The 54,537-nt window shown below is 68.0% G+C and carries 59 protein-coding genes (2 of these 59 running past the window's edge); 38 read left to right on the top strand and 21 right to left on the bottom strand.

The window, feature by feature from the left end; translation table 11 throughout:
* The 3 genes from ACTIEF_RS13110 to ACTIEF_RS13100 all read left to right on the top strand — a co-directional run.
* On the top strand, positions 1–720 hold the 3' portion of the coding sequence (locus ACTIEF_RS13110; protein WP_439472585.1) for a hypothetical protein. It extends 156 nt beyond the left edge of the window; only the last 720 of its 876 coding nucleotides appear in the window; its start codon lies beyond the left edge, outside the window; it ends in the stop codon at positions 718–720.
* Positions 721–793: 73 nt separating this feature from the next.
* A complete protein-coding gene (locus tag ACTIEF_RS13105) occupies positions 794–2,380 on the top strand; it encodes a ShlB/FhaC/HecB family hemolysin secretion/activation protein (protein ID WP_439472584.1) in 1,587 nt (528 codons plus the stop codon).
* Between the two features lie 9 nt (positions 2,381–2,389).
* On the top strand, positions 2,390–2,599 hold the full coding sequence (locus ACTIEF_RS13100) for a hypothetical protein (RefSeq protein WP_439472583.1): 210 nt from the start codon (positions 2,390–2,392) through the stop codon (positions 2,597–2,599).
* A 5-nt stretch (positions 2,600–2,604) separates the two neighbouring features.
* Here ACTIEF_RS13100 and ACTIEF_RS13095 read toward each other — a convergent pair whose 3' ends face one another.
* Complete coding sequence (locus ACTIEF_RS13095) at positions 2,605–3,129, bottom strand: TonB family protein (protein WP_439472582.1); 525 nt, start codon at positions 3,127–3,129, stop codon at positions 2,605–2,607.
* Positions 3,129–3,902, bottom strand: a complete 774-nt coding sequence (locus tag ACTIEF_RS13090; protein WP_439472581.1) for a YebC/PmpR family DNA-binding transcriptional regulator — start codon at positions 3,900–3,902, stop codon at positions 3,129–3,131. Before ACTIEF_RS13090 ends, ACTIEF_RS13095 begins: the two co-directional genes overlap by 1 nt.
* A gap of 175 nt (positions 3,903–4,077) precedes the next feature.
* Between ACTIEF_RS13090 and ACTIEF_RS13085 the strand changes: the two genes are divergently transcribed.
* Entirely contained in the window at positions 4,078–4,278 is a 201-nt protein-coding gene (locus tag ACTIEF_RS13085) for a hypothetical protein (RefSeq protein WP_439472580.1), read from the top strand.
* 14 nt (positions 4,279–4,292) lie between these two features.
* Here ACTIEF_RS13085 and ACTIEF_RS13080 read toward each other — a convergent pair whose 3' ends face one another.
* A complete protein-coding gene (locus ACTIEF_RS13080; RefSeq protein WP_439472579.1) occupies positions 4,293–4,730 on the bottom strand; it encodes an acyl-CoA thioesterase in 438 nt (145 codons plus the stop codon).
* A 211-nt stretch (positions 4,731–4,941) separates the two neighbouring features.
* Between ACTIEF_RS13080 and ACTIEF_RS13075 the strand changes: the two genes are divergently transcribed.
* The 3 genes from ACTIEF_RS13075 (at position 4,942) to ACTIEF_RS13065 (ending at position 8,178) form a co-directional block, all read left to right on the top strand.
* A complete protein-coding gene (locus ACTIEF_RS13075) occupies positions 4,942–6,075 on the top strand; it encodes a zinc-dependent alcohol dehydrogenase family protein (RefSeq protein ID WP_439472578.1) in 1,134 nt (377 codons plus the stop codon).
* Positions 6,076–6,094: 19 nt separating this feature from the next.
* Complete coding sequence (locus ACTIEF_RS13070; protein WP_439472577.1) at positions 6,095–6,529, top strand: hypothetical protein; 435 nt, start codon at positions 6,095–6,097, stop codon at positions 6,527–6,529.
* A 698-nt stretch (positions 6,530–7,227) separates the two neighbouring features.
* The gene (locus tag ACTIEF_RS13065) at positions 7,228–8,178 is read left to right on the top strand and encodes an HNH endonuclease (protein WP_439472576.1); all 951 of its coding nucleotides are present in this window, start codon (positions 7,228–7,230) and stop codon (positions 8,176–8,178) included.
* Positions 8,179–8,183: 5 nt separating this feature from the next.
* Here the strand turns inward: ACTIEF_RS13065 and ACTIEF_RS13060 are convergent, their stop codons facing one another.
* The 3 genes from ACTIEF_RS13060 to ACTIEF_RS13050 all read right to left on the bottom strand — a co-directional run bounded on the left by ACTIEF_RS13060 (position 8,184) and on the right by ACTIEF_RS13050 (position 9,532).
* Complete coding sequence (locus tag ACTIEF_RS13060; protein ID WP_439472575.1) at positions 8,184–8,381, bottom strand: hypothetical protein; 198 nt, start codon at positions 8,379–8,381, stop codon at positions 8,184–8,186.
* Positions 8,382–8,435: 54 nt separating this feature from the next.
* Positions 8,436–8,879, bottom strand: coding sequence for an SseB family protein (locus ACTIEF_RS13055; RefSeq protein ID WP_439472574.1), 444 nt, complete (start codon positions 8,877–8,879; stop codon positions 8,436–8,438).
* 89 nt (positions 8,880–8,968) lie between these two features.
* Positions 8,969–9,532 (bottom strand): OmpA family protein, encoded by a 564-nt coding sequence (locus ACTIEF_RS13050; RefSeq protein ID WP_439472573.1) that lies wholly within the window; start codon positions 9,530–9,532, stop codon positions 8,969–8,971.
* 297 nt (positions 9,533–9,829) lie between these two features.
* On the opposite strand from ACTIEF_RS13050, the gene ACTIEF_RS13045 reads away from it, so the two are divergent.
* From ACTIEF_RS13045 to ACTIEF_RS13030, 4 genes are all read left to right on the top strand, one after another.
* Positions 9,830–10,612, top strand: coding sequence for a hypothetical protein (locus tag ACTIEF_RS13045; protein WP_439472572.1), 783 nt, complete (start codon positions 9,830–9,832; stop codon positions 10,610–10,612).
* A 179-nt stretch (positions 10,613–10,791) separates the two neighbouring features.
* Positions 10,792–11,919, top strand: a complete 1,128-nt coding sequence (gene wecB, locus ACTIEF_RS13040) for a non-hydrolyzing UDP-N-acetylglucosamine 2-epimerase (protein ID WP_439472571.1) — start codon at positions 10,792–10,794, stop codon at positions 11,917–11,919.
* 1 nt (position 11,920) lies between these two features.
* A complete protein-coding gene (locus ACTIEF_RS13035) occupies positions 11,921–14,197 on the top strand; it encodes a glycosyl transferase family protein (protein WP_439472570.1) in 2,277 nt (758 codons plus the stop codon).
* Between the two features lie 16 nt (positions 14,198–14,213).
* Positions 14,214–15,698, top strand: coding sequence for an NfrA family protein (locus ACTIEF_RS13030; protein ID WP_439472569.1), 1,485 nt, complete (start codon positions 14,214–14,216; stop codon positions 15,696–15,698).
* A 9-nt stretch (positions 15,699–15,707) separates the two neighbouring features.
* Here the strand turns inward: ACTIEF_RS13030 and ACTIEF_RS13025 are convergent, their stop codons facing one another.
* Genes ACTIEF_RS13025 through lepA form a run of 3 tightly spaced genes read right to left on the bottom strand, consistent with a single transcriptional unit; the run spans position 15,708 to position 19,042 of the window.
* Entirely contained in the window at positions 15,708–16,730 is a 1,023-nt protein-coding gene (locus tag ACTIEF_RS13025; RefSeq protein ID WP_439472568.1) for a serine/threonine-protein kinase, read from the bottom strand.
* Entirely contained in the window at positions 16,727–17,176 is a 450-nt protein-coding gene (locus ACTIEF_RS13020) for a hypothetical protein (protein ID WP_439472567.1), read from the bottom strand. The genes ACTIEF_RS13025 and ACTIEF_RS13020 overlap by 4 nt, the downstream gene beginning before the upstream one ends.
* Positions 17,177–17,233: 57 nt before the next feature.
* The gene (gene lepA, locus ACTIEF_RS13015; protein WP_439472566.1) at positions 17,234–19,042 is read right to left on the bottom strand and encodes a translation elongation factor 4; all 1,809 of its coding nucleotides are present in this window, start codon (positions 19,040–19,042) and stop codon (positions 17,234–17,236) included.
* A 223-nt stretch (positions 19,043–19,265) separates the two neighbouring features.
* Between lepA and ACTIEF_RS13010 the strand changes: the two genes are divergently transcribed.
* The 3 genes from ACTIEF_RS13010 to ACTIEF_RS13000 all read left to right on the top strand — a co-directional run bounded on the left by ACTIEF_RS13010 (position 19,266) and on the right by ACTIEF_RS13000 (position 23,936).
* On the top strand, positions 19,266–20,417 hold the full coding sequence (locus tag ACTIEF_RS13010; protein ID WP_439472565.1) for an efflux RND transporter periplasmic adaptor subunit: 1,152 nt from the start codon (positions 19,266–19,268) through the stop codon (positions 20,415–20,417).
* A gap of 15 nt (positions 20,418–20,432) precedes the next feature.
* Positions 20,433–23,549: an efflux RND transporter permease subunit gene (locus ACTIEF_RS13005; RefSeq protein WP_439472564.1), complete on the top strand. Its 3,117-nt coding sequence runs from the start codon at positions 20,433–20,435 to the stop codon at positions 23,547–23,549.
* A 102-nt stretch (positions 23,550–23,651) separates the two neighbouring features.
* Positions 23,652–23,936, top strand: coding sequence for a hypothetical protein (locus tag ACTIEF_RS13000; RefSeq protein ID WP_439472563.1), 285 nt, complete (start codon positions 23,652–23,654; stop codon positions 23,934–23,936).
* A gap of 74 nt (positions 23,937–24,010) precedes the next feature.
* On the opposite strand, the gene ACTIEF_RS12995 is transcribed toward ACTIEF_RS13000, so the two are convergent.
* From ACTIEF_RS12995 to nhaA, 3 genes are all read right to left on the bottom strand, one after another.
* Positions 24,011–24,721: a hypothetical protein gene (locus ACTIEF_RS12995; protein ID WP_439472562.1), complete on the bottom strand. Its 711-nt coding sequence runs from the start codon at positions 24,719–24,721 to the stop codon at positions 24,011–24,013.
* Positions 24,718–26,649, bottom strand: a complete 1,932-nt coding sequence (locus tag ACTIEF_RS12990) for a TonB-dependent receptor (protein ID WP_439472561.1) — start codon at positions 26,647–26,649, stop codon at positions 24,718–24,720. Before ACTIEF_RS12990 ends, ACTIEF_RS12995 begins: the two co-directional genes overlap by 4 nt.
* Before the next feature lie 227 nt (positions 26,650–26,876).
* A complete protein-coding gene (nhaA, locus tag ACTIEF_RS12985) occupies positions 26,877–28,091 on the bottom strand; it encodes a Na+/H+ antiporter NhaA (RefSeq protein ID WP_439472560.1) in 1,215 nt (404 codons plus the stop codon).
* Between the two features lie 193 nt (positions 28,092–28,284).
* Here nhaA and ACTIEF_RS12980 point away from each other — a divergent pair, with 193 nt between their 5' ends.
* From ACTIEF_RS12980 to ACTIEF_RS12925, 12 genes are all read left to right on the top strand, one after another.
* The gene (locus ACTIEF_RS12980) at positions 28,285–29,739 is read left to right on the top strand and encodes a protein adenylyltransferase SelO family protein (protein ID WP_439472559.1); all 1,455 of its coding nucleotides are present in this window, start codon (positions 28,285–28,287) and stop codon (positions 29,737–29,739) included.
* A gap of 112 nt (positions 29,740–29,851) precedes the next feature.
* Positions 29,852–30,070: a hypothetical protein gene (locus ACTIEF_RS12975; RefSeq protein ID WP_439472558.1), complete on the top strand. Its 219-nt coding sequence runs from the start codon at positions 29,852–29,854 to the stop codon at positions 30,068–30,070.
* A complete protein-coding gene (locus tag ACTIEF_RS12970) occupies positions 30,067–30,261 on the top strand; it encodes a helix-turn-helix transcriptional regulator (protein WP_439472557.1) in 195 nt (64 codons plus the stop codon). Before ACTIEF_RS12975 ends, ACTIEF_RS12970 begins: the two co-directional genes overlap by 4 nt.
* Positions 30,262–30,305: 44 nt before the next feature.
* Positions 30,306–30,461 carry a hypothetical protein gene (locus ACTIEF_RS12965; RefSeq protein ID WP_439472556.1) on the top strand — a complete coding sequence of 52 codons (156 nt, stop codon included), beginning with the start codon at positions 30,306–30,308 and terminating at the stop codon, positions 30,459–30,461.
* A gap of 322 nt (positions 30,462–30,783) precedes the next feature.
* The gene (locus ACTIEF_RS12960; RefSeq protein ID WP_439472555.1) at positions 30,784–31,206 is read left to right on the top strand and encodes a DoxX family protein; all 423 of its coding nucleotides are present in this window, start codon (positions 30,784–30,786) and stop codon (positions 31,204–31,206) included.
* Positions 31,207–31,349: 143 nt separating this feature from the next.
* Complete coding sequence (locus ACTIEF_RS12955; RefSeq protein WP_376858853.1) at positions 31,350–31,835, top strand: MerR family transcriptional regulator; 486 nt, start codon at positions 31,350–31,352, stop codon at positions 31,833–31,835.
* 2 nt (positions 31,836–31,837) lie between these two features.
* A complete protein-coding gene (locus ACTIEF_RS12950; protein ID WP_439472554.1) occupies positions 31,838–33,625 on the top strand; it encodes an acyl-CoA dehydrogenase C-terminal domain-containing protein in 1,788 nt (595 codons plus the stop codon).
* Between the two features lie 203 nt (positions 33,626–33,828).
* The gene (locus ACTIEF_RS12945; RefSeq protein WP_439472675.1) at positions 33,829–34,992 is read left to right on the top strand and encodes an acyl-CoA dehydrogenase family protein; all 1,164 of its coding nucleotides are present in this window, start codon (positions 33,829–33,831) and stop codon (positions 34,990–34,992) included.
* 16 nt (positions 34,993–35,008) lie between these two features.
* Entirely contained in the window at positions 35,009–35,728 is a 720-nt protein-coding gene (locus tag ACTIEF_RS12940; protein WP_439472553.1) for a 16S rRNA (uracil(1498)-N(3))-methyltransferase, read from the top strand.
* Positions 35,729–35,823: 95 nt separating this feature from the next.
* Positions 35,824–37,185: a glutamate--cysteine ligase gene (locus tag ACTIEF_RS12935; RefSeq protein ID WP_439472552.1), complete on the top strand. Its 1,362-nt coding sequence runs from the start codon at positions 35,824–35,826 to the stop codon at positions 37,183–37,185.
* Entirely contained in the window at positions 37,185–37,577 is a 393-nt protein-coding gene (locus ACTIEF_RS12930; protein WP_439472551.1) for a VOC family protein, read from the top strand. Before ACTIEF_RS12935 ends, ACTIEF_RS12930 begins: the two co-directional genes overlap by 1 nt.
* A 122-nt stretch (positions 37,578–37,699) precedes the next feature.
* The gene (locus ACTIEF_RS12925; protein WP_439472550.1) at positions 37,700–39,259 is read left to right on the top strand and encodes an ATP-binding protein; all 1,560 of its coding nucleotides are present in this window, start codon (positions 37,700–37,702) and stop codon (positions 39,257–39,259) included.
* Between the two features lie 3 nt (positions 39,260–39,262).
* On the opposite strand, the gene ACTIEF_RS12920 is transcribed toward ACTIEF_RS12925, so the two are convergent.
* Positions 39,263–39,649: a hypothetical protein gene (locus tag ACTIEF_RS12920; RefSeq protein WP_439472549.1), complete on the bottom strand. Its 387-nt coding sequence runs from the start codon at positions 39,647–39,649 to the stop codon at positions 39,263–39,265.
* Between the two features lie 87 nt (positions 39,650–39,736).
* Between ACTIEF_RS12920 and ACTIEF_RS12915 the strand changes: the two genes are divergently transcribed.
* From ACTIEF_RS12915 to ACTIEF_RS12890, 6 genes are all read left to right on the top strand, one after another.
* A complete protein-coding gene (locus ACTIEF_RS12915) occupies positions 39,737–40,156 on the top strand; it encodes a hypothetical protein (protein WP_439472548.1) in 420 nt (139 codons plus the stop codon).
* A gap of 18 nt (positions 40,157–40,174) precedes the next feature.
* Positions 40,175–40,468 (top strand): type II toxin-antitoxin system ParD family antitoxin, encoded by a 294-nt coding sequence (locus tag ACTIEF_RS12910; protein WP_439472547.1) that lies wholly within the window; start codon positions 40,175–40,177, stop codon positions 40,466–40,468.
* On the top strand, positions 40,465–40,788 hold the full coding sequence (locus ACTIEF_RS12905) for a type II toxin-antitoxin system RelE/ParE family toxin (protein WP_439472546.1): 324 nt from the start codon (positions 40,465–40,467) through the stop codon (positions 40,786–40,788). The genes ACTIEF_RS12910 and ACTIEF_RS12905 overlap by 4 nt, the downstream gene beginning before the upstream one ends.
* Positions 40,785–41,537: a DUF72 domain-containing protein gene (locus ACTIEF_RS12900; protein ID WP_439472545.1), complete on the top strand. Its 753-nt coding sequence runs from the start codon at positions 40,785–40,787 to the stop codon at positions 41,535–41,537. The genes ACTIEF_RS12905 and ACTIEF_RS12900 overlap by 4 nt, the downstream gene beginning before the upstream one ends.
* Before the next feature lie 105 nt (positions 41,538–41,642).
* Positions 41,643–42,368 carry an acetoacetyl-CoA reductase gene (phbB, locus tag ACTIEF_RS12895; RefSeq protein ID WP_439472544.1) on the top strand — a complete coding sequence of 242 codons (726 nt, stop codon included), beginning with the start codon at positions 41,643–41,645 and terminating at the stop codon, positions 42,366–42,368.
* 100 nt (positions 42,369–42,468) lie between these two features.
* Positions 42,469–43,221 (top strand): DUF4908 domain-containing protein, encoded by a 753-nt coding sequence (locus ACTIEF_RS12890; RefSeq protein WP_439472543.1) that lies wholly within the window; start codon positions 42,469–42,471, stop codon positions 43,219–43,221.
* Here the strand turns inward: ACTIEF_RS12890 and gloB are convergent.
* Complete coding sequence (gene gloB / locus ACTIEF_RS12885) at positions 43,211–43,939, bottom strand: hydroxyacylglutathione hydrolase (protein ID WP_439472542.1); 729 nt, start codon at positions 43,937–43,939, stop codon at positions 43,211–43,213. The two genes, ACTIEF_RS12890 and gloB, sit on opposite strands and share 11 nt — an antisense overlap.
* A 45-nt stretch (positions 43,940–43,984) precedes the next feature.
* On the opposite strand from gloB, the gene ACTIEF_RS12880 reads away from it, so the two are divergent.
* The 5 genes from ACTIEF_RS12880 to ACTIEF_RS12860 all read left to right on the top strand — a co-directional run bounded on the left by ACTIEF_RS12880 (position 43,985) and on the right by ACTIEF_RS12860 (position 48,652).
* Positions 43,985–44,743 carry a class I SAM-dependent methyltransferase gene (locus ACTIEF_RS12880; RefSeq protein WP_439472541.1) on the top strand — a complete coding sequence of 253 codons (759 nt, stop codon included), beginning with the start codon at positions 43,985–43,987 and terminating at the stop codon, positions 44,741–44,743.
* A gap of 9 nt (positions 44,744–44,752) precedes the next feature.
* Positions 44,753–45,253: a SixA phosphatase family protein gene (locus ACTIEF_RS12875; RefSeq protein ID WP_439472540.1), complete on the top strand. Its 501-nt coding sequence runs from the start codon at positions 44,753–44,755 to the stop codon at positions 45,251–45,253.
* A complete protein-coding gene (locus ACTIEF_RS12870; RefSeq protein ID WP_439472539.1) occupies positions 45,250–45,606 on the top strand; it encodes a DUF952 domain-containing protein in 357 nt (118 codons plus the stop codon). Before ACTIEF_RS12875 ends, ACTIEF_RS12870 begins: the two co-directional genes overlap by 4 nt.
* Positions 45,597–46,634 (top strand): quinone-dependent dihydroorotate dehydrogenase, encoded by a 1,038-nt coding sequence (locus tag ACTIEF_RS12865; RefSeq protein ID WP_439472538.1) that lies wholly within the window; start codon positions 45,597–45,599, stop codon positions 46,632–46,634. Before ACTIEF_RS12870 ends, ACTIEF_RS12865 begins: the two co-directional genes overlap by 10 nt.
* Positions 46,635–46,699: 65 nt before the next feature.
* Positions 46,700–48,652, top strand: a complete 1,953-nt coding sequence (locus ACTIEF_RS12860) for an ATP-binding protein (protein ID WP_439472537.1) — start codon at positions 46,700–46,702, stop codon at positions 48,650–48,652.
* Here the strand turns inward: ACTIEF_RS12860 and ACTIEF_RS12855 are convergent.
* Complete coding sequence (locus ACTIEF_RS12855) at positions 48,613–49,056, bottom strand: very short patch repair endonuclease (RefSeq protein ID WP_439472536.1); 444 nt, start codon at positions 49,054–49,056, stop codon at positions 48,613–48,615. The genes ACTIEF_RS12860 and ACTIEF_RS12855 overlap by 40 nt on opposite strands.
* Positions 49,057–49,197: 141 nt before the next feature.
* A complete protein-coding gene (locus ACTIEF_RS12850) occupies positions 49,198–49,683 on the bottom strand; it encodes a peroxiredoxin (RefSeq protein WP_439472535.1) in 486 nt (161 codons plus the stop codon).
* A gap of 128 nt (positions 49,684–49,811) precedes the next feature.
* Between ACTIEF_RS12850 and ACTIEF_RS12845 the strand changes: the two genes are divergently transcribed.
* A complete protein-coding gene (locus ACTIEF_RS12845; RefSeq protein ID WP_439472534.1) occupies positions 49,812–50,381 on the top strand; it encodes a YqgE/AlgH family protein in 570 nt (189 codons plus the stop codon).
* Here ACTIEF_RS12845 and ACTIEF_RS12840 read toward each other — a convergent pair.
* The 5 genes in view from ACTIEF_RS12840 to ACTIEF_RS12820 are tightly spaced (at most 47 nt apart) and all read right to left on the bottom strand, a layout consistent with a single transcriptional unit that may run on beyond the window.
* Positions 50,358–50,735 (bottom strand): hypothetical protein, encoded by a 378-nt coding sequence (locus tag ACTIEF_RS12840; protein WP_439472533.1) that lies wholly within the window; start codon positions 50,733–50,735, stop codon positions 50,358–50,360. The two genes, ACTIEF_RS12845 and ACTIEF_RS12840, sit on opposite strands and share 24 nt — an antisense overlap.
* Positions 50,732–52,399 (bottom strand): putative bifunctional diguanylate cyclase/phosphodiesterase, encoded by a 1,668-nt coding sequence (locus ACTIEF_RS12835; protein ID WP_439472532.1) that lies wholly within the window; start codon positions 52,397–52,399, stop codon positions 50,732–50,734. Before ACTIEF_RS12835 ends, ACTIEF_RS12840 begins: the two co-directional genes overlap by 4 nt.
* Positions 52,400–52,425: 26 nt before the next feature.
* Positions 52,426–53,016: a GNAT family N-acetyltransferase gene (locus tag ACTIEF_RS12830; protein WP_439472531.1), complete on the bottom strand. Its 591-nt coding sequence runs from the start codon at positions 53,014–53,016 to the stop codon at positions 52,426–52,428.
* 24 nt (positions 53,017–53,040) lie between these two features.
* Entirely contained in the window at positions 53,041–54,252 is a 1,212-nt protein-coding gene (locus ACTIEF_RS12825) for a M16 family metallopeptidase (protein ID WP_439472530.1), read from the bottom strand.
* A gap of 47 nt (positions 54,253–54,299) precedes the next feature.
* Positions 54,300–54,537, bottom strand: partial view of an SURF1 family protein gene (locus ACTIEF_RS12820; protein WP_439472529.1) — the 3' portion only. It continues 491 nt past the right edge of the window; only the last 238 of its 729 coding nucleotides appear in the window; its start codon lies beyond the right edge, outside the window — the gene reads right to left on this strand; its stop codon occupies positions 54,300–54,302.

Genomic DNA, 54,537 nt, shown 5'->3' with positions numbered 1-54,537 from the left:
GGTGAACCGGGCGCCCCCGGCGAACCCGGCGCTCCCGGCGCTCCCGGCGCTCCCGGCGGCCCCGGAACGCCCGGCGCGCCCGGTCTGGGCAGCGGCCTGATCGGCGGCCTGACCAGCCTGGGCGAAACCTCGGGCCTGAACGACCTGGCCGATCCGCTGGGCCGCGTCACCGTCGGCGACCGCACGGTCCTCGGCGCCGGCGGCTCGGGCGGTCCTCTGGGTGTCAGCGTCCTGTCGCCGACGCAGCAGACCGGCTCGGTCGCCACCGTCGGCGTCCTGTCCGGCGGACAGGTGGCGACGGTCAGCACCGGCACCCCGACCACCGCGGTCGGCACCGCCTCCGGGCCGGCCAACGGCCTGCTGGGCCTGACCGTCGGCGGCAATCAGGTGCTGGGCTCCAGCAGCGGCAATCCCGCCATTGATCTGAACGTGCTGTCTCCGGGCGGCGCCTCGGGCACGGCGGTCACCGGCAACGTCCTGTCGAACGGCCAGCCGGTCGGTCTGGGCGTGGCCGGAACCACGGGCGCGACGGGAGCCAGTCCCGTCGGCGGTCTGGTCAACGGCGTCACCGGCGCGGTCGGCGGCCTGCTGAACGGCGGCGCGACCGGTGGAGCCAATCCGCTGGGCGGTCTGCTGGGCGGCGGCGCCACTGGCGGCTCCAACCCGATCGGCGGTCTGCTGGGCGGTCTCCGCCCCGGCGGCGGAACCGGCGGCAACTGAGACCGGACGACGGACGGCGCCGCGCCTCCTCGGCGCCGTCCGCCTCTCGCTCTTCTCTGACAAGGAATACTGAATGATCATCGCGCCCGCCGTGCTGGCCGCCGTGCTGATGACGGCCCCCGACGGACCCCAGGACGGGTTGATCGTCGATCGCGGCCGACTGGACCGCGCCCAACCCCTGCCCGACCCGGCGCAGGCCCCGACGCCCGCGGAGCCGGTCCCGGCCGAAGAGCCTCTCGCGCCCTTCGTGCTGCGCGCCGTGGATATCCGCACCCCGCCGGTGGTGGCGGACGAGATCCGCGCCGCGACCGATCCCTTCGTCGGCCAGACGCTGGATGCCCAAGGCCTGGCCCGGCTGCGCGCCGCCGTCAGCGCCGCCCTGGGCAATCGCGCCGCCCTACCCATCGTGGCCATAGATGCGCGCGAGTCGGCCTCAGGCCTGCTGCGCATCACCGCCGCCCCGGGCCGGGTCGGGCGCGTGGCCATCTACGGCGACACCCGCCCCGATGTTGAGCTGATGCGACGCTACGCCGGACGACTGGCCGCCGAAGCGCCGCTGACCCGCCAGACGGCGGAACGCTATCTGTCGCTGATCGCCGACATCCCCGGCGCGAAGACGACCTTGGAGAGCGCGCCCTCGGCCACCCCCGGCGCGACCGATCTGGGCTTTGACATCTCCTTCACCCGCTGGGTGTTCGAGACCGACCTGAACAATCGCGGCTCGCAGACTCTGGGCCGGACCCAGATCACCGGCGCGGTGACGCTGAACGGCGGCTTCCGGATGGGCGACCAGACCCGGCTGGCCCTGACCGTCCCGACCGATCCCGAGAATTTCCAGTACCTGAGCCTGTCGCACCGCCAGCCCATCGGCTCGGACGGGATGGCGATCAGCCTGGCCGCCGGCAAGCTGCGCACCCGGGTCGAGGGACTGAACGGCGACGCGACCACCCTGGGCGCCGTGCTGAGCTGGCCGATGATCCGCAGCTATCGGCAGAATCTGGTGCTGAGCGCGGGCATCGATAGTCTGGATAGCGACAACGCCGTGTTCGGCAATCTGCGGGCGACCGAGAAGACCCGAGCCCTGCGCGCCTCCGCCGCCTTCGGCCAGATCGGGACAGGCTCGACCCTGAACGCCAGCCTGACGCTCAGCCGGGGCATCGACGGGCTGGGCTCGGAGGTCGACGGCTTCACCGACGCCGACTTCACCAAGATCAACGGCCGCCTCGATGCGGCCAAGGCCTTCGGGCGCAGTGTGCGGATCAGCGGCGCGGTGGCTGTTCAGTACTCGGAAGATCGGACCCCGACGGCGGAACTGTTCAGCCTGGGCGGAACCGATTTCGGGCGCGGCTTCGGCTCGGGCCTGCTGGTCGGCGACAGCGGCTACGGCGCCAAGGTCGAGGCCGCCTGGCGGCCGGGGTTCACGCCCCGTCCCTTCGCGGGCAGCGAGGTCTACGCCTTCGCTGACGGGGGCGAGGCGCGAGTCAATGCGCGCGGCCCCTTCGCCGACCGCACGGACCGGCTGGCCTCCGCGGGCGGCGGCGTCCGCATCGCCATCGCCGACCGGGTGATGCTCGAGCTCGAAGGCGCCCGCGCCGTCGACGATCCCCGTCCTGAAGGCCGTCGCTCGCGTTTCGGCTTCGCCGTCACCGCCCGTTTCTAGGAGTTGCGTATGCCCCACTGCACCGAACGCTGTCTGTGTCCGGAGAATTTCACCGCCCTGAAGGCCGAGGTGATCCGCGCCGCGGTCGAACTGTCCGACGAGCAACTGATGGAGTTGAGCGACGCCCTGCACAGCATGATCCGCCTGCGCCGCCCGGGCCGTCCGATCAGCCATGACTCCGGCTGGATGGTGGAGGAGGAGGCACCCTATTTGCCCTGAATCGCCTACGCCGGCGGGATGAAGCGGGTGGTGTAGGTGATCCGCGCGCCGGGACGGGCGCCGTCGGCCAGCCGGGCCTGACGGGCGGCGCTAAGGGCCGAGGCGCCGAAGCCGTAGCCCGGCGGGTCTTCACTGACGATGACGCAGTCGCCGAGGCGGCCCTCCGACTGGATCACGCAGGTCACGACAACCCGGGCCATCAACGGCATTCCGGCGCGCGGGGCCGGATACTCCGGCTGCGGCGTCCGCGCCCAGCGGTGCGCCTCGATCGGCAGGCGGACGGGCGCATCCGGCGCAGGCTCGTCCTCGAACGGCCGGACCGGGATCAGCTCTTCCCGCTCGACCACCTCGACCCCGGTCTCAGCGACCGGCAGAACCGCTTCGGCCTCGTCGTCGAAGGTGGTGCGGGTGTTGGAGATCACCCAGGCGACGATCACCGCGAGGGCCGTCAGGATGACGATCAGCCTCCACGGCGGACGCCTCGGCTCCTCGATCAGAGGGATCGGAGGGCGGCCGCCGTTGAGGTCCATCAGCCCGCGTACTTGGCGGCGTCTTCGTCCGAGATGTCCTCGTTCGAATAGACGTTCTGGACGTCATCCTCGGCGTCCAGGGCGTCGAGAAGCTTGAACAGGGCGCCGACGGCCTCGCCGGTGACCGGCACTTCCGACTGGGGCTTCCAGACGATGGCGGTCGACTTGGGGTCGCCCAGCACCTTTGACATGGCCTCGGCCACCTCGTTCAGGTCCTCGTAGGCGGTCCAGATGGTGTGGCCCGGCGCGTCCTCATAGATGTCCGGCTTGACCAGATCGCTCTCGACATCCTGGGCGCCCGCCTCGATGGCGGCCTCCATGACGGCGTCTTCCGAACCGGCTTCGGCGGCGTAGACGATCTTGCCGACCTTGTCCCACATGAAGGCGACCGAGTTCATCTCGCCCAGGGCCCCGCCATTCTTCTTGAAGGCGGTGCCGATGTTGGAGGCGGCGCGGTTGCGGTTGTCGGTCAGGGCCTCGACGATAATGCCGACGCCGCCCGGGCCGCGACCTTCGTAGCGGACCTCTTCCATCGTATCGAGGTCGCCCGACGAGGCCTTGTTGATGGCGCGGGCGATGACGTCCTTGGGCAGGCTTTCGGCCTTGGCGTTGTTCACCGCCAGACGCAGGCGCGGGTTCATGGCCGGGTCGGGCATGCCCGACTTGGCGGCGACGGTGATGTCGCGCGACAGCTTGGAGAACAGCTTGGAACGCTGGGCGTCGGCGCGCCCCTTGCGGTGCATGATGTTCTTGAACTTGGAATGGCCGGCCATGGGTAGGTCTCTTGATGTTTGGTCGCTAACGCTCGCGGCGCGGCCGCTCGCTGCTTGAGCGCCCGTCGAGGCGATAAACTCGGCGCCGCATCTAGCCGATGGCGGACACGGTGTCACGATTCAGGAACCTGTAGAGCTTTACAGGCATTTCGAACGCAGCAGACGGAGCCCCCACATGACCGCCGAAGACGCCATCTATGAAGCCGAGGGCTATCACGACGACGACCTGCACGAGGCCGATATCGTCGAGTGGTACGAGGCGCGCCCCATGACCGTCTCGACCTATGTCGCCACCGGCGCGGTCATCGGCGCCTTCGCCCTCGGCGTGCTGACCGCCGTGGGCGCGCTGGCGCTGATGGGCCGGCTGGACGACTGACGCCCGTAGGGGCGTCAGCTCTTCAGGCTCTCCAGAAACCCCCGCATCTTGTCGTCCACGCTGACCGGCCGCTTGGTCTCGCGGTCCACATAGACGTGGACGAAGTAGCCGACGGCGGCGGCGTCCTGCTCGTTGTTGCGGAACAGGGCGATCTCGTAGCGGACCGAGCTGGTCCCGACGTGGGCGACGCGGACGCCCGCCTCGATCTCGTCCGGGAAGGCCGTCGGCGAGAAGTAGCGGCAGCCCGTCTCGGCCACCAGACCGATGGTCTGGCCGTTGTGGATGTCCAGCACGCCATTGACCACCAGCAGCCGGTTCACCGCCGTATCGAACCACGAATAGTAGACGACGTTGTTCACGTGGCCGTAGACGTCGTTGTCCATCCAGCGGGTCGAAATCTGCTGGAAACGGCGATAGTCGCCGCGCTTCGTGCGTTCGATGGTGCCGGTCATAAGGTCTCCCTTTGTTGAGGGCGCTACCGCTCGCGACGCGGTCGCTCGCTGCTTGAGCGCGGAGGACGCTCGAACTCCGGCGACGCCTCGCTGCGACAGGCAGCCTCGGCTGGTGATTTCGTCCCTGTGGAGCGGGTCTGCGCCCACTTCCGATATCGACGGTCGGGCTTGGCGGACGCGGCGTCAAGCGCCTAGCGTGATCGTTATGAGCATGATCCAGACCCGCGCCGCCGTCCTTCGCGCCATGGGGGCCGCGCGGCCCTATGCCGAAAGTCGACCGCTGGCGATCGAGACGGTGACGCTGGACCCGCCGGGCGCCGGCGAAGTGCTGGTCGCCATCAAGGCGGCGGGCCTGTGCCATTCGGATCTCAGCGTCATCAACGGCGACCGGCCCCGCCCCATGCCGATGGCGCTGGGCCATGAGGCGGCGGGGGTGGTCGAGGCCGTCGGGCCCGGCGTCGAGGACCTTAGCCCCGGCGATCACGTGGTCATGGTCTTCATGCCCAGTTGCGGCCACTGCCAGCCCTGCGCCGGGGGCCGCCCGGCCCTGTGCGAGCCGGGGGCCGCGGCCAATGGCAGGGGCGAACTGTTGGGCGGCGGCACCCGGCTGCATGGTCCCGAGGGTGACCTGCATCACCACCTCGGCTGCTCGGCCTTCGCCGACCAGGCCGTGGTCTCGCGCCGGTCGCTGGTCAAGGTTCCGAAGGATCTGCCGTTCGAGCACGCGGCCTTGTTCGGCTGCGCCGTCCTGACCGGCGTCGGGGCGGTGGTGAACACGGCGCAGGTCCGGGCCGGACAGTCGGTGGCCGTGGTCGGTCTGGGCGGGGTCGGCCTCGCTTCCGTGCTGGGCGCGCTGGCCTCGGGGGCCAGCCCGGTCGTGGCCGTGGACCTGTCGGAGGACAAGCTGGCGCTGGCCCGCTCGCTGGGGCCGGTCCTGACCGTCAACGCCGCCGACGCGGATGCGGTGGAGCAGGTGCGCACCCTGACCGGCGGCGGAGCCGACGTCGTGCTGGAGATGGCCGGTTCGGTCCGCGCGCTGGAGGCGGCGTGGAAGATGACGAAGCGCGGCGGCGCCACCGTCACCGCCGGCCTGCCCCCGCCCGAGGCGGCGCTGGCGGTGAACGTCGTCAATCTGGTCGCCGAGGAGCGGACCCTGAAGGGCAGCTATATCGGCACCGCCATCCCGTCGCGCGACATCCCCCGCTACATCCAGTTGTTCCGCGACGGGCGCCTGCCGGTCGACCGGCTGCTGACCGGCACGGTCCGGCTGGAGGACATCAACGCCGCCTTCGACGCCCTGCATGCGGGCGAGGCGGTGCGGACGGTGGTGACCTTCGGCGACTGAGAGCCTACAGGCTGAGGCCATGACCCAAGCCCCTCTTCGCCGCCTGATCGACCTGCCCGGCCTGGACGCCCTTGAGATGAAGGCGCTGATGAAGCCGTCGGTGGGCGATCCCGACAATCGCGATGCGTTCCCGGAGATCGCCGAGGCCGCCAAGGCCGCCTTCGGCCTGACCCCCGACGAGGCGGAAGCCGTCGCCCTGCCGGACGACTGGGACGGGATCGAACAGCTGGATGGCTTCGACCTGACCGACGCCTTCGAGGCCGAGGGCTGGGATGTCACGGACAGCAAGCGCAAACCCCTGCGCATGATCCGCCACTGGGCCCTGCCCCTGGCGCTGGCGATGCGCGGCGTGGCGGGCGAACTGCCCTTCCAGCCCGAGCCCGGACCGGACGAGCCGGGCGATGACTGGGGCTCGAAGATGGCCGCCGAGGCGACGCGGTTCCGGAAGCGGTAGGAGACGAGGCGGACCGAGAGCATGGGGGGATGGGGCTCAGTTGTCCCTCTCCCGACGGGAGAGGGGGAATGAGGGCAAGCGTCTTCACCGCTTCTGGCGGAAGCGGTGATGGGAAGGGCGCGGGACGCCGGGCCTCGCCCGGTGCGGTGTGTAGTTTTACCGTTTCGACGAGAGCGACGTCCCGCGTGGCCGTTTTCCACACGTCCCTCCGGCTGGCGGCGTTTCTCCTTAGTGCCTTACCGGATCATCCGCCGACGCCATTGCTGACCCCGACGCGGGGCGGACGTAACGATCAGGGTCGTCATCGGCCCGCTCCTGAGGACGCGCGGCGAGCAAGCGGGCAGGATCCATCCCTGCCCTCGAGGACCCCTGCACTCTCCATCGCGCAGGCTTCATCGCTCGGCCACAGCCCGCCGTCGTCGAGAAGCGTGGATCCGACGCCCTCCCCATCGACGGGATGGGCATAGTGTGGGGGTGGGGCTTCCTAAGGGGGGGAAGAAGGGCGAAATTTTTTGAGAGTTCGAGCGGGATCAGAGGGTTACGCGTCAGGCGAGCGCGGGTTGAAGATTAACTCTCGCGTATTTTTCAAGGACGGACTGAGACACTAGCGTTGCCAAACGGTCCATTGCTAACCTGCGATGGATGATTGAGGTCCAAAACCAACTCGAAGTAGGAATAGGCTTTCCCCGAGGGCGCACATGAGCAGGCTCTCGGAGCGCCTAGCGGCGCTTCCATCGACACAGCGAAGCGTTTTGGAGTGGTTTGACGCGCGGCGCGGCGAACTCATAGGCAAACCGCCGACCGTCAACGGAATCCATATTTTCAATCCCCAGACCGGGATTCAGAAGCCTGCTGGATGGATACACGCTGTCAGCATCCGCCAAACGCTGAGCAGCACTTACGACGACCATGCGCCGGTGCGGGCTTCAGACGGCTCTTGGACCTACCAATATTTCCAAGAACGAACAGACCCTGCGAAAGCCGCCCGAATGGCTACCAATAAGGCGCTGCTCGATTGTCTCCGAGACGATGTTCCTGTGGGAGTAATGATCCAAGAGCAGTCGAAATCTCCAGTGCGCTATCGCGTATGGGGACTGGCGAAGGTCGTGGATTTCCGCAACCACCACTTCTCACTTCAAGGCTACAATGATGCGGGCGAACTACCCTTTGAGGGGGTTAGCTCTGAAATCACCTATGAAGCTGGATTTGCTCCGTATGCTGCTGCTTCTGAACTAAGCACCCCGATGGGGCCGGAGGATGCGCGAAAGCGCATAGAGGCTCAAATCTACGTCCGCCAAGGTGGCGGAAAGTTCCGCAATGCCGCGCTAAAACGGTTTAACGGGAGATGTGTCGTTTCCCAATGCAACGTAAAGCAGGTGCTCGAGGCCGCACACATTGTCCCCTACCGGGGACAGCACACCAACGTCGCAGACAACGCGCTACTCATGCGCGGAGATATTCATACATTGTTCGATCGCGATCTTCTCACGATCAATGCGGAAACACTAAAAATCCATCTCCACAAAGACCTCCAATCATCGCCCTATAGCGAGTTTGAGGGAATGAATCTTGAAATACCGGAAGAGGTATCGCGCACGATTCTTCGCGATCGTCTGATCGAACGTCTCGCGATGATTAGTTTGAAGTAAAATTCTCAAACGAAATCAGCGTATTTCGCCGCGAGCCAGTCCACAAACACCTCGGGCGTCTCCTCGCGCCGCCAATAGCGCAGCACGTCCTCGGGCGCCCAACCCGCGTCGTTAGAGTCGATGCACCACTCGCGTTTGATCACGACATCCACCCGCGCCAGCCAGTCAATGCAGTCTTGCGGAAGGTCGTCGTCTGAGGTCATCGGCGAAGACTGAGCCCACGAGGGATGCGGCGCAACCACCCGTGGGTTGAACCCTCAAATCCTCTTCGGCGCCCGCGCCAGGATGGCCTTGATCTGGTCAGGGGTCATCATGACGCCGCGGCCTGCGGCGGGGTTGATGAGGATGACGGCGTCCTGAAGCAGGTTGAACAGGTTGTGTCCCTGGACGGCGATGAAGACCGCGTCGGCACCGAAGACCTGGGCGACGCGCTTGGGGTCGGTGAACAGGGCGACGGTGTTGCGGCCGTCCTTGAGCTGGATGCCGCGCAGGCTGAGCCCTTCGCCGGCCTGGATCATGCGCGAACCGGCGGCGGGGTCGGAGCCGAAGCTGCCCGGAGTGGGGACGGCGAAGAGGTTGTCGCCCAGCAGCAGGGCCTCGAACATCCCCATGTCGGCGGGCGAGGCCAGGGCTTCGTTCAGCGCGACCTCCAGCGGGTTCAGCGGGGTCTCGGCGAAGACGAGGTTCAGGGCGTCGGTCATGGTCGAACTCGAAAAAGCGGGCCGACACACAAAGGGGAACGGCCGCGCGGCGTCAACCGCGCGGCCGTCGGGAAAGGCGTCGCTCCAGCTTACGCCAGGACGACGATGGTCACGCGGCGGTTCTGGGCGCGGCCTTCCGGGGTGTCGTTCGAAGCGACCGGGTTTTCCTCGCCGTAGGAGATGGCGCCCATGCGGTTCAGGGCGACTCCGCGACGGCTGAGGAAGCGACGCACGGCCTCGGCGCGGGCTTCGCCGAGCTGGTCATTATGACGCTCGTCGCCGACGCTGTCGGTGTAGCCCTGGATCTCGAGGTAGACGTTCTGGTTTTCGCTGGCGAGACGCTGGGCGAACTCGGCCAGACGCTGCTCGGCCTCGGGCGACAGGGTGTTGCCGTCGGTCGGGAACTTCACCGAGTCATCCGACAGGACCACCTCGTACAGGAACTTGCCCTCGGCCAGCTTGTGCGCGGCGTTGGCGCGAGCGAGCGCTTCGCCGGCGGTGCCCTCGACCGTGGTCACGCGGGCGTCGACCACGGCCGTCTGGTCGCGGACGAAGCGGTGGCTGGCGCAGCCCGAAGCGGCGACGCCGAAGGCCAGGATGACGCCAACGGCGGCTGCCGTTTTGAATTGCGGTTTGATCAAGAGTCTCTCCATCAATGATCCGGTGCGCCAATCCCGGTTGTCGCGCATGCCGCCCAGCACAGGTTGCCCAACGGCGAACGGCGGTCGAGGTTGCATGAGACGAATGGAAGCTGTGCATTTTATCTCGATCAGTGTTGCTGGCGCAGTGAGCGGTTAAGCTTGAGATTCACTGATGGATCATCGCCTTGATGCTGACGCGAGATGCAGATCATCATAAGCACGTCGAATCTTATCTAACGATGTTCGGGAGAGTGGATGCGCGGAACGGGGCCACGGAAAGGAAGGCGTGTGGGCGCGGCGGCGGTCGCGGTGCTAGCCCACGCCGCCCTGCTGCTGGTGCTGTTCGCCGCGCAGGACCCGGCGACGCCGCGACCGCCCGCCGAGCCGACGCCTATGCTGGTGGAGCTGATCCCGCCGCCGAAGCCGCCCCCTCCCCCGCCGCCCCGGGCGCCGACCGATGCGCCGCCGCCGCCCGGACCGAAGGCCGAGACGCCGACGCCCGCGCCCGCGGCGGCCCAGCCCGCCCCGACGGTGCGCCCGCCCGCGACCCGCCCGCCGCCGCGCCTGCGCCCGGCCCGGCCGACGCCGCGGATGGAGTCCATCCCCCTGCCCGCCTCGGTCCCTGACACCCCGCTCGAGATCGCCATGCCGACCATCGGCGACGCCCAGCTGGCCGGCGCCCTGCGCGCGGGGATGGGATCAGGCGGCGGCGCGGGCGGAGCGGGCGGTGGGACCGGCGGTGGCGGCGGGTCCGGAAACGGCGGCGGCTGCGATCTGGTGCGCGAAATCCAGAACGCCCTGCGCGAGGACGACGACGTCCGCGACGCGGTCAATGCGGCCCACCGCACGGCGGGCTCGAACCGCGCCCTGCTGGTCTGGGACGGCGACTGGCGCCAGACGCCGGGACAGTCGGGCAAGGGGCTGGCGGGCGTGCGTCAGGCCATCGCGCTCGAGGTCGCCTTCGCCCCGCAGGCCTGCCGCCGGGAGGCCATGCGCGGGATGGTGCTGATCACGATGAGCGACGCCCCAGGCGCGGCGCGGGTGGCGCTGGGGACCGGCAGCTGGCGCTGGAGCGACCTGCTGCAACGGTGAAGCTGCCGCAATCCGGTCTTGCGGACGTCGCGATGACGACGCGGACCGGCCCTAGACGGCGCGCGCTGAATAACGGGGCGCGAGATGAACGCCGGACAACGGAGCCCTCAGGTTTCGTTGGGGCCGGCGATTGCATACCGCGACGGTCGGGATCGCTCGACAAGGCTTGGGGCTGGACTGTGAAAATCGCCATACTCGCGGGCACGCGTCCGGAGGTCGTCAAACTGGCGCCCGTCCGGGCGGCGCTGGCTGCACGCGCCGGTCTGGAACCGGTGTGGATATCGACCGAACAACAGGGCGCGCTGAATGCGCAGGCGCTGGAGACGTTCGCGATCGAGCCGGAAATCCGGCTGGATCCGCCGTCGCCTGAACGGACTCTGGGCGGCCGCTTCGCCCAGATCATGGACCGGCTGGACGATGTGCTGGGGCGGCTGGAGCCGCAGCTGGTGCTGGTTCAGGGCGACACCTCGACCACGGCGGCGGGGGCCATGGCGGGCTTCGCGCGGCGCATCCCCATCGGCCATATCGAGGCGGGCCTTCGGACCTTCGATCTGGACCAGCCCTTCCCCGAAGAAGGCTGGCGCTGCGTGGTCGGGCAGCTGGCCGACCTGCATTTCGCCCCGACCGAGGCGGCGGTCCGGAACCTGCTGCGCGGGGGCGTGTCCCAGCACCGGATCCATATGACCGGCAACACCGGAATCGACGCCGTTCGGCTGTCGGGCGCCCGCGTGACGCCTGTCCCGCTGACGAACGGCCGCCGGCTGGTGCTGGTGACCGTGCACCGGCGCGAGAACTGGGGTCCCGAATTGGAACAGGTTCTGGCCGCGCTGATCCGGATTCGGGACAGCGTGCCCGATATCGAGATCGTCTTCGCCGCCCACGCCAACCCCGCCCTGCGCGGTCGGGTGGACGCCGCCCTGACCGGGCAGGACCGCATCCGCATCGTCGAGCCGCTGGACTACCTCGGCTTCCTGTCGCACCTGAAGAGCGCGACGCTGGTGCTGTCGGACTCCGGCGGGGTGCAGGAGGAAGGGCCGGTGCTGGGCGTGCCCGTGCTGGTGCTGCGCGAGACCACTGAACGGGCCGAGGCCGTCGAGGCCGGCGTGGCCCGGTTGGTCGGCACCCGCACCGATGAGGTGGTCGTCGCCGCCATGAAGCTGCTGAACGACGAACCGGAGCGGATGCAGATGGTGCGCGCCGTCAGCCCGTTCGGCGACGGCTTCGCCGCCGAACGCATCGCCGACATCGTCTCGCGCTGGAGTCCGGTGAAGGCCCTGGGCGGCGAGCAGATCCGGGCGGCCGTCTGACATGTCGAGCCTGATGGTCATCACCCTGGGCTACTGGCTCTCCCATCTGCCGGGACATGACGTCCTGCTGGGCTACTGGGAGTTCCTGCGCTGGGCGGTGATGATCTCGGCGGTGCTGATCCTGATCAGCTCGCTGGACGACCTGCTGATCGACCTGGCCTACTGGTGGGGCCTGCTGGTGCGGTTCTGCAGCTTCTGGGACCGGCCCGCGCCGCAAAGGCTGCTGGACCGCGAGCCCGAGAAGCTGATCGCCATCATGGTGCCCGCCTGGCAGGAGTCAGACGTCATCGCCAGCATGGTGGCCAACACCAACAACACCTTCGACTACAGCCGCTACCACATCTTCGTGGGGGTCTACGCCAACGATCCCGAGACCCGGCGCGAGGTGGAAAAGGTGCGCCAGCGCTTCCCGAATGTGCACCGCGCCGAGGTGCCGCACGACGGCCCGACGTCCAAGGCCGACTGCCTGAACTGGATCATCCAGAACATCCTTCTGTACGAGGAAAAGTCCGGCCAGAAGTTCGGGGCCTTCCTGATGCACGACGCCGAGGACGTGGTGCATCCCTATGGGCTGAAGACGGTCAACTGGTTCGTCGATGAGGCGGCCATGATCCAGATGCCGGTCCTGTCGATGGACCGCAAATGGACCAGCCTGGTCGCCTGCCACTACATGGACGAGTTCGCCGAGTTCCACACCAAGGACCTGCCGGTGCGGTCCGCCTTGGCGCGCATGACGCCGTCGGCGGGCGTGGCCACCGCCTTCCACCGCCGCGCGATGATGGCGCTGGTGGAGGAGAAGGACGGCCAGCCGTTCAACACCGACAGCCTGACCGAGGACTATGACGTCGCTCACCGGCTGAGCGCCCTGGGCTATCCGTCGCAGTTCGTGCGCTATCACGCCCGTGTGCCGCGCCAGAGGAAGGCGTGGTTCCGCAAGGGGATGGTGGACATCCAGCGGCGTGAGCTGGTGTCGACCAAGGAGTTCTTCCCGCACAAATTCTTCTACAGCGTTCGCCAGAAGGCGCGCTGGACGCTGGGCATCTCGATCATGGGCTGGGCCCAGCTGGGCTGGTTCGGCGGGCTGGTGAACCGGTACTATCTGTTCCGCGACCGCAAGGCGCTGTTCACCGCCCCGGTCGGCATGTTCGGCTATGTGATCGTGATCCAGCTGCTGGGCCTGCTTCTGGTCGAGAATATCTGGCCCGAGGCGATCAACCTGCCGCCGGTGATCGACCGGCGTTGGGTGTGGGTGATCGTGACGATCAACTTCCTGTTCCTGGTGAACCGGATCGTGCACCGGGCCTGGTTCACCTTCCTGAACCACGGGATCAAGCATGTGCCGCTGACGCCGGTGCGGATCGTGACCTCCAACCTGATCTCGTTCGGCGCCTTCTGGCGGGCGTCGCGCCAGTACATCAGCCACCTGATCACCAAACGCCCGATCGCCTGGGACAAGACCCAGCACGCCTATCCGTCGCTGTCGGAACTGCAGCAGGGCTCGGGCCGTCTGGGCGAGACGCTGCGGTTCTGGAACCACGTCAGCGAGGCCGACCTGACCACGGCGCTGGAGGCGCAGAAGGCCGACTACCGCCCGCTGGGCCTGCTGCTCCTCGACCTTGGAGCGGTGGAGGACGACCATCTGGCCGAGGCCTTCGCCGAGCGGGGCGAGACCTACGCCTCGATCTTCGATCCCTTCCAGATCGAGCCGGAGGTGCTGAACCTGCTGACGCCCGAGGAGGCCGCCCGCTATGGCGCCGTGCCGCTGCGTCGCAACGGATCGGGCATCGACGTGGCGCTGGCCGAGCCCCTGCCCCCGGCCCAGCGGACGGCGCTGGAGAAACGCTTCGGCCAGTCGGGCGTGCGCAGCGTGCGCTTCCTGTTCGCCCCGCTGAGCGACATCGCCTTCGCCATCCGTTTCGCCTGGAGCGAGGACCCGTTCGCCGCCGTGCGGGAGCAGCTGGGCCGGATGCGGGCGGCGGGCCATCTGGACGCCTCGCGCGAGGCCATGCTGTGGCGCTCGGTGCGGGCCGGCTATGCGCGGCTGGGCGACATCCTGATCCGCCGGGGCCGTATCAGCCACGCTGATCTGCAGACCGCCCTGATGGCCTCGCGCGCTGATGGCCGTTCGCTGGGCGAGACCCTGACCCGGCTGAACATGGTCTCCGCGACCGACATCGAGGCGGCGCTGAAGGACCAGCGCAGCGCCCGCTGGCTGAACGAACATCTGGTGGAGGCGCTGAGAAACGCGCCCGCCGACCCCCGTCACGAACCTGTCTGACCCCCGAGGCCCCGCCGTGAACCGCTCCCTCCTGCTCGCCTCCGTCGCCCTGGCCGCCACCGGCGCCGCGGTGCTGACGCCCGCCGCCGTTCAGGCCCAGACCGTGGCCGCGTCGTCCGATGGATACGCCGACGCCACGGCCGCCTATGCGGCGATGAATGCTGGACGACCCGCCGACGCCGTCCCCCCCGCCGCCCGCGCGGTGAACGCGGCGCCGGACAATCTGGACTGGCGGCTGCTGCTGGTCGACGCCCTGATCGGATCGGGCGACGACGCCACCGCCCTGTCGGTGCTGCAGCCGGTGGCCGGAAGCTGGGACCACCGGGTCCAGACCCGCCGCGCCGAGACCGCCCGCCGGACCGGCGACCTGAGGCAGGCGGCCGAGGCCTATGGACTGGCCGCGCCGTTGGCCCCGACCGCAGAGAGCCGCGCCTATCTGGCCCGCGCCCGGGTGCAGGCTCTGGTAGAGCTGGGCCGGACGGGCGAGGCGCGGACCGTGCTGCGTGAGGCCCATGCCTCGGGCATGCTGCCGGGCAATGCGCCGCTGGACTTCGCCTATGCGGCCGTCAGCACGGGCGAGGACCGGCTGGCCGTGCAGGGCTTCGCCGCCGCCGACCGGGCCGAGCCGCTGAAGGGCGCCCAGGCGCTGGACGCCGCCTACGCCGCGCGCCGGGCGGGGCAGGACCCGGAGGCGATCACTTGGCTGGAACAGGGCGCGCGCACCCTGCCCGCTGAACAATTGACCCCGCAGCGCCGCCACGAGATCGGGCGCGAACTGCAGACGCTGGAGCATCGCTTCGGCGGGACGGCCACCGTCTCGGTCGGTCCGGCGGACAGCGCCACGACCCTGGTCAATGGCGGCGGCGATGAGGTAACCCAGGTCGGCGGCGAGGTCTGGGCCCGCGTCGGCGGCGACAACAACGGCCGCCCGGTGCAGGTCTTCGCCCGCGCCTACCAGACCGTCGACGCCGACACCGGCCCGACCGGCGGCGAGAGCACGCAAGGCTGGGTCGGCGTCCGCTGGAAGCCCTTCACCGAGACCAATCTGTCGCTGGAAGCCAGCCGCCTGATCGCCGTCGGCGACGCGGCCCGGGACGACACCATGCTGCGCGCCGCCTGGTCGGCGGATGTGGGGAGCGACCTGCGCTACGACCGCGACAGCTGGCCGTCGGCCCATGTCTATGTGGACGTCGCCCGCCTGCTGGAGGACGAGCAGACCTACGCCGTGGCGGACGCGAATCTGGGCTGGACCTGGGTGGCGAGCGAAAGCCGCCGCGACACGGTCACCGCCGGCGTGGGCGTTCGTGCTGACTACGACAGCCTGCGGGCGGAGGAATGGGCCGTGGCGGCGGGTCCGCGCGTGGCCTGGCGCCACTGGATGGGTGGCGACGACCTGCGCGCGCCGGGGCGGTATCTGGATGTGTCGCTGGGGTATTACGCGCCGATCGGCGACGGGCCCCGGGATGAGGGGGTGGTGGCGGCGGTGACCTTCGGGTTCTGAGGAAGTCGGTTACGTTAAGACAGACTTCGAAACAGCGTCATCCAGCGCCTTCAGCGCCAGGCTCTCTGTTTTATAGGTCGAACAGTCTGCGTTCCTTCTGCGACCGTCTATAGCGTAACAAAGCTCCCAACCTTTAGCGGTCTTGGCTACATCCAAACGGTGCACCTTCCCGTTCACATTTGCTGACCATTCAGCGAGCCCCGTCTTCCGCCAAGATTTTGCAATCTTCAGCTTTTCGAGAGCCGTGAGCATTTCCCCCGCACTCTGATATCGTTTGAGGGGGTCTGGAGCCGTAGCCGTCTTGATCACCGCTTTAAGGCGCCGAGGGAAATGTCGGGGGAAGCCTATAAATTCGGGCAGTCCGACGAGTCGGCCGCTGGCTTCCCAATCGGCAACCTGCTGGGCGTCGATCCCGATCGCTCCGTAGAGTAGAGCGCATCTAAACAGTGTCATCCCGGCGGCGTATACGTCCGTACGCTCATCGGGCGCGCCCCCGGCGATCAGTTCAGGGGCCGCGTTCGGCTCATATGTGAGCGGTATTCCGATTGCGGTCTGTTTTACGTACGAAATGCCAAAATCGGAGAGTTTATAGATTGCCCCATCAATCATGATGTTGGCGGGCTTCACGTCTTTATGAATAATCCCATTCTTATGGGCAGACGACAGGCCAAGCAGCATGTGTCGGTTAGCGCTCAGCGCATCGCCATATGAAATACCTAGCTTCTCGATCCGCCCTTCTAGGGAGCCGTCGGGGAGGTACTCCATGTCGATGAGCACAACCGTTGACGCCCCGAGAGGCATCACATCAGCAGATGCAATCTCAACGATATGCTGGGATTGGCATGCCTTGAGATTTCTCGCCTCTTGAAGCACCAAATCAATAGACGTCGTGGGATCAACTTCGATGCATTTTAGGGCACATATAGAGCTGGTTGCCCGATCCTGCGCTCGGTAAACATCCCCGAAACTGCCGCCTCCCAAACGTTCCTGAAGAACATACTTGTTGAGCTGTGTGCCAATGGGGAGTCTCATGGCAACTCAGATGCTGCAGCGAGGACAGCATCACGTAGCGCGCTATCCCAATGCACTTTACCATCTTTAAGCGCATCAGCCCAATCAGCGGGCTTTGCCCCCTTCGCGAGTGAAAACGTGCCCGGTCGGTTGAGCTTGTTTTTGGTGATAAGCTTCAGAGGGATCTGCCCCTTCCCGCACTGATAAGCGAGGATCCCCAGCGGAGCACCGTGATTGAGAACGGACTCCTGCGATTTCAAATCTATCGAAATTTTGCAGACAACTTTTGAGACCGGATGGCGCGCGATGATTTGCTCAAACCGCCCATAGGCCCAAGTAGCCATTTCGCTTGGCTCATCATGCGGATTTATAGCTCTGTCCCGTTCGACGAGAACGGGAGCAACTTGGGTACCGTCGAGCCATGCTGCTCGAAAGCCCCCCTTTTCCAAACACAGACCCAGAAACATTGTCAGCCTCCCCTATAGAGGGCAGACCTAGAACTACCTGAGACTGTTTTCCAGCCCTCAATCCTCATCCATCTTCAGCGCCGCGATAAACGCTTCCTGCGGGATTTCGACCTTGCCGAACTGCCGCATGCGCTTCTTGCCTTCCTTCTGCTTCTCCAGAAGCTTCTTCTTCCGGGTGGCGTCGCCGCCGTAGCATTTCGAAGTCACGTCCTTGCGTAGGGCGCGGACGGTTTCACGGGCGATGATCTTGCCGCCGATGGCGGCCTGGATCGGGATCTGGAACATGTGCGGAGGGATCAGCTCCTTCATCTTCTCGACCATGCCGCGGCCGCGCGTCTCGGCGCGCGAACGGTGGACCAGCATGCTGAGGGCGTCGACCGGCTCGGCGTTGACCAGGATCGACATCTTCACGAGGTCGCCCTGCTTGTAGTCGGTCAGCTCGTAGTCGAACGAGGCATAGCCCTTCGAGATCGACTTCAGGCGGTCGTAGAAGTCGAAGACGACCTCGTTCAGCGGCAGTTCGTAGACGACCATGGCGCGGGTCCCGACCCAGGTCAGTTCCTTCTGCTCGCCGCGACGGTCCTGGCACAGCTTGATGACGCCGCCGAGGTATTCCTCGGGGGTCAGGATGGTGGCCTTGATCCACGGCTCCTCGATCTCGAGGATCTGCATGACGTCCGGCAGGTCGGCCGGATTGTGCAGGTCGATGGTCGTGCCGTCGCGCTGCTTGATCTTGTAGACGACCGAGGGGGCTGTCGCGATCAGGTCGAGGTTGAACTCGCGGCTGAGGCGCTCCTGGATGATCTCCAGATGCAGCAGGCCGAGGAAGCCGCAGCGGAAGCCGAAGCCGAGAGCGGCGCTGGATTCCATCTCATAGGTGAAGGAGGCGTCGTTCAGGCGCAGGCGGGCGATGGCCGCGCGCAGGTCCTCGAAGTCGGCGGCGTCCACCGGGAAGAGACCGCAGAAGACCACCGACTGGACTTCCTTGAAGCCCTTCAGCGGTTCGGCGGTCGGCTTCTTCTCGTCGGTGATGGTGTCGCCGACGGCGGCGTGGGCGACTTCCTTGATCTGGGCGGTGATGAAGCCGACCTCGCCGGGGCCGAGTTGGTCGACCGGGGTGTTCTTGGGCAGGAAGACGCCGACGCGGTCGACCAGGTGGGTCGAGCCGTTCTGCATGAATTTCACGCGCTGGCCGGCCTTGAGCACGCCGTCGAAGACGCGGACCAGCAGAACGACGCCCAGGTAGGGATCGTACCAGGCGTCGACCAGCATGGCCTTCAGCGGAGCGTCGATGTCGCCCCTGGGCGCCGGCAGGCGGGTGACGATGGCTTCCAGCACATCCTCGATGCCGATGCCCGACTTGGCCGAGGCCATGACGGCGTCGGAGGCGTCGATGCCGATGACGTCCTCGATCTGCGCCTTGACCCGCTCGGGCTCGGCGGCGGGCAGGTCGATCTTGTTCAGGACCGGCACGATCTCGTGGTTGTTGTCGATGGCCTGATAGACGTTGGCCAGGGTCTGGGCCTCGACGCCCTGCGAGGCGTCGACGACCAGCAGCGAGCCTTCGCAGGCGGCCAGCGAGCGCGAGACCTCATAGGCGAAATCGACGTGACCGGGCGTGTCCATCAGGTTCAGGACGTAGTCGAGCCCGTCCTTGGCCTTGTAGTTCAGGCGCACGGTCTGCGCCTTGATGGTGATGCCGCGCTCCTTCTCGATGTCCATGTTGTCCAGCACCTGGGCGGACATTTCACGCGCGGTCAGGCCGCCCGTGTACTGGATCAGGCGGTCGGAGAGCGTGGACTTGCCGTGGTCGATGTGGGCGACGACGGAGAAGTTGCGGATGCGTTCGATAGGGGTGGTCGGCATGGTCCGGCGCGCCTAGCACGGCGGGCGGAAAAGCGCCAACGGAACGGCGATCCGAACTGTCTCCGTGCCTGATTTCGTTGCGGATTACGAAGTCGTAACGCGACGCTTTGCAGGTTTTCGACAGGTTGGGGAAACGGTATTCAACGACGGATGACAACCGGACGCCCGTCGGGGCGTTCATTCGCTCGGCCGCGCTCCCCTCGCGGCGACAAGGGAAAATCACGTGTCGATCAAGCTTCGCAGCCGCTGGGCCGCCGCCGCCGTCCTGTTGACCGCCACCGTCGCCGTGGCCGCCTGTGGCGGGGGTGGAGAAACGACGGAGAAAGGCGGGGCCAGCAGCCAGACCGTCAGCGTGCAGACCGCCACGACCGAGAACCTCGGTCGGCTGGTCACCGCCTCGGGCACGGTCTCGGCCTGGGAGGAGGTTCCGGTCGGCGCCGAGACGGGCGGGCTGGTTGCGACGGCCGTCTATGTGGACGAGGGCGCCTATGTGCGTCAGGGGCAGCCGCTGGTGCAGATGAACACCGCCCTGCTGGATGCCCAGGTGCGCCAGCAGCAGGCTGCCGTGCAGACCGCCGAGGCCAATGCCGCGCGCGATGACGCCGCCCTGGCCCGGGCGCAGGAGCTGAAGGAGCGCGGCTTCCTCAGCCAGGCCTCGCTGGACACGGCTCTGGCCAACCAGCGCGCCTCGCAGGCCAACCTGGCCTCGGCCCGCGCGGCCCTGGCCGAGACCCGCACCCGCCAGTCGCAGGCCACCATCCGCGCGCCTGTCTCGGGCCAGATCATCAGCCGCAGCGTGACCCGCGGCCAGATCATCAGCGCCGGAACCGAGCTGTTCCGCATGGTGCGCGACGGCCGCCTGGAGCTGGACGCCCAAGTGCCGGAGACCGAACTGGCGCTTGTCCGCTCCGGCCAGTCGGCGCAGGTGACCTCCAGCCAGGCCGCGCCGACGACCGGCACGGTCCGCATCGTGACCCCCGAGGTGGACGCCCAGACCCGTCTGGGTCTGGCCCGGATCTCCCTGGCTCCCGGCAGCGCCCTGCGCCCCGGCATGTTCGCCCGCGCCCAGATCGACGTCGGCGCCCAGCCGGCGACCGTCGTGCCGACCGGCGCGATCCTGTACCGCAACAACCGCGCGGGCGTGTTCGTGATGGCCAGCGCCGACACCGTGCACTTCCAGCCCGTCACCGTGGTGAACCGCCGTCAGGACCGCACCGCCGTGTCGGGCCTGCAGGCCGGCGCGCGGGTCGTGGTGGACGGCGCGGGCTTCCTGAACGAGGGAGACCGGGTCCGCGTCGCGACCGCGGCCGCCGCCCGTCAGGCCGCCACTGAACGGGCGCAGGCCCAGTCGGCCGCCCCGGCCAGCGCCCACTAAGCGGAAGCGACCGACATGAACCAGATTTCCTCCTGGTCGATCCGGAACCCGATCCCGATTATCCTGCTGTTCCTGCTGCTGACCATCGGCGGGATCGTCGGGTTCGCAGGCATGCGGATCAACAACAACCCGGACGTTGACTTCCCGCTGGTCTCCGTGACCGCGGTGCGTCCGGGCGCCGCGCCCGCCGAGATGGAGGTGCAGGTCACCCGGCTGATCGAGGACTCCCTCGCCGGTCTGTCGGGCGTGCGCCACATCAACTCGAACATCACCGACGGGGTGTCGAGCACGGTCATCGAGTTCGAGCTGGGCACCGACACCGACCGCGCGACCAATGACGTGCGCAACGCCATGACCGGCCTGCGCGCCAGCCTGCCGCAGGACATGCAGGAGCCGGCCGTCCAGCGCATCGACATCACCGGCGACGCCCTGATCACCTATGTGGTCCGGTCAGAGACGATGTCGCCAGAGCAGATCAGCTGGTTCATCGACAACGAGGTCAGCCGGTCGCTGCTGGCGCTCGGCGGGGTCGGCGAGGTCAACCGCTCGGGCGGCGTGGATCGCGAGATCCGGGTCGAGCTGGATCCGCAACGCCTGTCCGCCTACGGCGTGACGGCGGCGCAGGTCAGCCAGGCGCTGAGCAGCGTGAACAACAACCTGCCGGGCGGCCGCGTCACCGTGGCCGGGTCAGAGCGGGCCGTGCGCACGGTCGGCTCGGCCACCTCGGTGCAGCAATTGCGCGAGACCCTGGTGCCGCTGGACGGGGGCCGCACGGTGCGCCTGGGCGACCTGGGCGCCGTCGAGGACAAGTGGGGCGAGCCGCGTCGCATCGCCCGCTATGACGGTCAGGAGGCCGTGACCTTCAACTTCCTGCGCTCGCGCACCGCATCCGAGGTGAAGGTCTCGGAGGCCGTCCGCAAGGAGGTCGCGCGCATCGACAAAGCGAATCCGAATGTGACCATCCAGCAGGTCACCTCGAGCGTGAAATACATCGAGGAGAGCTACCTCGCCTCACTGGAGGCCCTGGGTCTGGGCGCCCTGCTGGCGGTCATCGTGGTGTTCATCTTCCTGCGCGACTGGCGGGCGACGCTGATCGCGGCGGTGGCCATGCCGCTGTCGCTGATCCCGACCTTCGCCCTGCTGGCGCCCATGGACCAATCGCTGAACGGGGTGACCCTGCTGGCGCTGTCCCTGACCATCGGCATCCTGGTCGATGACGCCATCGTGGAGATCGAGAACATCGTCCGGCACATGCGGGACGGAAAGCCACCCTATAGCGCGGCCATCGAGGCGGCGGACGAGATCGGTCTGGCGGTCGTGGCGACCACCGGCACCATCATCGCCGTCTTCGCCCCGGTCGGCTTCATGCCGGGCATCATCGGCCAGTTCTTCAAGGCCTTCGCCCTGGCGGCCTGTATCTCGGTCTTCTTCTCGCTGGTCGTGGCGCGGACGGTGACGCCGCTGATGGCCGCCTTCATGCTGAAGCACACCAACCACGAGGACCGCGATCCGTTCTGGATGAGCGGTTACCTGAAGGCCCTGCGCTGGTCGCTGGCGCACCGCTGGCTGGTGTTCCTGATGGGCTTCCTGTTCCTGGTCGGTTCGATCGGGACCTCGGTCATCGCCAAGATGTCGTTCGAGTTCATGTCGCCCGCCGACGAAGGCCGCGCGGCCTTCCAAGTGGAGACCCCGCCCGGATCGACCCTGGCCCAGACCGACGCCATCGTGCAGGAGGTCACCCGCCGCCTTGAGGCCCGCGACGAGGTGACCTCGGTCTACGCCGCCATCGGCGGTCAGGACGTCAATCAGGCCAATGTCTACGCCGACATGGTGCCCAAGGGCGAACGCGCCCTGAGCCAGCAGGAATTCGCCCGCGAAGTGGTCGATGACCTGAAGTCCATCCCCGGCGCCCGCATCCGCGCGGGCATCGCCCAGCAGGGCGGCGGACCGGGCGACGGCACCAGCTACACCTTCTCGATCCTGGGCGATGATCCGGCGACGCTGGACGCCGCCGCGCGCAAGGTCGAGGAAGAGATGCGCGGCGTGCGCGGTCTGGCCAACATCGTGAACACGGCGGCCATCGCCCGTCCCGAGATCGTCGTGACCCCGCGTCCCGATGAGGCCGCCCTGGCCGGGGTCTCGGCCGGATCGATCTCGCAGGCCGTGCGCGTCGCCACCATCGGCGACGTCGATCAGAACCTGCCCAAATACAATCTGGGCGACCGCCAGATCCCGATCCGCCTGCAACTGACCGAGGATGCGCGCGAGGATCTGACGGTGATCGAGAACCTGCGGGTGCCAACCGCCAATGGCGGTCAGGTGCCGCTGAGCGCCGTGGCCGACGTGTCGTTCGGCGCGGGCCCGGCCACGGTGACCCGTCAGGACCGGTCGCGGATCGCCTCGATCACGGCCGAGCTGGACGGCATCACCACCGGCGCTGCGGGCACGGCGGTGAACGCCCTGCCGTCGGTGAAGAACCTGCCCGCGGGCGTGCGTCAGGTGCCGGCGGGCGATGCGGAGTTCATCCAGGAGATGATCACCGGCTTCGCCATCGCCTTCATCTCCGGCATCCTGCTGATGTATGCGGTGCTGACTCTGCTGTTCAAGAGCTTCGCCTATCCGGTGACCATCATGGCCGCCCTACCGCTGGCCATCGGCGGCGCTTTCATCGCCCTGGCCCTGGCCGACAAGAATTTCTCCATGTCGGCCCTGATCGGGGTGCTGATGCTGATGGGGATCGCGGCCAAGAACTCCATCCTGCTGGTCGACTATGTGATCATGTCCGAGAAGGCCGGGATGGACCGGTTCGAGGCGATCATGGACGCCGCGCACAAGCGGGCGCGGCCGATCCTGATGACCACCTTCGCCATGGGCGCGGGCATGGTGCCGATCGCCATCGGCTGGGGCGCGGACGTCGAGTTCCGCTCGCCCATGGCGGTGGCGGTGCTGGGCGGCCTGATCTCGTCGACCTTCCTGTCCCTGCTCTACATCCCCGCGATCTTCACCATCGTGGACGATGTCGCGGGCTGGATGCGGCGAGTGCTGGGCGGCGGTGCGGCGGCGCGCAGAGCCGAGGGCGAACGCCCCGCTGCGGCGGCGGAAGCCCCGGTCGGCCCGGACGAGCGCTGGTAAGGCTCGAGGCGGGCGGGGGCGATCTCCCCTGCCCGCCTCAGCCGGTTGCAAGCCGGCGAACAGGCCATGAAGGTGCAGGGGCAAGCTTGACCGGAGGCCCCCTTGCCCATTGGCCCACACTGCCCTGACTGCAAACAGCGCGTGCCGCTGGCGCGGACCCAGCTGGATCTGGGCACGCCCTTCATCTGCGCAGGCTGCGGGACCCGACTGGTCGTATCAAGGGGCAGCGCCCTTCTGCTCGGCTTCAGCCTGATGGTCGTCTTCTGGCTGCTGCGCGATGCATTCCCGGCGCAGTTGGGCGGTCCGTTCGGCCTGTTCGCCCTGATCGTCGTGATCGGCGCGCCGGTGATCTGGGCGATCACGCCGGTGAAGCGCGCCGCGCCGTAGAAAGCCCGGCCCGCCAAAACAAAACCGGCCGGGGTCGCCCCCGGCCGGTTCTCGTTTCAGCGATGCCGAAGCGATCAGTACTTCAGACGGACAGTGAAGCCGTAGGTGCGCGGCTGACCCAGGAAGGCGTTGTAGGTCTGGGTGTCGCGAGCCTGGTTGTAGAAGGTGCCCGGGTGGCTGGTGCCGGCGGGCTGGACCGTGGTCTGGAAGGCGGTGCCTTGCAGCGGGCCGTTGTAGCCGACCTGCAGGTACTCTTCGTCCGTCAGGTTCTGGCCCCACAGTTCGGCCGTCCAGCGCTCGTCCTCGGTGCCGAGCATGATGCGGCCGTTCACGGTGGTGAAAGCGTCCTGCATCTTGAAGGGCGAGAGGTCCGAACCGGTGTTGTATTCCGACATGTACTTGCCGGCGAGGCTGAACCCGCCGCGCAGACCACCGCCGAGGTTGCGCTCGAAGTTGATCGACAGCGAGGCCGAATACTCGGGCGCGAACGACGGACGCGAGCCGGGCAGCAGCGAGGCGGCCGGGAAGTTGTTCGGATCGACCAGATCGGCGGCGGTGAACACGCCGTACTCGGCGTCGGTGTAGGTCAGACCACCCTGGAAGCTCAGGCCCTCGATCGGCGAGAACCAGATCATGTCGGCGTCGATGCCGCGCGAGGTCAGTTCCGGGATCGGCTCGACGGTGAAGCCCGCGCCGTTGAAGGTGTTGAGCTGGAAGTTCTCGAACGTCTGGTCGAAGTAGGTGACGTTCAGCAGCAGGGTGCGGGCCAGCAGCGTCATCTTCACGCCGGCTTCGTAGCTGTCGACATATTCGGACGGGAAGTACAGCGACGACACCGGGGTGATGGTGCCCGTGCGGTGACGCGGTCCAGGTTGTAGCCGAAGCTCTTATAGCCGCGGGCGTACGAACCGTAGAACATGATCTCGTCGTTCAGGCGGTACGAGGCCTTGATCGTGCCGGTCAGCTCGCCGTCGTCGGCGCCTTCCGAGATCGGACGGTTGTTGAAGGCGCTGTTGGCGAAGGGCAGGCAGAGGGCGCCGAGGATGCCGCCGACGTTGCTCGCGCCGAGGGCCGTGCCGATGGCGCCGGCGTTCAGCTGGGCCGCGGTACAGGTGGCGCCGTTGCCGTTGGTGTTGCGCTGCAGCGCGTCCAGCGACTTGTCGTCCATCGTGTAACGCAGGCCGAGGGTCAGGTCGAACTGGTCAGTGACGTGCCAGGTGTTGTTGGTGAAGATGGCGTAGGAGGTCGACTCCTGGTCGTAGGTGTCGGCATAGCCCTGGCCGAGCGTGAAGCCCGGGCCGGTGGCGGGCACGGCGCCGTAGAGGCAGCCCTGCAGCCCCGGCGCGGTCTGACCGGTGGCGGTGAAGCAGCCGACGCGGCCCGGGTTGATCGGGATCGGTCCCGGAGGAGTCGGCAGGCCCTGCGTGGCGGCGTTCAGGTTGGCCGTCAGCAGCAGAGAGATGAACGGGGTGTAGTCGGCGCCGAAGTACCAGCTGTCGGCCCGGTTGATCTCTTCCTTGGTGGCGAAGAAGCCGACCAGCCAGTCGAAGCGATCGTTCTGACCGGCCAGGCGGATTTCCTGGGTCAGGTTCTTGACGCTGTAGCCGTTGTCGCCGTCCTGGTTGCGGTAGGCGATGTCCGCGCCGGTGTAGTCGATGTCCTGACCGAGGGTGGTCGACCAGTCGCGCCACGAGGTGACCGAGGTCAGGGTCGCGCCGCCGAACAGCGACGGCAGGTCGAAGTTGGCTTCGAGCGAGACGCCCTTGTCCTCGATTTCCTGACCACTGGAGCGGTTGGCGTAGGCCAGACGCGAGAAGGGCAGCGGGGCGAAGCCGGCTGCCGGCGGGCGGGCGCCTGGGCCGTCGGACAGCGAGTCGATGAAGGCCTGCGTCGGACCCGAGCGGATCTGTACGCCGGTGCAGCAGTATTCATCGCGCGAGGTGTAGTCGGCGATCAGTCGGAACGAGGTGTTGTCGTTCGGCAGCCACAGCAGTTGACCGCGGACGGCGCCGAAGTCCTGGTTCTGGTCGTCGGTCTCGGGACGCGGGCCGTCGCCGATATTGACGTCGTAGAAGCCGTCGCGGACGCGACGGGCGGCGTACAGGCGCATGGCCAGGGTGTCGGTGATCGGGCCGGTGATCGAGCCCGAGGCGCCCATGGCGCCGTAGTTGCCGACGGTCACTTCGGCGTTGTAGCCCGGCGTGAACGACGGGGCCTCGGTGATGATGTTGATGACGCCGGCCGAGGTATTCTTGCCGAACAGGGTGCCCTGCGGGCCCTTCAGCACTTCGATGCGGGCCAGTTCGCCCAGGTCGCCGAAGCCGACCGAGTTGCGCGAGCGATAGACGCCGTCGATCACGACGCCGACCGAGCTTTCCAGGCCGGGGTTGTCGCCGACGGTGCCGACGCCGCGGATGCGGGCGGTGGTCGAGGCTTCCGACGAGGTCGAGGTGACGGTCATGCCGGGGGTCAGGATCTGCAGATCCTTGATGTCGCGGACACCGGCATCCTGCAGCGTTTCCGCCGCCAGGCTGGTGACCACGATCGGCACGTCCTGAAGGTTCTGCTCACGCTTCTGGGCGGTGACGATGATGTCATCGACGGTGGCCGGACCATCCTGATCCTGGGCCGAAGCGACCCCGGCGAAGCCGAAGGCGCAAGCGCCAACGACGGCGGCCGAAACGGTCGTGCGAAGAATATTGGTGAGGCGCATGCCCACTCCCCGACAATGGCCGGGCCCGTGCAGTGACGGTGACCGCGGCGTTTCCTGATCCCTTGGGCCGCGCTCTTACGTGGAACGCGATACTCCAGTCTTTTGGGTAACTCAGGCGGGACTCACCGACAAGGAGCGCTGTTTGGTCACCCCGCATTTCATCGGTAGGTGAAGCCTAACTGTGACGCAAAAGCGACAAAATGCGATGACGCTACGTCAATATTTGCTCAGTTCTTGCGATTTTCCGGGGCGCTAGCAGCTAATTTCTTGCGCCGATTGGCCGCTATTCCGAGAACCATTGCGCCAGTGATCGCTGATAACATAGAGCCCGCGAGCACCCCGATCTTCACCTCGACCTGTTCGGGCGAGTCGATGGCGCCGGGGAAGGCGAGGATGCCGATGAACAGGCTCATGGTGAATCCGACCCCGCACAGCAGACTGACCCCGTAGAGCTCCAGCCAGGTCGACCCGGTGGGGCGGCGGCCGATCTTGAGGGTCGAGGCGAGGGTCGCCGCGCCAAGCACGCCGATCTGCTTGCCGACGAACAGACCCAGCGCGATGCCGATGACCAGAGGGGCGAAGGCCTGATCCAGCGACAGGCCCGCGAAACTGACGCCCGCCTTGGCGAAGGCGAATAGCGGCAGAACCAGATAGGCGACGTAGGGGTGCAGATCGTGCATCGCCTCCTGCAACGGGCTCTGGCCGTCCGAGCGACGATCCTTGACCGGCACGATGGCCGCGAAGGCGACGGCGGTCAGGGAGGTCGACAGGCCCGCCTGCACGGTCAGGTACCAGATCAGGCCGAAGCCCAGCACCCAGAAGGGGGCCGGAATCTTTTTCCACTGGGCGACCAATGCGCCCGCCGCCAGCAGGCCGACGACCCAGAGCAGGGGCCCGATCTGCACCCCGCTGGAGAAGAGGACGGCGATCAGGGCGATGGCGCCGAGATCATCGACAATAGCCAGGGTCAGCAGGAAGACCCGCAGCGAAGACGGCAGGTTGCGCGCCACCATGGCGAAGATGGCCAGGGCGAAGGCGATGTCGGTGGCCAGCGGGATCGGCCAGCCCGCGTGGGGGCCGGACAGCAGGCCCGAAACCGCCAGATAGACCAGGGCCGGAGCGACCATGCCGCCGACGGCCGCCAGAACCGGCGTGGCCAGCTTGCGCGGATCGCTGAGCTCGCCGCGGAGGATCTCGTATTTGATCTCCAGCCCCACCACGAGGAAGAAGATCGCCATCAGACCTTCCTTGATCCACTCCGAGACCGTCAGCTCGAGCAGGACCGGGCCGAGCTGGACCACGTGCTCGCTCTTCAGCCAGCCGAAATAGTCCTTCGACCACGGCGAGTTGGCGATGATCAGCGCGAAAAGGGCCGCAAAGCCGAGCACCGTGCCGGAGCCGGCCTCGGTCTTGAGGAATTCCAGGGTGAGTTTGCGCGCCATGAGGCCTCCGTCGGTCGGGGGGTGTCATGACGCCAGGTTATCGACGGGCGTCGGACCGGATTCGCGAAAGGCGCCGGCCTGGCCACGCCCGCGTGGCGGACGGACCTGATCTCTGCCTCTACAATACGGTCCGGGGCGAAGGGTTCAAGGCGATACAGTTGCGCCAGAGCCGCGAAGATCGCATCTGGCGGCCATGCCCGCCTCCTCCGCCTACCGCCCCGAGCCCCGCTTCTTCGATCTGGGAGGCGAGTACGGCGATCCCGTGCGCGCCGCCGACTTCCCCGAGACCCGCCTGCGCTTTCGCAACGACCGGGCGGCGGCGACGGTGGGACTGGAGACGCTGACGGACGCCGAATGGATCGCCCATTTCGGCCGCTTCGAGCCCCTGCCCGGCCAGCCCGGGCCAGTGGCGATGCGCTATCATGGGCACCAGTTCCGTCACTACAACCCCGACCTCGGCGATGGACGAGGGTTCCTGGCGGGCCAGCTTCGGGAAACGCCCGGCGCTCAAGCAGTGAGCGACCGCGTCGCGAGCGATAGCGCCCTCCCGGGTCGACTTCTTGACCTGGGAACGAAAGGTTCGGGGACCACGCCCTGGTCGCGCTCGGCCGACGGGCGGCTGACGCTGAAGGGCGGGGTGCGCGAGGTGCTGGCGGCGGAGATGCTGGAGGCGCAGGGCGTGCCGACCAGCCGCGCCTTCAGCCTGATCGAGACAGGCGAGGAATTGGAGCGGGGCGACGAGCCCTCCCCCACCCGCTCGGCGGTGCTGGTGCGGCTGTCGCACAGCCATATCCGCTTCGGCACCTTCCAGCGCGCCGCGTATTTCGGGCGGGTGGACATGGTCGACGCGCTGGTCGAGCATGCGCGGGCGCTCTACCACCCCGAGGTCGCCGAAGGGGATGTGCCGGGCTTCCTGCGGGCCGTGGTCGAGGCCTCGGCCCGGCTGACGGCGCGCTGGGTGGCGGCGGGCTTCGTCCACGGGGTGCTGAACACCGACAATCTAAACGTCACCGGCGAGAGCTTCGACTACGGCCCGTGGCGGTTCCTGCCGTACTACGAGCCCGGCTTCACCGCGGCCTATTTCGACCAGACCGGGCTCTACGCCTTCGCGCGTCAGCCGGAGGCGGTATTCTGGGCCCTGACCCAGCTGGGCGGGGCGCTGAAACTGGCGGCGGACGCCGAGCCGCTGACCGAGGCGCTGAACGGTTTCGGCCCGGCCTATATCCGCGAACTGCGCACGGCCTTCCTGAACCGTCTGGGCGTAAAGAGCCTCGGCGAGGCGGCGGACCAGCGGCTGCTCGACACCACCCTTGCCCTGCTGCGCGAGGCCGGAGAGGCGGCGCGGTGGGAGCCCCTGTTCCACGACTGGTTCGGCGGCTTCGCGTCGTCGGCGCGGGCGCTGGCCGGGCCGCGCGCGAAGCTGTGGCAGGGCAAGACCTTCGACAATTTCCGCTACTCGCTGTTCGAGCACGAACCGGACCGGCCCGAGCGGCTGGAGAACCCGGCCTTCGCCCGTCCCGAGCCGGAAGAGATGCTGATCGATGAAGTCGAGGCGATCTGGGCGGCCATCGCGGAAGCCGACGACTGGACGCCCTTCCACGAAAAACTGGCGCGATTGGCGGCGATCCGGACCGCGCGACACCCGTGAAAGCCCGTCGCGACGGGCTTTGGGCAAGCTCGCTTGTCAGGATGTAAAAGACGCTTGACTGTACCCAACGGTGATGTAAAACACCCTTGTCACAACGACAGGGAGCCTTGTCATGACCAAGTCGATGTCCGAGACGGACTGGCGCTCGCCGGGCGCCTCCACCTTCATGCTGCTGATCGTCGTCGTCCTGGCGGGCGGCCTGACCGACCCGCTGCCGCTCTGGCCCGCCAACTGGGGCGACGCTCCGTCGATCGGCGCCACGGCCATCGTCGTCGCTCTGATCAACGCCCTGATCAGCTTCAGCCGCCGCGATGGATGGGACAGCCAATGATCCCCGCTCACCCGATCCGCGCCATGCGGCAGGCACAGAGCCTGACCCAGGCCCAACTGGCCGAACAACTCGGCATCTCCCTGCGCACCATGCGGGCCATGGAGAACGGCTTCTACGACCCGTCCGTCACCCTCGCCTGCCGCGTCGCGCGGGCGCTGGAACGGCCGGTGGAAGACCTCTTCCGCCTCTGACCCGAGCCCCCCCGGCTCACCCTCACACATCAAGGAACAAGACCATGACCACCAGCACCCTGGGGCGCGCTGTCGCCTGCCTGGAAGCCTTCGCCGCCGGCCTGTGCCTGACCCTCGTCGCCTCGGCCTTCCTGTCCGCCGCCGAGGCCCAGATCAGCCCGCTGAACGAGCCGGTCGCCGCCGTCAGCACCTCGGCGTGATCACTACTCTGTACGGCTGCTGACAGGAGGTTGGCGGCAGGGTGGCGGTAGAACGCGGGGGTCGGCGCAGGGCCGGCCCCTCGCCCCGCCGGAGCCCGTCATGAGCTGTCAGTTTGAACCGCGCGACCGGTCGCTTAACGGTCGGGAAACGCCGGTCACATTACAGCGATTTATAAGTACGGCCACGCTTTGGCCGCGGGTGGACGTCACAAGAAGGTCACGGATGGTTACGCCCTCGCTTCGCGCCCTTGCGAAACGGTCAGGTCGATCCGATCTCGCGACTGTTGCAAATAACAAGAGCGCCCCACGGGCGTCATCGATAATGACTTCTCAGACCCTCACCCCCGCCCGCTCGCGACTGAACGCGAGCTACCGAAACCTGACCCTGTGGACCCTGCAGGGCTGGATCGCGATGTTCTTCATCGCCGCCGGCTACGCCAAGCTGAGCGAACCGATGGCGAACCTGATCGACCTGATGAAATGGCCGGCCCTGGTGTCGGAGAATTTCGTGCGCGGCTTCGGCCTCGCCGAGATCACCCTGGCCGTTCTGATGCTGGCCCCGCTGGCGTCGTGGAAGCACGGCCGCCCGCTGCTGGTCGTGGCCGCCTCGGGCCTGCTGATCGCCGAGATCGCCATGCTGGCCGTCCACGCCACCGGCCTGGACGTCGGCCCCGCCGTCACCAACCTGATCCTGATCGCCATGACCGCCCCGGTCCTGTGGATGCGGGCGCGGGAAGTGCGCTGATCTGAGACAGCAGGTTTCAGGCAGCAGGCAACAGGGCCGCGGCGGAGACGTCGCGGCCCTTTGCATTTGCAGTGAGGCCGACTGCCGCCGCGCCCCAAACCTTCCCTTTACGTCCGCGTCAAGTTCGGTCTAGAACTTCGCCCATGGCGACCGCTGACGATCACCGCACCTATTCCATCCGCCAGCTGTGCCGCGAGTTCAGCGCGACGGCGCGCGCCCTGCGCTTCTATGAGGACAAGGGGCTGCTGAATCCGGCGCGCAAGGGTCAGACCCGCGTCTATGACGCTCGCGACCGCGCTCGCCTCAAGCTCATCCTGCGCGGCCGCCGCATCGGCTTCAGCCTGCAGGAGATCCAGTCGATGCTGGATCTGTATGACCGCAAGGACCACAACGCCCATCAGATGGCCGTGGCCCTGCGCCAGCACCGCGCCCAGATCGCGGCGCTGAAGCAGCAACTGGAAGACATCGAAGGCGCCATCGAGACGGCGGAAGAAGCCTGCCGCTGGATGGAAGAGAAGCTGGGCGAATACCGTCCTGACCTCCTGCCCGGCGCTGATGAGTACGCGAGCCTGATGAAGGCCCGCCTCAACACCGAACACCACCACCAGCCCTTCAAAGCGAGAGCCTGACCATGGCCTACAAGGCGCCTGTCCGCGACCTGACCTTCATCCTGTCCGAAGTGCTGGAGATCGATCGCTACACCAACCAGCCCGGCTTCCAGGACGTGTCGTCCGAGCTGGCCCAGCAGATTCTCGAAGAGGCGGGCAAGTTCGCCGACGAGGTCATCGCCCCGATCAACAACCCGGGCGACAAGGAAGGCTGTCACTGGACCGAAGGCGGCGTGGTCACCACGCCCAAGGGCTGGAAGGAAGCCTATCATCAGATGGTCGAGGCCGGCTGGCCCTCGCTGATGATGGATCCGGCCTATGGCGGTCAGGGCATGCCCTCGGTCATCGGCTCGGCCGTGGGCCAGTTCACCGCCGGCGCCTCGGCGGCCTTCTCGATGTATCCGGGCCTGACGGCCGGCGCCTGGGCGGGCATCCACGCCAACGCCTCGGAAGAGCTGAAGCAGAAATACCTGCCCAAGATGTCGACCGGCGAATGGACCGGCACGATGAACCTGACCGAGCCGCAGTGCGGCACCGATCTGGGCATGGTCCGCACCAAGGCCGTGCCGAATGGCGACGGTTCCTATTCGATCACCGGCCAGAAGATCTGGATCTCGGCGGGCGAGCACGACTTCGCCGACAACATCATCCACACCGTGCTGGCTCGCGTCGAAGGCGCGGTTCCGGGCATCAAGGGCCTGTCGCTGTTCGTGGTGCCGAAATTCCTCGTCAATGAGGACGGTTCGCTGGGCGAGCGCAACACGCTGGAATGCGCCGGTCTCGAGCACAAGATGGGCATCCACGGCAACGCGACCGCCGTCATGCAGTACGACGGCGCCAAGGGCTGGCTGATCGGCGAAGAAGGCCGCGGCATGAACAACATGTTCGTGGTGATGAACGAGGCCCGCCTCGGCACCGGCCTGCAGGGCCTGGCCATCGGCACCGCCGCCTACCAAGCCGCCGTCGAGTTCGCCAAGGACCGCCTGCAGGGTCGTTCGCTGACCGGCGCCAAGAACCCGGACGGCCCGGCCGATCCGATCATCGTCCACCCGGACGTGCGCCGCATGCTGCTGGAAGCCCGTGCCTTCGTCGAAGGCGGTCAGGCCTTCATCCTGTGGACCGCGCTGCAGGCCGATCTCGAGAAGTCGGAAGACGAGGCCGTGGCCCAGAAGGCCAAGGACTACATGGGCCTGCTGACCCCGGTGCTTAAGGCCTATCTGACCGACAAGGGGTTCCACGCCGCCTCGCTGGCCATGCAGGTGCACGGCGGCTCGGGCTACACCGAACACTTCCCCGCCTCGCAGTACCTGCGTGATGCGCGCATCACCATGATCTACGAGGGCACCAATGGCATTCAGGCGCTGGATCTGGTGGGCCGCAAGCTGCCGTCCGCCGGCGGTCGCGCGATCATGAGCTGGTTCGGCGACATCGACGCCTTCGTGTCGGAGCACAACGACGCTGGCGAGACGGTGAAACCCTTCATCGACGGCCTGGCCGACGCCAAGAAGAAGCTGCAGGACGGCACGATGTGGCTGATGCAGAACGGCATGGCCAACCCGGACAACGCCGGCGCCGCCTCGACCGACTATCTGAACATCTTCGGCATCACCGCCCTGTCCTACGTCTGGGCGCAGATGGCCGTCGCCGCCCAGAAGCAGATCGACGCCGGTTCGACCGACCCGTTCTACGCCGCCAAGCTGCAGACCGGTCGCTACTTCGTCGAACGCATCCTGCCCGACGCCGCCGCGCACCTGGTCAAGCTGAAGACCGGCGCCGACGTGCTGATGGCGATGCCGGCGGACTCGTTCTGATCGGCTTGACTGCCGCCGCGTGACGCGACGAGTCACGGGCTGAGTTTCTCCCTCCCCGTCCCGGGGAGGGTGGTCGCGAAGCGATCGGGTGGGGAGGGCTAGGCAAGGCAGCCGCGCTTTCCTCGCCCGGCCCCTCCCACCCGGCTTCGCCTGCGGCGAAGCCACCCTCCCTCGGAGAGGGAGGGAGAATGTCGAGCGAACCCATGAACGTCCTCAACAGCCCTGACCCCGCCTTCATGCAGGACGAGGAGATCACCCTCTTCTCGGACAGCGTCGGCAAGTGGATCGACGAGCACGCACCGCTGGAGAAGGTCCAGCAGTGGATCGCCAATTCGTCGGTGCCCCGCCAGCTGTGGAATGACGCCGGGGACGCGGGCCTGCTGGGCCTGTCGATGCCGGAAGAGGACGGCGGTTTCGGCGGCGACTATCGCCACGAGGTCGTGCTGATGCGTCAGCTGGGCTGGAAGGGCGCGGACCATTTCGGCATCTCGCTGCACAACGCGATCGTCATGCCCTACGTCTGGCATTACGGCACCGAGGAGCAGAAGCAGCGCTGGCTGCCGCGCCTGCAGACCGGCGAGCTGGTCGGCGCCATCGCCATGACCGAGCCGGGCGCGGGCAGCGACCTGCAGGGCGTGAAGACCACCGCCATCAAGTCGGGCGACCACTACGTCCTGAACGGCTCCAAGACCTTCATCACCAACGGCCAGTTGGCCAACTTCATCATCGTGGTCGCCAAGACCGACCCGGCCGAGGGCGCCAAGGGCACCTCGCTGGTGGTCGTCGAGACGGATGGCGCCGAAGGCTTCGAGCGTGGCCGGAACCTGCACAAGATCGGCATGGAGGCCAACGACACCTCCGAGCTGTTCTTCAATGACGTGAAGGTGCCCGCCGAGAACGTCATCGGCGGCGCCGAGGGTCAGGGCTTCATCCACCTGATGCAGCAACTGCCGCAGGAGCGGCTGAACATCGCCATCCAGGGCGTCGCCGCCGCCGAGCGCGGACTGGAGTCGACGCTGGCCTACGTCAAGGAGCGCAAGGCCTTCGGCAAGCGGATCATCGACTTCCAGAACACCCAGTTCAAACTGGCGGAGGTGAAGACGAAACTGACTGTTGCGAAGGTCTTCGTCGACCACTGCATGGGCCTGCACCTCGAGGGCAAGCTGGACGCCGCCACGGCCTCGATGGCCAAATACTGGGTGACCGACATCCAGGGCGAGGTCATCGACGAGATGCTGCAGCTGCACGGCGGCTACGGCTACATGAACGAGTACCCGATCGCCCAGCTGTACAAGGACGCCCGCGTCCAGCGCATCTACGGCGGCACGAACGAGATCATGAAACTCTTGATCGCGCGGACGCTCTGACCGCAGAGAGGCGGACATGATCCGCCTCCACATCCCCCAGCCCCTCTCCTCCGGCGCGGCGCTCGCCCCGACGCTCGACCAGTCGCGCTACCTGACGCAGGTGATGCGGCTGAAGGCGGGCGATGAGCTGCTGGCCTTCAACGGCAAGGACGGCGAGTGGCGCGTCAGCGTGGCTGAGGTGCTGAAGAAGGGCGTGGTGCTGAAGGCCGAGGAACAGGTGCGGGCGCAGATCACGCCGCCGGATGTGCATCTGATCATCGCCACGGTGAAGAAGGCGGCGCTGGAGTTCGCGGTGGAGAAGGCGACCGAGCTGGGCGCCGCGCGCATCCGGCTGACCACCACCGCCCGCACCCAGCCGCAGCATCTCCGCCTCGACCGGCTGGACGCCATCGCCGAGGAAAGCGCTGAACAGACCGGACGGCTGGACGTGCCGCCGGTGGACAAGCCGCAGCCCCTGACCGCCCTGCTGGACGGGTGGGACGAGACGCGGCGGCTGATGTTCTGCGACGAGACCGGCGGGGCGCCGGCGATGACGGCGCTGCAGGCGGCGGGCGCGGGTCCCTGGGCCATCCTGATCGGGCCGGAGGGCGGATTCACGCCGGAGGAGCGGGACCGACTGCGGGCCCTGCCCTTCACCACCGCCGTGTCGCTGGGGCCGCGCGTGCTGCGCGCCGACACCGCCGCGACCACCGCCCTGACCCTGTGGCAGGCGGCCATCGGCGACTGGGAGCGCTGACGAAAACGAGCTGTCTCGCGGAAGTCGGACGTCGCCCCTTGAGCAAACGCCGAGGTCGGCCCATCTAGCCGCGACACCAAGGGTTACAGATCGACATGGCTGACGTTGCGCCGCTTTCCCGCGAAGACCTGATCGGCGCCATGTCGAAGGGCGCCAAGCCGCGCGCCGAATGGCGCATCGGCGCCGAGCACGAGAAGTTCGGCTTTGACCGCTCGACCCTGCGTCGCCCGACCTATGAAGGTCCCAACGGCATCCGGGCGATGCTGGACGGCCTGACCCGCTTCGGCTGGGACAAGGTCTATGAGGGCGACAACGTCATCGCCCTTGAGCGCAAGAACACCGAGGGCATGACCGCCTCGATCAGCCTGGAGCCCGGCGGCCAGTTCGAACTGTCCGGCGCGCCGCTGGAGGATGTCCACGACATCTGCAACGAGACCGGCCAGCACCTGATGGAGGTCAAGCAGGTCGCCGACCAGATGAACCTCGGCTTCCTGGGCGCCGGCTTCGATCCGATGTGGTCACGCGAGGACGTGCCGGTCATGCCCAAGGGCCGCTACGGCATCATGCGCGCCTATATGCCCAAGAAGGGCTCGCTGGGCCTCGACATGATGCTGCGCACCTGCACCATCCAGTCGAACCTCGACTTCGAAAGCGAGGCGGACATGGTGGCCAAGTTCCGCACCTCGCTGGCGCTGCAGCCGATCGCGACGGCCCTGTTCGCCAACAGCCCCTTTACCCAAGGCAAGCCGAACGGCTTCCTGACCGCCCGCGCCAACGTCTGGACCGATACTGATCCGGACCGCACCGGCATGCTGGACTTCGTCTTCCAGGATGGCTTCGGCTTCGAGCGCTACGCCGACTACGCCCTCGATGTGCCGATGTATTTCGCCAAGCGCGGCGGCCACTACATCGACCTGTCGGGCCGTTCGTTCCGGAAGTTCATGGATGGCCGCCTGGACGACATGCCCGGCGAACTGGCGACGCTGAAGGACTGGAACGACCACCTGACGACCCTCTTCCCCGAGGTTCGGCTGAAGGCCTATCTGGAGATGCGCGGCGCCGACGGGGGACCCTGGAGCCGCATCTGCGCCCTGCAGGCCCTGTGGGCGGGCGTGCTGTATGACGCGCCGGCGCTGGCCGCCGCCTGGGATCTGGTGAAGGACTGGGACATCGCCGACCACGAGCGCCTGCGCCGCGACGTGACCCGCCTGGGCCTGAAGGCCGAGGTCGGCGGACGCAGCGTGCGCGACATCGCCGTGGACATGGTCGCCATCGCCAAACAGGGCCTGAAGAACCGCGCCCGCTTCTCGGGCGGCATGGTCGATGAGCGGGGCTATCTGTCCGAGCTGGAAGACATCGCCGACAGCGGCCTGACCCCCGCGGAGCGGCTGCTGGAGCTCTACAACGGCGAATGGCAGGGCGACCTGACCCGGCTGTATCGCGACTTTGCCTACTGATGCGCCCGCTGGGGATCGACCACGTCGTCATCCGGACCCGCGATCTGAAGGCGATGCTGGCCTTCTATTGCGACGTGCTGGGCTGCACCGTCGAGCGCCGCCAAGAGGCTCTCGGCCTGATCCAGTTGCGCGCGGGAAACGCCCTGATTGATCTGGTGCCGGTCGATGGCCCGCTGGGACGCAAGGGTGGCGCGGCGCCGGGACTTGAGGGCCGCAACATGGACCATCTGTGCCTGCGCATCGTCGATTTCGACATCGAGGTCGCGCGTGCTCACCTGAAATCGCACGGGGTCGAGCCCGGCGAGGAAGGCCTGCGCTACGGCTCGACCGGCGAGGCCCTGTCGCTGTACCTGCGCGACCCCGACGGCAACGATCTGGAGCTGCGCGGCTGAGGCCCGCCGCGGTCAGGACGTTTTGACGCGGCGATCCGGAAAAATCGTCGATCAATGAAATCCGGGCTTAACATCAGTGGACTAAGGCTGAAACGTCGACCGGCCAGTCACGAGTCCCGAAGATGAGTTGCCCCGCCCACGTCGCCCCCGCCCCTCGCGGCCCCATGTCGCCGGAAGATGGCTGGGCAGTGGACGTCGGCACCTTCTTCGATGTGTCGCTGGACCTGCTGGTTATTCGCGAACTGGACGGCACCATCGTTCGGGTCAGCCCCTCGTGGCGCCGGGCCATGGGCTATACGCCGGAGGAGATGCAGGGGCGGCTGCTGCTGTCGCTGGTGCACCCCGACGACATGCCCGGCACTCTTGAAAGCGTCCGCGAGGTCGAGGGCCGCCGCGAGGGCAGCCCGGTGCTGGGCTACACCAACCGCTACAGGCACAAGGACGGCCATTACCGGACGCTGGAATGGCGCGCCCAGCGGTCTGGGGACCGCATCTACGGGGTCGCCCGCGACGTCACCGACCGGGTCGCCGCCGAACAGGCCCTGAAGGACGCCAAGGCGGCGGCCGAGGCGGCCAACCGCGCCAAGTCCGATTTCCTGGCCAATATGAGCCACGAAATCCGCACGCCCCTGAATGGCGTCATCGGCATCGTCGACGCTCTGTCGCGCACGGCGCTGGACAGCGGGCAGGCGGAGATGGTCGAGCTGATCCGCAGTTCTGGCGTAACGCTGGAGCGGCTGGTCTCTGACATTCTGGACGTGTCCAAGATCGAGGCCGGACAGCTGGATCTGGAAACCCGTCCGTTCGATCTGGAAGAGGCGCTGGAGCCCATCGCCGTGGTCCGCGCCCGGGCCGAGGACAAGGGGCTGGCCTTCCATGTCGTCCGTGACATCGAGGCCCGCGGCGTGTTCCGCGGCGACAGCACCCGCATCCGTCAGGTGCTGGGCAACCTGCTTTCCAACGCGGTCAAATTCACCGCCGAAGGTTCGATCACCGTCCGTATCGGCATGGACGCGACCGACCGGCTGGAGATCAGCATCGAGGACACGGGCGTGGGCTTCGACGCCGACCACGCCGCCCGGTTGTTCGAACGGTTCAGTCAGGCGGACAGCACCATCACCCGTCGCTTCGGCGGCACGGGTCTGGGCCTGTCCATCTGCCGCTCGCTGGTCGAGATGATGGACGGCGAGATCACCGCCCGGTCCGCGCCGGGCAAGGGCAGCGTCTTCCGTTTCGCCCTGCCATTGCCGCGCGTGGCCAATGACGTCGGCGAGACCGGCCTCGGCGCTGGTCCCCGCCCGCTGGCGGAACGCGCGCTGCGAATCCTTCTGGCCGAGGACCATCCGACCAACCAGCGCGTGGTGCAGTTGATTCTGTCCAGCCAGGGCGCCGATGTGGTCATCGCCGAGGACGGCGCCCAGGCCGTCGCCGCGTTCGAGATCGACGACTTCGACCTGATCCTGATGGACATGCAGATGCCGGTCATGGACGGGCTGACCGCCATCCGGCTGATCCGCGAGCGGGAGGCCGCCGCGCCGGGACGCGGGCGCATCCCGATCATCATGCTGAGCGCCAATGCAATGACCGAGCACCGCGACGACGCCGTCGCCGCCGGCGCCCATGTGGCCAAGCCCATCACCGCCGCCAGCCTGCTGGCCGGGATTGAGGCGGTGCTCGACTGAGAATCAGTTGGGGGTGACCAAGCCCTGCAGGCCGACGAGAATGGCGATCACGCCATAGATCGCCAGCACCAGACCCGCGCCCGCGGAACCGCTGGCGGGCAGGTCGCGGCCAGTGCGACTGCGCAGGTTCAGCCGGTCCCACAGCAGCAGGACCCCAGTGATCACGCCGACGACCTCGAAATGCATAACGCGCGGGCCGCTGATCAGATGGACGATCAGATACCGGCCGCCGGTGACCAGGGCGACCACGCCGACGATCCAGCCGAACGGTCCCAGCCGTCGAGCGAAGTCCGCCAGATTATCCCCGACCGACGGCAGTCTCGCCAGAAGGCCGATGGCCAGCAGGAAGCCGCCGAGGATGTTGGACAGGTCGAGCAGGAGAGCGATCATGCCCGGTGCAATGCCCCGCTTGTCCGGAGTGTTCCGTTCACCTTCAGCGACCACGGATTGTTAGGCGGGCACGGCTAGGCTGACGACATGCGATCCCCCGCCCTGTCCGAGTTCGCCGACTGGTTCCACCAGACCCGCGACATGCTGCTGTGGGCCGCGCTGGGCGTGGCTGGGCTGATCGTCGGCCTGTGGTGGGTCGGGACGGATCACTCGTCGCCCATCCCCGCGGCGGAGCAGGCGGTGCGCGAAGCCCTGCAGGACGCGGAGCCGCCCCTGGGCAAGTCGCGCATGCATCACTGGGCCGGCTATCGCCAGTGGCTGGTCTGCGGCGTGATCGAGGGCGACACGCCCCGTCCCTTCGCCGCCTTGGTGCAGGAGAAGAAACACAGCAGCCCCCTGTCGATGATCGGCAACGGCGACCGGGTCCGGGTGCTGGCCGTTCCGGGGATTACAGCGCCGCACACCAAGCGGACGGAGATGCTGGACGCCTGCGCCGCTCTAGGCTGAGAGCCAGATTGACAAACCTTGCCATCAAGCGCCTCCTTTGTGCTTAAGGAGGCCGCCATGGCGACGATGAACATCTCCCTACCCGACCAGATGAAGGCATGGGTCGAGGAGCAGACAAAGGACGGGCGCTACGCCAACTCCTCGGACGTCATCCGCGACCTGATCCGCCGCGAGCAGATCAAGGCGGAGAAGATCGCGCATATGCAGCGCTTGGCGGACGAGGGGCGGGCGAGCGGGATCAGCACGCGGACCATCGACGACATCAAGGCTGATGCGCTTGCCCGCATCGCCGCCCGCGACGCCGCCGCGTGACGCATTGGCGGCTGAGCGCGGAGGCCGACGAGGACCTCGTCGCCGTGTTCATCCAGGGCTGCGATCTGTTCGGCGTCCGCCCGGCGAGCCACTATGTCGATGCGCTCTACGCCGTCTTTCCCCTGCTGGCCGCCAATCCGGAGATGGCGCGACTGAGGACGGAGTTCGAGCCGCCCTTCCGCATCTTCCGCTTCAAGGCCCACCTCATCGTCTACGAGGAGGCCGAGGAGGAGGTCTTGATCCTGCGTATCAGACACGGCCATGAAGACTGGCAAGCGGACCCGCGCGGTCCCTCCAGAGATGAGGACCAGACGAGATGACCCACACCATTCGCGTCGGCATCGGCGGCTGGACCTTCGAGCCGTGGCGCGGCGTCTTCTATCCGGAGAAGCTGAGCCAGAAGAAGGAGCTGGAGTACGCCAGCTCGAAGCTGACCTCGATCGAGATCAACGGCACCTACTATTCCGGCTTCAAGATCGACACCTGGATGAAGTGGCGCGACGAGACGCCGGACGACTTCGTCTTCGCGGTGAAGGCCAGCCGCTTCTGCACCAACCGCAAGGTGCTGTCCGAGGGCAATGAGAGCCTCGAGCGATTCCTGGATCAGGGGCTGACGGCGCTGGGCGACAAGCTGGGGCCGATCAACTGGCAGTTCATGGCCACCAAGAAGTTCGACCCGGTCGATTTCGAGGGCTTCCTCAAGCTGCTGCCCAAGGAGAAGGACGGGGTGCGCCTACGCCACGCGCTCGAGGTGCGCAGCCCGACCTTCGACGCCCCGCAGTTCTATGATCTGGCCGCAAAATACGGCTGCGCCATCGTCTATGCCGAGGATGACGAGGCCCCGGATTGGCCGAAGATCGACCAGCCGACGGCGGACTTCACCTACGCCCGCATGATGTCCTCGAAGCCTGACGAGCCGACCGGCATGACCTCGGCCGAACTGGACGCCATCGCCAAGCAGACGAAGGACTGGGCCAAGCGCGGCGACGTGTTCGCCTACTTCATCGCCGGGGCCAAGGTGCGCAACCCGGCGGCGGCCATGGCCCTGATCGAGAAGCTGAGGGCGTGACGCCACAGAACGGTGGCCTTGCGCGCAACGCCACGCGGGTTAAAGCGTAGATCAGCAGGCGGCCCGGTAGAGGCCTCCGCTTCAGGAAAACACAAGGAAGCGCCCATGGCTCGCGTCGCACTGGTGACGGGTGGAACCCGCGGTATCGGCAAGGCGATCGTTCAACGCCTGAAGGAAGACGGCATGGCCGTCGCCGCCGGCTACTCCGGCAATACCGAGGCCGCCGAGGCGACCGCCCGCGAGCTGGGCGTGATGGTGGTGAAGGGCAACGTCGGCTCGTACGACGACTGCGCCCGCGCGGTGGCCGAGGTCGAGGCCGAGCTGGGCCCCATCGACGTGCTGATCAACAACGCCGGCATCACCCGCGACGGCTTCTTCCACAAGATGAGCGCCGACCAGTGGTCCGACGTGATCCGGGTGAACATGGACAGCGTCTTCAACATGACGCGTCAGGTGATCAACGGCATGCGCGACCGGGGCTTCGGTCGGATCGTGAACATCTCCTCGATCAACGGGCAGAAGGGCCAGATCGGCCAGACCAACTACTCCGCCGCCAAGGCGGGGATGATCGGCTTCACCAAGGCGCTGGCGCTGGAGAATGCGCGCAAGGGCGTGACGGTGAACTGCATCGCCCCCGGTTATATCGACACCGAGATGGTGGGCGCCATGGACGAGAAGGTCCTGGCGGGAATCGTCGCCCAGATCCCGGTCGGAAGGCTCGGAAAAGGCGAGGAAATCGCCGACATGGTCTCCTGGCTGGCCGGCGAGCGTGCCGGATATGTCACAGGCTGCACCCTGTCGCTGAACGGCGGTCAGTATCTGGTCGGCTGATCCGGACGCTGCCCAAAATCCGCCGCGTGGTGATTCCACCAAGTTCGATATGAAGTTGACGGGGAAGGTCAGAACGGCGCGAACGCCGCTTCAGACTGCGATGGCGTTCGCCGTCGCGGCCATCGCCGTATTGTCGGTGACGGGAGCCGTCGCGCAGGAGCGCGGCAACGCCCAGTCTGAACAGAGCGAGGCCCTGCGCAGCCGGGGCGCCCCGACCCGCGCCCTGCCGCCGGTGGGCCGCTACATGTCCGACTCGGGCGAGGGCTTCACCCTGGACCGCTCGGGCCAGCGCCCGCTGCTGCGCTTCGATCGCCGGGATGAGACCTGGGTCCTTCGCCCCACCGTGGCGGTGCGCGGCGACGTCATCTATCGCAACGACGCGGGTCAGCAGATCCTGCGGGTGACGCCGGGCGGCGGCATGACCGTCTTCACGTCGCGCTCGCCGGGCGGCTCCCCCGCCTCGTTCACGGGCCCTGGCGAGACCCTGGCCCCGCCGTCGCTGGGGCCCGCGCAACTGTTCCAGTTGATGGCCCGCCGCAGCGCCATGGTCAGCCAGACCATGGGACGGCTGATCGAGATCAACGTCGACACCGACGAAGATGCCGAGGGCCTGACCGTCGAGGCGCTGATCCTGTCGACCGACGCCGTGCTACGGATCGCCCGCTCGCCCACGGGCCGGTCGTCGCTGAACCAGCTCCGCCGCATCGTCATCGTTCAGGGCAACAGCTCCGCCGTGACCTACGCGCGCGGGGAACTGCGGATCGTGGTCGCGCCGAACCAGGGCGTGGCGGGCCGTCCCTCGTCCGCGCGCGTGATCCGGGCCTTCCTGCCCCAGGACCCGCCTAGCCGGTAAAGCTGTCCTTGGCCGCGCGCCGGGCCGCGAAGTCGGCGGCGTCCGTGGCGCGCAGGAAGGGATTGAAGGCCTTCTCCGCCGCGAGGGTCGTCGGCACGGTCGGTTCGCCCCGCTCGCGCATGGCCATGATCTCCGCCGCCCGCGCCTGCATCTCGGGCCGGTCGTCGAGGCTGAGGGCGAAGCGGGCGTTGGCGGCGGTGTATTCGTGCGCGCACCAGATCACCGTCTGATCCGACCAGGCTGCCAGGATCTGGAGGCTGCTCCACATCTGCTCGGGCGTGCCCTCGAACAGCCGACCGCAGCCCATGTTGAACAGCACGTCCCCCACGAAGGCGAGATTGTCCGCAACCGAGCGATAGACGATGTGCCCGAGGGTGTGGCCCGGCGTGTCCGCCACCTCCAACCGGGTCGCCCCCAGCATGACCGTGTCGCCGCCCCGGACGACATCATCCAGAGGCGCGGCGCGACGCACTTCCTCTGGGCCGATGATCCGGCAGCCGGTCGCCGCCTGCAGGGCCGCGTTGCCCTGTGTGTGGTCCGGGTGCCAGTGGGTGTTCAGAATCAGGCTCAGGGGTCCCCAGCCCGACCGCTCCAACTCGGCCAGGATGGCGTCGGCGTCGGGCGTGTCGACGGTGGCGATGGTTCCGGTCTCCACGTCCCGGACCAGAAAGCCGTAGTTGTCGTTCAGGCAGGGGAAGAGGCAAACTTCGAGCGTCATGACGCCATTCTGGCAGCCGGTGTCCGGCGGGTCTATGCTGGGGCCATGCGGCGCAGCATCGAAGACCTGAGGATTTTCTACGGCGAGCCCGCGGGCGCGCTGGCGCGTCGACTGCTGGCCCGACGGCTGGAGGACGCCTGGGGCGAGGCGTCGAACTGCGACGTGCTGGGCCTCGGCTACGCCACGCCCTGGCTGGACGCCTTCGTGGGCGCGCGCCGGATCGTCGCCGCCATGCCGGGCGGTCAGGGCGTCGAGCTGTGGCCGCAGGCGGGCAAGAACCGCACGGTGCTGGTCGAGGACCGCCGCCTGCCCTTCGCCGCCGGATCATTCGATCGCATCCTGATGATCCACGCGCTGGAAGAGGCCGACGACGCGCAGGCGCTGATGCTGGAGGCCGTGCGGGCGCTGGCGCCGACGGGCCGGATCATTCTGGTGGCGGCGGCGCGCGGCGGCCTGTGGGCGCGGTCGGAGAACACCCCCTTCGGCCATGGGCGTCCCTTCACCCGCCGCCAGCTGGAAAGGCTGGTGCGGGCGGCCGGTCTGGAGCCCACGGCCTGGTCCCAGACCCTGTACACGCCGCCGTGGGGGCCGCTGCTACCGCTGGCCGACGGACTGGAGCAGATCGGCAAGCATGTGCTGCCCGGAACCGCCGGGGTCATCCTGCTGGAAGCCACGCGGCAGGCCTACGCTCGCGCCCGTCCGGGCGGGGCGGTGGCGACGGCTCCCGTGCTGACGCCCGCCCTGCAGCCGCAACCGGCATCGCGAGCCCCTCGTGATCTGGCGGGACGCGCCAAACACCCGTAAAGGCGGGCCATGCAGCGATTGATCCTCATGCGCCACGCCGAGGCGGAACGGGCGAGCGGTTCCGGCCGTGACCGCGACCGCGATCTGTCGGCGCGAGGGAAGAGCGACGCCGCCCTGATGGGGCGGGCGCTGGCGGCCCGGGGCGTGCGCCCCGACCTGGCGCTGGTCTCGCCCGCCAGCCGCACCCGCCAGACCTGGGATCTGGTCCATGACGCCATGGGCGACGTCGAGGTGCGCGAGGACGAGCCCCTGTACAACGGCTCCGCCGACACCCTGCGCCGCGCCATCGAGGCGGTCGAGGACGAGGCGGGCTGCCTGCTGGTGCTGGCGCACAATCCGGGCGTCCACCTGCTGGCCGTCGAATATCTGATCGAGAGCGCCGCCTCGCCGTCCGTGCTGGACCGGATGAGCGGCGGCTTCCCCCCGGGGTCCGCGGCCCTGTTCACCGTCGATGTAGCCGGGCGCTGCACCTTCGAGGGCTATCTGCAGCCGCGGGACATCGCCGAGTGACCGACATCGCCTTCAAGCTGGTGGATCGGGCCGAGTGGGAACTGGCCCGGCTGGACGGCGCCTATGCCGGGTCCGACGTCGATCTGGAGGACGGCTACATCCACATGTCGAGCACGGCCCAGTTGGCCGAGACGGCGCGCCGCCACTACGCCGGGCGCGGCGATCTGCTGCTGATCGAGGTGGATTTGACGGGTCTGGGCGAGGCGCTGAAGTGGGAGGCGTCGCGCGGCGGTGATCTGTTCCCGCACCTGTTCGCCCCCCTGCCCGTCTCCGCCGCCCGGTCGGAACGCGCCCTGTCGGTGGATGAGGACGGGGTGATGCGGTTCGAGGATGGAGTGATCGGATGGGGCTGACCGACTTGGGCGCGGCCCTGCTGCGGACCCTCGACCCGGAGGCCGCCCACCAGCTGGCCATCAAGGCCCTGCAGTTCACCCCTCTGCCGACGCCCGGCGCCGATGACCCGGTGCTGCACACCCGGCTGGCCGGGCTGGACCTGCCCAACCCCGTCGGACTGGCCGCCGGTCTGGACAAGAACGGCGAGGCCCTGCACGGGCTGGCCAGGCTGGGCTTCGGCTTCGTGGAGTGCGGCTCGGTCACCCCGCTGGCCCAGCCGGGCAATCCCAAGCCCCGCCTGTTCCGCCTGAGCGAGGACCGGGCGATCATCAACCGGATGGGCTTCAACAACGCCGGGCTGGAGGCCTTCGCGGGCCGTCTGGCGGACCGCCCGAAGACGGCGGTGATCGGAGCCAATCTGGGGGCCAACAAGGACACCGAGGACAAGGCGGCGGACTATGTCAAAGGCCTGATCCGGCTGAAGGGTCTGGCGGACTACGTCACCGTCAACGTCTCCTCGCCCAATACGCCGGGCCTGCGCGCCCTGCAGGGCCGGGCGGCGCTGGACGACCTGCTGGGCCGTCTGGCGGCGGCGCGCGGGGATGATCCGACGCCCGTCTTCCTCAAGATCGCCCCCGACCTGACCGCCGACGAGATCGGCATGATCGTCGAGGCCAGTCTGGACCACGGTCTGGACGCCCTGATCGTCTCCAACACCACGCTGGACCGGCCCGAGAGCCTGCGTTCGGCGGACAGGGGCGAGGCGGGCGGTTTGTCGGGCGCGCCGCTGCGGGCGCGGGCGCTGGACGCCCTGCGCGCCGCCGCCGACGCCTCGGCCGGCAAGCTGCCGCTGATCGCGGTCGGCGGCATCGATTCCGGGGCCGAGGCCTGGGCCCGCATCCGCGCGGGCGCCGCGGCGATCCAGGTCTATTCGGCCCTGATTTACGAGGGGCCCGGACTGATTTCCCGCATCAAGCGCGAGCTGGCCGAACGGCTGCGCGCGGAAGGCTTTTCCGCCGTCTCCGAGGCCGTCGGAACGGGCCGTTGACGGACCGTTAGGGCAGACGAGTCATGGTGTCGGGAAGGGCGAATGCGCCCACTCCCGGGGAGACCATGGCGACCACTGACGCCACCAGCACCACGCCTGCCGTCGACCCCTGGGTCGGCGCGATCCGCCAGCGGCGCAAGGCGCTGCTGCAGCGGCTCGGCATGGCCGCGGCCAGCGCCCTGGTGTTCAGCCCCCTGATCGGCTGGGACGTCGCCGCCGGATGGGTGCTGGGCTATTTCCTGATCCAGGCTCTGGACCTGTGGGCTTTCGCTCCGGTCGTCGGCGGTCGCGCCGAGAAGCTGACCGGTTTTCGCGCCCTGATGGGCGACGTGCTGCTGTTCCTGAACGCCAGCTATTTCGGCAGCCTGTCGATACCGCTGTGGCTGGTCGGCGGCCCCATGGGCGGCGTCTGCGCGGCCATGCTGCTGTCGGCGGGCGCCATTTACTCGATGATCAATGCGCCGCGGTCCCGGCGCGTCCTCGTGCTGACGGTCCTGCCGCAGTTCCTGTACCTGACCTCCATCCCCTTCTTCATGGCCCTGTTCGGCGGCTCGACGGGCTTCGTCACCGCCGCCGCCATCGCGGTCGGCGTCTTCATCACCTACTGCCTGTCGACCTGGCAGCGGATGAACGAGGCCCGGACCGCCGAGAGCGCCGCCCGCGTCGAGGCCGAGCAGAAGCGCATGGACGCCGTGCGCATCATGGAGGGCCGCAGCGCCTTCCTGGCCACCGTGGGCCACGACCTGCGCACCCCGATCAGCGCCATCCTGACCGGCGCGGCCGAGCTGGAGCGCGGCGCCGGCGACGGCTCCTCGCGCGCCCAGGCCCGCCTGATCAACGACGCCGGCCTGATGATGAAGGCCCTGCTGGACGACCTGCTGGACCACGCCAAGCTGGAAGCCGGGCACATGACCGTGGACGCGGTCGACTTCGACCTGCGCGACCTGCTGAACCAGACCGTCCGCCTGTGGCGCGGCCCCGTCCGGGCCAAGGGCGTGAAGTTCCGCGTCGAGGGCGCCTCGACCATGCCGTCCTCGGTGCGCGGCGACCCGATGCGCCTGCGTCAGGTGCTGAACAACCTGATCTCCAATGCGGTGAAGTTCACCAGCACGGGCGCCATCACCATCCGCCTGAACGGCTGGATGGAAGAGCCCGGCGGCCACGCCATCCTGATCGAGGTGGCCGACACGGGCCCCGGCATGACCGCCGCCCAGGTGGCCCGCCTGTTCACTCCGTTCGACCAGACCATGGACGGCGTCAGCGCCCGCCACGGCGGCACGGGCCTGGGCCTGTCGATCAGCAAGCAGCTGGCGGACCTGATGGGCGGTCGACTGACCGCGCGCAGCCGCCCCGGCGAAGGCGCCCGCTTCACCCTGGCCCTGCGCCTGCAGCCGGGCGAGATGACCGAGGCGGTCACCCCCGGACTGGATCAGGAAAGCCGCGACGCCGTCGCCCGCGTGCTGGCGAACCGCCAGACCCCGGCCGTAGCGCCGCAGGTTCTGGAAGCGGCCCGCCCGGCTCCCACGCCCGCCGCCACATCCGCCCCTGTCGTAGAGCCGGTTCCCGAGCCGGTCGCCGAAGAGGCCTATGACGAGGAAGACGAAGGCCGTCCGATGCGGGTGCTGGTGGTCGATGACCACGACATCAACCGCCGCGCCATCCAGCTGATCCTGCAGCCGCTGGGCTGCGACATCGCCACCGCCGCCGACGGCATGGCGGCTCTGAAGATCTGCGAGCAGACCGCCTTCGACCTCATCTTCATGGACGTGCGGATGCCTGAGCTGGACGGTCGCGAGACCACCAAGCGCATCCGGGCGGGCAACGGTCCGAACGCCGACGTGCCGGTCATCGCCGTGACCGCCGACACGGCGCCGGAAGACATCGCGGCCTGCACCGCGGCGGGCATGACCTATTTCGTGCCCAAGCCGATCACCCCGCCGATGCTGCTGGGCGCCATCACCCATGTGATGACCATGGCTCAGGACGCGCCGGAGGAAAGGGCGACCGCGGTCGCCTGACCCCGCACAGCACCCAGAAGGCGATCGGCGAAATCGGGCGCCTTCATCGCGCATTCCCAGACGGTGACCACCCGCCAGCCGGAGGCCAGCAGCGCCTCCGCATTGGCCGCGTCGCGGGCGCGGTTGCGGTCGATCTTGGCGGTCCAGTAGTCGGCGTTGGCCTTGGGCTGTCGCGACCCGCGCGGGCAGTGGTGGCCATGCCAGAAACAGCCGTGGACAAGGACCACGGTCCGTCGCCCCTTCATCACGACATCCGGCTTTCCGGGCAGTCCGGCGCCGCCGAGGCGGTAGCCGATCCCGGCCGTGCGCAGAATGCGGCGCACGGCCAGTTCAGGCGTGGTGTCCTTCCCCTTCACGCGCCGCATGACCGCGCTGCGTTTCTCAGGGGTGAAGACGTCGGTCATTTCCTCCCCCGTCGGGGGAGGTGGCGCGGCGCGGCTTCGCGCCGTGACGGAGGGGTGGCGAAGCTGCCGCCGACACCCCTCCACCATCCGCAGCCTCCGGCTTCGGACGGTCCCCCTCCCCCGTTGGGGGAGGAACTCATATCAGAGCTGCGCCAGCAGGTGCTCGGCCGACGAGACCTTGAACTCGCCGCCCTGCTCGATGTTCAGCTGCTCGACGACGCCGTCCTTGACCAGCATCGAATAGCGCTGCGAGCGCTCGCCCATGCCGAAGCCCTTGGCGTCCAGCGTCAGGCCGATCTGCCGGGTGAAGTCGCCGTTGCCGTCGGCCAGCATCAGGATGTCTTCCTTGCCGATGCCCTGGCTGTCGGCCCAGGCGCCCATGACGAAGGCGTCGTTCACCGAGACGCAGGCGATGGTGTCCACGCCCTTGCCGGCGAGGGCTTCGCGGTTGTCCTTGAAGCCCGGCAGGTGGCGGGCCGAGCAGGTCGGGGTGAAGGCGCCCGGAACAGCGAACAGGGCCACGGTCTTGCCCGCGAAGATATCGTCGGTGGTGACCGGCTTGGGACCATCGTCGGTGGCGCGGGTCAGGGTGGCCGAGGGGATGCGATCGCCGATCTGGACGGTCATGGAGAGGCTCCGAGAAGGAAGGATGAGGATCAAACTCCCGGACCAGATAGGCGTTGCCGCGACCCGCGCCAACACCTGCGTCGTCCCGCATCCTTGCGTCCTCCGGCCCGCGTACCGATGATAAGGACATGGACGACTTCCAATCCCTCGTCGGGCGGCTGCTGGTGGCCATGCCGGGCATCAGTGACGAGCGCTTCGAGCATGCCGTGATCCTGGTCTGCGCCCACGGGCCGGACCATGCGATGGGCCTGCGGCTGGACCGACCCGCGCCGGGCGTGGACCTGAAGGCGGTGCTGGACAAGCTGGACACGCCAGCCCCGGACTCGGCCTCGACCCGCAAGGTGCTGGTGGGCGGTCCGGTCGAGCGCGAGCGCGGCTTTGTCCTGCACACCGACGACTGGATGGTCGAGGACGCCTCCATGCCCTTCGGCGAGGGGCTGGCCATGACCGGCACGCGCGAGGCGCTGGCGGCGATGGTTGATCCCTTCCACGGCCCGCGCAAGTCAGTGCTGATGCTGGGCTATGCGGGCTGGGGCGACGGCCAGCTGGAGGATGAGCTGGGCGAGAACGTCTGGCTGACCGCCGAGGCCGATCCGGCCCTGATCTTCGACACCGACTATGAAGGCAAGTGGAGCCGGGCGCTGGCGACCCTGGGGGTCGATCCGGCCTGGCTGTCAGGGCGGAGCGGAAGGGCCTGAGCTCAGGACCTCCCGACAGGTCTCGAGCATCCGGTATTCATACGGCGTCTGGAGACCGACCCAGTAGGGCGCCACCTCGACCACCTCTTCCATGAAGGGGAGCCGTGAGGAGCGCGTCCTGACCGCGACCAGGCCTTCATCGCGGTCGATGATGGCGCACCAGAGCGTGGAGCGCCTGCCCCCCGAGGGGGCTTTCACCATCTTCGTCATCGCCGCCCCGCCCGCGACGTTCGCCACGGCGCCTTCCGCGAGTTTCCGTTCCGCATAGGGGCTGTAGAAAACGTTCGCTCCGGCGACGGCGAGGATCAGAAGGATCGTCGCGATCAGCTGGACCGGCCTGGACGGCGCTTTCACGCCGACCGCTGCTTGATCGGCGCCGTGCCGTCGGCGAGGGACTCGTTCAAATAGACCTCGGCCTCCTGCGCCGGCAGGGCCTGGGCATAGCCGAAGCCCTGACCGTAGTGGCACTGGGCGTCGAGCAGGAGCTTGGCGAGGCTGGCGTTCTCGACGCCCTCGGCGACGACTTCCAGCGACAGGTCACGGCCCAGATTGACGACCGATTTGACGATCTTGGCCGAGCCCTCGTCCTTGTCCATCGTCAGAACGAAGTAGCGGTCGATCTTCAGCGTATCGAACGGCAGCTTCGCCAAGTAGCTGAGCGACGAGAAGCCGGTGCCGAAGTCGTCCAGCGCCAGCGAGGCGCCCACGTCACGCAGCTTCTTCAGGGTCTCGGCGGCGCGCGTGGTGTCACGCATGATGTCGCCTTCGGTGACCTCCAGCTTCAGCGCGCCCTTGGGCAGCTCCGCCTCGCTGATGATGCGGGCGACGTCCTCAACCAGATTGGGTCGCTCGATCTCGCCGACCGACAGGTTCACGCTGCAGAACAGCTTGCCCGCCGACGGGTGCCGCGCCAGCCATTCGGCCAGCTGACGCGCCGAGGCGCGCATCATCAGCAGCCCCAGGTCGTTCATCAGGCCCATCTCGTCGGCCAGGCCCAGGAACTCGTCCGGCGGGACCATGCCGCGCTTGGGGTGACGCCAGCGGGCCAGGGCCTCGAAGCCCGCCACAGCGCCGGTGTTGAGGTTCACGATGGGCTGGTAGAAGGGCTCGATCTCGCCACGCACGAAGGCGTTGCGCAGGTCGGCCTCCAGCGCCAACCGGGACAGGCTGTCGCTCTCCAGAGCGCGGCCATAGGCGGCGATGCCGCCGCGCCCGGCGGTCTTGGCCTGCTCCACCGCCAGTTCGACCCGGCGCAACAGTTCAGCGGGATCGGCGGCGTCAGGACCGCCCTCGACCGTCACGGCCCCGATGGAGACAGTCGGATAGATGTCGAAGCCCGCGATGCGCAGCGGCTGCTCCAGCGCCTCACGCAGGCGCTCGGCCGCGGCTCCGACGCCGCGGGGGGCCAGAATGGCGAACTCGTCCTCGCCGATGCGGGCGGCGCTGGAATCATGCGGGAAGGCGGCGTTCAGGCGCGAGCCCAGCGCGGCCAGCACCAGATCGGCCCGCTCATGCCCCAGCGCTTCGTTCAGGCGGCGCAGGCGGTCCACATCGGCCACGACCAACTCGTACTCGCCCATCTGGGTCAGGGTCTCGCCCACCCGCGACAGGAAGGTGCGGCGGTCCAGCAGGCCGGTCAGCTGATCCCGGTGGGAGGCGGCGAACTTGGTCTCCAGCGCCACCACGCCCGCGGCGCGCAGGCCGTCTTCCAGCCAGACGCCGCGCCAGATGCAGGTCTCGGCGTCGCGCATGCGCAGCCGAACGGCGACCTCGGTCCCCTCCTCCTGCGGCTTGAGGATCTTTTCGGCCAGCGCCCGGTCCTGCGGGATGGCCACGGCGGTGAAGGCGGCGCCGGAGCATTCGGGGGCCAGCGGGCCCAGCCCGAGGGCGCGCGTCGCGCCCGTGAAACGCATCTGGTCCTCGGCGGGGGTCCAGATCCACAGCGCGGAATCAGCCGCGGCCAGCGCCTCGATGGCGGTGGTCGCGTCCCAGGCCAGACTTCTGGAGCGAGTGTTCACGCGCCGCGGTTCTCCGGTGCACGGCGTCAGCCGGCGCGTCCGGCCCCGTCATTCACGCAGCCGAACAGGAGATGATCTGCCCAACCGCCGTTAATTTTGAGATAAGCCCGCGCCCGGCCCTCGAGTTCAAAGCCGGACTTCTCCAGCACCCGGCGCGAGGCCGCATTATGGGGCACGCAGGCCGCCTCCACCCGGTGCAGGTGCAACTCCTTGAAAGCGAACCCGACAATCGCCCGCACGGCCTCGGTGGCGAGGCCCTGACCCGCGAAGCGGCTGGCGATCCAGTAGCCGATGGTCCCGGTCTCGGCGACGCCGCGACGGACGTTCGACAGGGTCACCGCGCCTACCAGGGTGCGGCCATGGTCGATGAAGATGAAGAAGGGCCAGGCGTTCCCGGCCTCCAGCTCGCGCTGATAGATCGACAGACGTCGCTTGAAGGCGGCGCGGGTCAGGTCGTCCTCGGGCCAGGTCGGCTCCCACGGCTGGAGATAGGCGTAGGACTCCTGCCGCAGGATCGCCCAGGCCTCGTGATCGGACTGGCGCGGCGAGCGCAGGATGACGCCCCGGCCCTCCACCACGGGCCCGCCCGCGTCACTGATCCAATCCAGAAGCGCCATGATCCCAGACTAGTCCCGTCGTGCTCAGCCGAACAGGGCGTCGCGGAAGGCCGCGCCCGCCGGAGCCGCCGCCTTGGGTCCCAGGACCGCCGTGGCGGCCAGACCGGGCGCAAGGCAGGCCGCCGCCGCCATGCGCACGTCCTCGGCCGTCTGGGCCAGCGTCCGGTCGGCCATGGCCTGAGAGGCGATGGGCGCGCCAAAGATCAGCACCTGGGCCGCTGCCCGGCCCGCGCGCGACGCGGGGCTTTCGTCCGACATCCACAGGCCCGCGTTCAGCACCGCCTTGGCGCGGGACAGTTCGGCGGCGGTCGGACCGGTCTCGGCCAGAGACTTCAGCTCGGCGGCGCAGACCTGGGCCAGCTCCACCGCCCGGTCCGCCGAGGCGCCGGAGTAGATGCCGAGGATGCCCGCATCCTCATAGGGCTCATGATAGGCGTCGATGGCGTAGGCCAGACCGCGCTCCTCGCGGGCGCTCTGGAACAGGCGCGAGGCCATGCCGCCGCCCAGGATTTCACTCATCAGCCGGGTCGCCGCATAGGACGGATCGACCGCGGAGGGCGCGGGCAGCTGGAAGACGATATTGGCCTGTTCGATGCGGCGGGTCAGGGCCGCGTCGCCCCCGGTGAAGCGCGGAACGTCCGGCTGCTCGGCCGGGGTCGCGACCTGATCGCCGAACCAGCGCTCGGCCAGGGCCAGCAGTTCGGCCTCATCCACCGCGCCGGAGGCTGACACCACCATCCGGTCCGGCGAATACAGCCGCGCCCGCCAGGCGCCGATCGAGACGCGATCCAGCGGCTTCAGGCTGGCCACGGAGCCGAGGATCGGACGCCCCAGCGGCTGGCCCGCGAAGGCCTTCGTCTGGGCCATTTCGAAGACGTGGTCGTCGGGGGTGTCGAAGGCTTCGGCGATCTCCTGCGCGACCACGTCCTTCTCGCGGATGATCTCGGCGGGATCCAGGGTCGGGCGGAAGACCAGGTCCGACAGCACCTGCATGGCCAGCGGCAGGGAGCCTTCCAGCGCCCGGATCTCGAAGCTGGTGCGCTCATAACCGGTGGCGGCGTTTATCGAGCCGCCCTCGGCCTCGATCCGCTCGACGATCTCGCGCGCGCCCATGTCGCCCGCGCCCTTGAACACCAGATGCTCAAGGCAGTGGGACCAGCCGGAGGTGGCCTCGCTCTCCCACTTGGCCCCGCCGCGCACGGCGACCGTCAGGGCGAGGGTGCGCAGCCCGGGCATGGGATCACAGACGACGCGGACGCCGTTGGAGAGGGTGTGTAGGGTGGTCAGGTCGAGCTCTTTTCAGACGTCGGGGCGCCGGTCCGGCGCCGAAGCAGCGCCACGTAGGTGCCCACGAGCGCCAGCGCCAGCCCGAACCACGTCAGCGCATAGCCGAGATGGTTGTTCGAGAAGGCCGCCGGCGGAGCGGAGGGCTGCAGGGCGGGCCAGTCCGGATTGGAGGAGGTGGTGGCGTAGAGAGTGCGCGCATCGACCGGTCCGGTCACCCCCAGCGCGCGGGCCATG

This window comes from Brevundimonas sp. (assembly GCF_051858995.1).
Classification (GTDB): domain Bacteria; phylum Pseudomonadota; class Alphaproteobacteria; order Caulobacterales; family Caulobacteraceae; genus Brevundimonas.
The sequence above is the reverse complement of the archived record's forward strand: the minus strand, read 5'-3'. Positions and strand labels throughout refer to the sequence as shown.

Excerpts from the sequence above, each read along its gene's own strand:
- ACTIEF_RS13105 (WP_439472584.1), top strand. The coding sequence starts at position 794 with ATGATCATCGCGCCCGCCGTGCTGGCCGCCGTGCTGATGACGGCCCCC.
- ACTIEF_RS13100 (WP_439472583.1), top strand. The coding sequence starts at position 2,390 with ATGCCCCACTGCACCGAACGCTGTCTGTGTCCGGAGAATTTCACCGCC.
- ACTIEF_RS13095 (WP_439472582.1), bottom strand. The coding sequence starts at position 3,129 with ATGGACCTCAACGGCGGCCGCCCTCCGATCCCTCTGATCGAGGAGCCG.
- ACTIEF_RS13090 (WP_439472581.1), bottom strand. The coding sequence starts at position 3,902 with ATGGCCGGCCATTCCAAGTTCAAGAACATCATGCACCGCAAGGGGCGC.
- ACTIEF_RS13085 (WP_439472580.1), top strand. The coding sequence starts at position 4,078 with ATGACCGCCGAAGACGCCATCTATGAAGCCGAGGGCTATCACGACGAC.
- ACTIEF_RS13080 (WP_439472579.1), bottom strand. The coding sequence starts at position 4,730 with ATGACCGGCACCATCGAACGCACGAAGCGCGGCGACTATCGCCGTTTC.
- ACTIEF_RS13075 (WP_439472578.1), top strand. The coding sequence starts at position 4,942 with ATGATCCAGACCCGCGCCGCCGTCCTTCGCGCCATGGGGGCCGCGCGG.
- ACTIEF_RS13070 (WP_439472577.1), top strand. The coding sequence starts at position 6,095 with ATGACCCAAGCCCCTCTTCGCCGCCTGATCGACCTGCCCGGCCTGGAC.
- ACTIEF_RS13065 (WP_439472576.1), top strand. The coding sequence starts at position 7,228 with ATGAGCAGGCTCTCGGAGCGCCTAGCGGCGCTTCCATCGACACAGCGA.
- ACTIEF_RS13060 (WP_439472575.1), bottom strand. The coding sequence starts at position 8,381 with ATGACCTCAGACGACGACCTTCCGCAAGACTGCATTGACTGGCTGGCG.
- ACTIEF_RS13055 (WP_439472574.1), bottom strand. The coding sequence starts at position 8,879 with ATGACCGACGCCCTGAACCTCGTCTTCGCCGAGACCCCGCTGAACCCG.
- ACTIEF_RS13050 (WP_439472573.1), bottom strand. The coding sequence starts at position 9,532 with ATGGAGAGACTCTTGATCAAACCGCAATTCAAAACGGCAGCCGCCGTT.
- ACTIEF_RS13035 (WP_439472570.1), top strand. The coding sequence starts at position 11,921 with ATGTCGAGCCTGATGGTCATCACCCTGGGCTACTGGCTCTCCCATCTG.
- ACTIEF_RS13025 (WP_439472568.1), bottom strand. The coding sequence starts at position 16,730 with ATGAGACTCCCCATTGGCACACAGCTCAACAAGTATGTTCTTCAGGAA.
- ACTIEF_RS13020 (WP_439472567.1), bottom strand. The coding sequence starts at position 17,176 with ATGTTTCTGGGTCTGTGTTTGGAAAAGGGGGGCTTTCGAGCAGCATGG.
- lepA (WP_439472566.1), bottom strand. The coding sequence starts at position 19,042 with ATGCCGACCACCCCTATCGAACGCATCCGCAACTTCTCCGTCGTCGCC.
- ACTIEF_RS13005 (WP_439472564.1), top strand. The coding sequence starts at position 20,433 with ATGAACCAGATTTCCTCCTGGTCGATCCGGAACCCGATCCCGATTATC.
- ACTIEF_RS12990 (WP_439472561.1), bottom strand. The coding sequence starts at position 26,649 with ATGCGCCTCACCAATATTCTTCGCACGACCGTTTCGGCCGCCGTCGTT.
- nhaA (WP_439472560.1), bottom strand. The coding sequence starts at position 28,091 with ATGGCGCGCAAACTCACCCTGGAATTCCTCAAGACCGAGGCCGGCTCC.
- ACTIEF_RS12980 (WP_439472559.1), top strand. The coding sequence starts at position 28,285 with ATGCCCGCCTCCTCCGCCTACCGCCCCGAGCCCCGCTTCTTCGATCTG.
- ACTIEF_RS12975 (WP_439472558.1), top strand. The coding sequence starts at position 29,852 with ATGACCAAGTCGATGTCCGAGACGGACTGGCGCTCGCCGGGCGCCTCC.
- ACTIEF_RS12970 (WP_439472557.1), top strand. The coding sequence starts at position 30,067 with ATGATCCCCGCTCACCCGATCCGCGCCATGCGGCAGGCACAGAGCCTG.
- ACTIEF_RS12965 (WP_439472556.1), top strand. The coding sequence starts at position 30,306 with ATGACCACCAGCACCCTGGGGCGCGCTGTCGCCTGCCTGGAAGCCTTC.
- ACTIEF_RS12960 (WP_439472555.1), top strand. The coding sequence starts at position 30,784 with ATGACTTCTCAGACCCTCACCCCCGCCCGCTCGCGACTGAACGCGAGC.
- ACTIEF_RS12955 (WP_376858853.1), top strand. The coding sequence starts at position 31,350 with ATGGCGACCGCTGACGATCACCGCACCTATTCCATCCGCCAGCTGTGC.
- ACTIEF_RS12950 (WP_439472554.1), top strand. The coding sequence starts at position 31,838 with ATGGCCTACAAGGCGCCTGTCCGCGACCTGACCTTCATCCTGTCCGAA.
- ACTIEF_RS12945 (WP_439472675.1), top strand. The coding sequence starts at position 33,829 with ATGAACGTCCTCAACAGCCCTGACCCCGCCTTCATGCAGGACGAGGAG.
- ACTIEF_RS12940 (WP_439472553.1), top strand. The coding sequence starts at position 35,009 with ATGATCCGCCTCCACATCCCCCAGCCCCTCTCCTCCGGCGCGGCGCTC.
- ACTIEF_RS12935 (WP_439472552.1), top strand. The coding sequence starts at position 35,824 with ATGGCTGACGTTGCGCCGCTTTCCCGCGAAGACCTGATCGGCGCCATG.
- ACTIEF_RS12930 (WP_439472551.1), top strand. The coding sequence starts at position 37,185 with ATGCGCCCGCTGGGGATCGACCACGTCGTCATCCGGACCCGCGATCTG.
- ACTIEF_RS12925 (WP_439472550.1), top strand. The coding sequence starts at position 37,700 with ATGAGTTGCCCCGCCCACGTCGCCCCCGCCCCTCGCGGCCCCATGTCG.
- ACTIEF_RS12920 (WP_439472549.1), bottom strand. The coding sequence starts at position 39,649 with ATGATCGCTCTCCTGCTCGACCTGTCCAACATCCTCGGCGGCTTCCTG.
- ACTIEF_RS12915 (WP_439472548.1), top strand. The coding sequence starts at position 39,737 with ATGCGATCCCCCGCCCTGTCCGAGTTCGCCGACTGGTTCCACCAGACC.
- ACTIEF_RS12900 (WP_439472545.1), top strand. The coding sequence starts at position 40,785 with ATGACCCACACCATTCGCGTCGGCATCGGCGGCTGGACCTTCGAGCCG.
- phbB (WP_439472544.1), top strand. The coding sequence starts at position 41,643 with ATGGCTCGCGTCGCACTGGTGACGGGTGGAACCCGCGGTATCGGCAAG.
- ACTIEF_RS12890 (WP_439472543.1), top strand. The coding sequence starts at position 42,469 with ATGGCGTTCGCCGTCGCGGCCATCGCCGTATTGTCGGTGACGGGAGCC.
- gloB (WP_439472542.1), bottom strand. The coding sequence starts at position 43,939 with ATGACGCTCGAAGTTTGCCTCTTCCCCTGCCTGAACGACAACTACGGC.
- ACTIEF_RS12880 (WP_439472541.1), top strand. The coding sequence starts at position 43,985 with ATGCGGCGCAGCATCGAAGACCTGAGGATTTTCTACGGCGAGCCCGCG.
- ACTIEF_RS12875 (WP_439472540.1), top strand. The coding sequence starts at position 44,753 with ATGCAGCGATTGATCCTCATGCGCCACGCCGAGGCGGAACGGGCGAGC.
- ACTIEF_RS12865 (WP_439472538.1), top strand. The coding sequence starts at position 45,597 with ATGGGGCTGACCGACTTGGGCGCGGCCCTGCTGCGGACCCTCGACCCG.
- ACTIEF_RS12860 (WP_439472537.1), top strand. The coding sequence starts at position 46,700 with ATGGCGACCACTGACGCCACCAGCACCACGCCTGCCGTCGACCCCTGG.
- ACTIEF_RS12855 (WP_439472536.1), bottom strand. The coding sequence starts at position 49,056 with ATGACCGACGTCTTCACCCCTGAGAAACGCAGCGCGGTCATGCGGCGC.
- ACTIEF_RS12850 (WP_439472535.1), bottom strand. The coding sequence starts at position 49,683 with ATGACCGTCCAGATCGGCGATCGCATCCCCTCGGCCACCCTGACCCGC.
- ACTIEF_RS12845 (WP_439472534.1), top strand. The coding sequence starts at position 49,812 with ATGGACGACTTCCAATCCCTCGTCGGGCGGCTGCTGGTGGCCATGCCG.
- ACTIEF_RS12830 (WP_439472531.1), bottom strand. The coding sequence starts at position 53,016 with ATGGCGCTTCTGGATTGGATCAGTGACGCGGGCGGGCCCGTGGTGGAG.
- ACTIEF_RS12825 (WP_439472530.1), bottom strand. The coding sequence starts at position 54,252 with ATGCCCGGGCTGCGCACCCTCGCCCTGACGGTCGCCGTGCGCGGCGGG.